The organism is Streptomyces sp. NPDC041713, from assembly GCF_055591085.1.
Window position 1 is genome coordinate 1 of sequence record NZ_JBVIZY010000008.1, and the last position, 57671, is coordinate 57671.

Annotated in this window: 45 protein-coding genes, 1 tRNA gene and 1 pseudogene (1 of these 47 running past the window's edge); 28 read left to right on the plus strand and 19 right to left on the minus strand. The window is 72.5% G+C overall.

The features are described from left to right. From ACZ6CV_RS23900 to ACZ6CV_RS23965, 14 genes are all read left to right on the plus strand, one after another. A partial coding sequence (locus ACZ6CV_RS23900) for an alpha-glucosidase C-terminal domain-containing protein (protein ID WP_358779408.1) occupies positions 1-327 on the plus strand: 327 nt, incomplete at its 5' end. Positions 328-340: 13 nt separating this feature from the next. Beyond that, positions 341-1681: a maltokinase N-terminal cap-like domain-containing protein gene (locus ACZ6CV_RS23905; protein WP_469252762.1), complete on the plus strand. Its 1341-nt coding sequence runs from the start codon at positions 341-343 to the stop codon at positions 1679-1681. Positions 1682-1816: 135 nt separating this feature from the next. Beyond that, on the plus strand, positions 1817-4225 hold the full coding sequence (gene glgB / locus ACZ6CV_RS23910; RefSeq protein WP_469252763.1) for a 1,4-alpha-glucan branching enzyme: 2409 nt from the start codon (positions 1817-1819) through the stop codon (positions 4223-4225). A 55-nt stretch (positions 4226-4280) separates the two neighbouring features. Further along, positions 4281-4607, plus strand: a complete 327-nt coding sequence (locus ACZ6CV_RS23915) for a plasmid stabilization protein (RefSeq protein WP_469252764.1) — start codon at positions 4281-4283, stop codon at positions 4605-4607. 129 nt (positions 4608-4736) lie between these two features. After that, positions 4737-5270 carry a GNAT family N-acetyltransferase gene (locus ACZ6CV_RS23920; protein WP_469252765.1) on the plus strand — a complete coding sequence of 178 codons (534 nt, stop codon included), beginning with the start codon at positions 4737-4739 and terminating at the stop codon, positions 5268-5270. A 392-nt stretch (positions 5271-5662) separates the two neighbouring features. Further along, positions 5663-5857: a hypothetical protein gene (locus ACZ6CV_RS23925; protein WP_469252766.1), complete on the plus strand. Its 195-nt coding sequence runs from the start codon at positions 5663-5665 to the stop codon at positions 5855-5857. Between the two features lie 255 nt (positions 5858-6112). Next, positions 6113-9154 (plus strand): FAD-binding and (Fe-S)-binding domain-containing protein, encoded by a 3042-nt coding sequence (locus ACZ6CV_RS23930; RefSeq protein ID WP_469252767.1) that lies wholly within the window; start codon positions 6113-6115, stop codon positions 9152-9154. A gap of 67 nt (positions 9155-9221) precedes the next feature. Continuing rightward, on the plus strand, positions 9222-11045 hold the full coding sequence (locus ACZ6CV_RS23935) for a thiamine pyrophosphate-requiring protein (protein WP_469252768.1): 1824 nt from the start codon (positions 9222-9224) through the stop codon (positions 11043-11045). Beyond that, entirely contained in the window at positions 11042-12169 is a 1128-nt protein-coding gene (locus tag ACZ6CV_RS23940; protein ID WP_469252769.1) for an enolase C-terminal domain-like protein, read from the plus strand. Before ACZ6CV_RS23935 ends, ACZ6CV_RS23940 begins: the two co-directional genes overlap by 4 nt. Before the next feature lie 92 nt (positions 12170-12261). Next, positions 12262-14070, plus strand: a complete 1809-nt coding sequence (locus ACZ6CV_RS23945; RefSeq protein WP_469252770.1) for a glycoside hydrolase family 15 protein — start codon at positions 12262-12264, stop codon at positions 14068-14070. 53 nt (positions 14071-14123) lie between these two features. Beyond that, on the plus strand, positions 14124-15131 hold the full coding sequence (locus tag ACZ6CV_RS23950; RefSeq protein ID WP_469252771.1) for an SDR family oxidoreductase: 1008 nt from the start codon (positions 14124-14126) through the stop codon (positions 15129-15131). Between the two features lie 194 nt (positions 15132-15325). Beyond that, positions 15326-16792, plus strand: coding sequence for an aldehyde dehydrogenase family protein (locus ACZ6CV_RS23955; RefSeq protein ID WP_358709338.1), 1467 nt, complete (start codon positions 15326-15328; stop codon positions 16790-16792). Between the two features lie 28 nt (positions 16793-16820). Then, positions 16821-18389 carry a GMC family oxidoreductase gene (locus tag ACZ6CV_RS23960; protein ID WP_469252772.1) on the plus strand — a complete coding sequence of 523 codons (1569 nt, stop codon included), beginning with the start codon at positions 16821-16823 and terminating at the stop codon, positions 18387-18389. After that, the gene (locus tag ACZ6CV_RS23965; protein WP_469252773.1) at positions 18386-19846 is read left to right on the plus strand and encodes an APC family permease; all 1461 of its coding nucleotides are present in this window, start codon (positions 18386-18388) and stop codon (positions 19844-19846) included. The genes ACZ6CV_RS23960 and ACZ6CV_RS23965 overlap by 4 nt, the downstream gene beginning before the upstream one ends. Before the next feature lie 86 nt (positions 19847-19932). On the opposite strand, the gene ACZ6CV_RS23970 is transcribed toward ACZ6CV_RS23965, so the two are convergent. Together ACZ6CV_RS23970 and ACZ6CV_RS23975 are read right to left on the minus strand one after the other, a co-directional pair. Next, positions 19933-20481 (minus strand): hypothetical protein, encoded by a 549-nt coding sequence (locus ACZ6CV_RS23970; RefSeq protein ID WP_362373695.1) that lies wholly within the window; start codon positions 20479-20481, stop codon positions 19933-19935. Between the two features lie 276 nt (positions 20482-20757). After that, positions 20758-21900, minus strand: coding sequence for a PQQ-dependent sugar dehydrogenase (locus ACZ6CV_RS23975; protein WP_469252774.1), 1143 nt, complete (start codon positions 21898-21900; stop codon positions 20758-20760). 401 nt (positions 21901-22301) lie between these two features. Between ACZ6CV_RS23975 and ACZ6CV_RS23980 the strand changes: the two genes are divergently transcribed. Together ACZ6CV_RS23980 and ACZ6CV_RS23985 are read left to right on the plus strand one after the other, a co-directional pair. Then, the gene (locus ACZ6CV_RS23980) at positions 22302-23354 is read left to right on the plus strand and encodes a PI-PLC domain-containing protein (RefSeq protein ID WP_469252775.1); all 1053 of its coding nucleotides are present in this window, start codon (positions 22302-22304) and stop codon (positions 23352-23354) included. Between the two features lie 87 nt (positions 23355-23441). After that, positions 23442-23515: transfer RNA gene (locus ACZ6CV_RS23985), tRNA-Met, on the plus strand. A gap of 59 nt (positions 23516-23574) precedes the next feature. On the opposite strand, the gene ACZ6CV_RS23990 is transcribed toward ACZ6CV_RS23985, so the two are convergent. Next, complete coding sequence (locus tag ACZ6CV_RS23990) at positions 23575-24015, minus strand: DUF2000 family protein (protein WP_469252776.1); 441 nt, start codon at positions 24013-24015, stop codon at positions 23575-23577. A gap of 50 nt (positions 24016-24065) precedes the next feature. Between ACZ6CV_RS23990 and ACZ6CV_RS23995 the strand changes: the two genes are divergently transcribed. Next, positions 24066-24929, plus strand: a complete 864-nt coding sequence (locus ACZ6CV_RS23995; protein ID WP_469252777.1) for a helix-turn-helix transcriptional regulator — start codon at positions 24066-24068, stop codon at positions 24927-24929. Positions 24930-25209: 280 nt separating this feature from the next. Beyond that, entirely contained in the window at positions 25210-25674 is a 465-nt protein-coding gene (locus tag ACZ6CV_RS24000; RefSeq protein WP_355809756.1) for an SPW repeat protein, read from the plus strand. Positions 25675-25770: 96 nt separating this feature from the next. Here the strand turns inward: ACZ6CV_RS24000 and ACZ6CV_RS24005 are convergent, their stop codons facing one another. Then, entirely contained in the window at positions 25771-26031 is a 261-nt protein-coding gene (locus tag ACZ6CV_RS24005; RefSeq protein WP_469252778.1) for a hydrolase, read from the minus strand. Positions 26032-26341: 310 nt separating this feature from the next. Here ACZ6CV_RS24005 and ACZ6CV_RS24010 point away from each other — a divergent pair, with 310 nt between their 5' ends. Next, positions 26342-27412, plus strand: a complete 1071-nt coding sequence (locus tag ACZ6CV_RS24010) for an endonuclease/exonuclease/phosphatase family protein (RefSeq protein WP_469252779.1) — start codon at positions 26342-26344, stop codon at positions 27410-27412. Here the strand turns inward: ACZ6CV_RS24010 and ACZ6CV_RS24015 are convergent. Together ACZ6CV_RS24015 and ACZ6CV_RS24020 are read right to left on the minus strand one after the other, a co-directional pair. Continuing rightward, the gene (locus ACZ6CV_RS24015; protein WP_469252780.1) at positions 27383-28240 is read right to left on the minus strand and encodes a cytochrome c oxidase assembly protein; all 858 of its coding nucleotides are present in this window, start codon (positions 28238-28240) and stop codon (positions 27383-27385) included. The genes ACZ6CV_RS24010 and ACZ6CV_RS24015 overlap by 30 nt on opposite strands. 17 nt (positions 28241-28257) lie before the next feature. Beyond that, complete coding sequence (locus ACZ6CV_RS24020; protein ID WP_469252781.1) at positions 28258-28815, minus strand: DUF2243 domain-containing protein; 558 nt, start codon at positions 28813-28815, stop codon at positions 28258-28260. Between the two features lie 246 nt (positions 28816-29061). Here ACZ6CV_RS24020 and ACZ6CV_RS24025 point away from each other — a divergent pair, with 246 nt between their 5' ends. The 5 genes from ACZ6CV_RS24025 to ACZ6CV_RS24045 all read left to right on the plus strand — a co-directional run bounded on the left by ACZ6CV_RS24025 (position 29062) and on the right by ACZ6CV_RS24045 (position 33432). Continuing rightward, the gene (locus tag ACZ6CV_RS24025; protein WP_469252782.1) at positions 29062-30402 is read left to right on the plus strand and encodes an APC family permease; all 1341 of its coding nucleotides are present in this window, start codon (positions 29062-29064) and stop codon (positions 30400-30402) included. Between the two features lie 143 nt (positions 30403-30545). After that, complete coding sequence (locus ACZ6CV_RS24030; protein WP_469252783.1) at positions 30546-31451, plus strand: helix-turn-helix domain-containing protein; 906 nt, start codon at positions 30546-30548, stop codon at positions 31449-31451. Positions 31452-31576: 125 nt separating this feature from the next. Then, positions 31577-32041 carry an SRPBCC family protein gene (locus ACZ6CV_RS24035; protein WP_469252784.1) on the plus strand — a complete coding sequence of 155 codons (465 nt, stop codon included), beginning with the start codon at positions 31577-31579 and terminating at the stop codon, positions 32039-32041. A gap of 79 nt (positions 32042-32120) precedes the next feature. Then, positions 32121-32573 carry an SRPBCC family protein gene (locus ACZ6CV_RS24040; RefSeq protein ID WP_469252785.1) on the plus strand — a complete coding sequence of 151 codons (453 nt, stop codon included), beginning with the start codon at positions 32121-32123 and terminating at the stop codon, positions 32571-32573. A 157-nt stretch (positions 32574-32730) separates the two neighbouring features. Beyond that, a complete protein-coding gene (locus ACZ6CV_RS24045) occupies positions 32731-33432 on the plus strand; it encodes a GNAT family N-acetyltransferase (RefSeq protein WP_469252786.1) in 702 nt (233 codons plus the stop codon). A 21-nt stretch (positions 33433-33453) separates the two neighbouring features. Here ACZ6CV_RS24045 and ACZ6CV_RS24050 read toward each other — a convergent pair whose 3' ends face one another. From ACZ6CV_RS24050 to ACZ6CV_RS24065, 4 genes are all read right to left on the minus strand, one after another. Continuing rightward, entirely contained in the window at positions 33454-34725 is a 1272-nt protein-coding gene (locus tag ACZ6CV_RS24050) for a phosphatase PAP2 family protein (protein ID WP_469252787.1), read from the minus strand. Between the two features lie 200 nt (positions 34726-34925). Then, positions 34926-35543: an SUKH-4 family immunity protein gene (locus ACZ6CV_RS24055; protein ID WP_469252788.1), complete on the minus strand. Its 618-nt coding sequence runs from the start codon at positions 35541-35543 to the stop codon at positions 34926-34928. A gap of 176 nt (positions 35544-35719) precedes the next feature. Next, positions 35720-36112, minus strand: coding sequence for a peptidase inhibitor family I36 protein (locus ACZ6CV_RS24060; RefSeq protein ID WP_469252789.1), 393 nt, complete (start codon positions 36110-36112; stop codon positions 35720-35722). Between the two features lie 87 nt (positions 36113-36199). Next, the gene (locus ACZ6CV_RS24065; RefSeq protein ID WP_469252790.1) at positions 36200-39550 is read right to left on the minus strand and encodes a helix-turn-helix transcriptional regulator; all 3351 of its coding nucleotides are present in this window, start codon (positions 39548-39550) and stop codon (positions 36200-36202) included. 507 nt (positions 39551-40057) lie between these two features. Between ACZ6CV_RS24065 and ACZ6CV_RS24070 the strand changes: the two genes are divergently transcribed. Then, positions 40058-41659: a S8 family peptidase gene (locus ACZ6CV_RS24070; protein ID WP_469252791.1), complete on the plus strand. Its 1602-nt coding sequence runs from the start codon at positions 40058-40060 to the stop codon at positions 41657-41659. Positions 41660-41747: 88 nt separating this feature from the next. On the opposite strand, the gene ACZ6CV_RS24075 is transcribed toward ACZ6CV_RS24070, so the two are convergent. The 3 genes from ACZ6CV_RS24075 to ACZ6CV_RS24085 form a co-directional block, all read right to left on the minus strand. Then, complete coding sequence (locus ACZ6CV_RS24075; RefSeq protein WP_362373665.1) at positions 41748-42251, minus strand: metallophosphoesterase family protein; 504 nt, start codon at positions 42249-42251, stop codon at positions 41748-41750. Positions 42252-42356: 105 nt separating this feature from the next. Continuing rightward, complete coding sequence (gene proP, locus ACZ6CV_RS24080) at positions 42357-43910, minus strand: glycine betaine/L-proline transporter ProP (protein ID WP_469253016.1); 1554 nt, start codon at positions 43908-43910, stop codon at positions 42357-42359. A gap of 200 nt (positions 43911-44110) precedes the next feature. Continuing rightward, positions 44111-44905, minus strand: coding sequence for a SigB/SigF/SigG family RNA polymerase sigma factor (locus ACZ6CV_RS24085; protein WP_469252792.1), 795 nt, complete (start codon positions 44903-44905; stop codon positions 44111-44113). 341 nt (positions 44906-45246) lie between these two features. Here ACZ6CV_RS24085 and ACZ6CV_RS24090 point away from each other — a divergent pair, with 341 nt between their 5' ends. Continuing rightward, a complete protein-coding gene (locus ACZ6CV_RS24090; RefSeq protein WP_362373659.1) occupies positions 45247-45474 on the plus strand; it encodes a DUF5133 domain-containing protein in 228 nt (75 codons plus the stop codon). Between the two features lie 102 nt (positions 45475-45576). Here ACZ6CV_RS24090 and ACZ6CV_RS24095 read toward each other — a convergent pair whose 3' ends face one another. After that, the gene (locus ACZ6CV_RS24095) at positions 45577-46182 is read right to left on the minus strand and encodes a flavodoxin family protein (RefSeq protein ID WP_469252793.1); all 606 of its coding nucleotides are present in this window, start codon (positions 46180-46182) and stop codon (positions 45577-45579) included. Positions 46183-46465: 283 nt separating this feature from the next. Here ACZ6CV_RS24095 and ACZ6CV_RS24100 point away from each other — a divergent pair, with 283 nt between their 5' ends. Next, positions 46466-48037: a class I adenylate-forming enzyme family protein gene (locus ACZ6CV_RS24100; protein ID WP_469252794.1), complete on the plus strand. Its 1572-nt coding sequence runs from the start codon at positions 46466-46468 to the stop codon at positions 48035-48037. Between the two features lie 185 nt (positions 48038-48222). On the opposite strand, the pseudogene ACZ6CV_RS24105 reads toward ACZ6CV_RS24100, so the two are convergent. From ACZ6CV_RS24105 to ACZ6CV_RS24125, 5 genes and pseudogenes are all read right to left on the minus strand, one after another. Further along, positions 48223-49044: pseudogene (locus tag ACZ6CV_RS24105) on the minus strand (helix-turn-helix transcriptional regulator); the annotation flags it as partial. Between the two features lie 34 nt (positions 49045-49078). Further along, the gene (locus ACZ6CV_RS24110) at positions 49079-50845 is read right to left on the minus strand and encodes an ABC-F family ATP-binding cassette domain-containing protein (RefSeq protein WP_469252795.1); all 1767 of its coding nucleotides are present in this window, start codon (positions 50843-50845) and stop codon (positions 49079-49081) included. A gap of 84 nt (positions 50846-50929) precedes the next feature. Beyond that, the gene (gene abc-f, locus ACZ6CV_RS24115) at positions 50930-52564 is read right to left on the minus strand and encodes a ribosomal protection-like ABC-F family protein (protein WP_469252796.1); all 1635 of its coding nucleotides are present in this window, start codon (positions 52562-52564) and stop codon (positions 50930-50932) included. Between the two features lie 290 nt (positions 52565-52854). After that, positions 52855-53763 carry a hypothetical protein gene (locus tag ACZ6CV_RS24120; RefSeq protein WP_469252797.1) on the minus strand — a complete coding sequence of 303 codons (909 nt, stop codon included), beginning with the start codon at positions 53761-53763 and terminating at the stop codon, positions 52855-52857. Between the two features lie 155 nt (positions 53764-53918). Next, complete coding sequence (locus ACZ6CV_RS24125) at positions 53919-55142, minus strand: S1 family peptidase (RefSeq protein WP_469252798.1); 1224 nt, start codon at positions 55140-55142, stop codon at positions 53919-53921. A gap of 413 nt (positions 55143-55555) precedes the next feature. On the opposite strand from ACZ6CV_RS24125, the gene ACZ6CV_RS24130 reads away from it, so the two are divergent. After that, positions 55556-57671: the 5' portion of a helix-turn-helix transcriptional regulator gene (locus tag ACZ6CV_RS24130; protein WP_469252799.1), read on the plus strand. Its footprint extends 926 nt past the window's final position; the window shows 2116 of its 3042 coding nt (coding positions 1-2116); the start codon lies at positions 55556-55558; its stop codon lies off the right edge, out of view.

The following is a 57671-nucleotide window of genomic DNA, read 5'->3' on the forward strand; positions in this document are numbered from 1 at the left end:
GAGATCCGCAAACAGAACCCCGCCTTCGGCCTGGGCTCCTACACCGAACTCCCCTCCACCAACCCCGCCGTCATCGCCTTCCTGCGCGAATACAAAGACGACCTCGTCCTGTGCGTCCACAACTTCTCCCGCTTCGCCCAGCCCACCGAACTCGACCTCCAGACCTTCGAAGGACGCCACCCCGTCGAGCTCGTCGGCGGCGTCCGTTTCCCGGCCATCGGTGAACTCCCCTATCTGCTGACTCTCGCGGGACACGGCTTCTACTGGTTCCGCCTGCGCGACGACCTTCCTCCGCCCCGTCCGGCGGCCCCCGCCGTGCGCCTCTGAAGGGACGTGTCGCATGCTCGAGACCGCACCGCTCACACAGGACAGCCTCAGCCCGCCCCTGGTGCTGAGGTCACTGGCCGGGCTGCTCCGGGAATGGCTCCCGAAGCAGCGGTGGTTCGCGGCCAAGGGATGGCCCATCACGGACCTCTCCGTGGTGTCGATGACCACGCTGCACCCGGGCTGTCTGCATCTGTTGATCAGCACCCGGCACGACGGGACGACCCCGCACTGCTACCAACTCGTCCTCGGCATCCGCGAGGAACTGCCGCCCCGGCTGCACCACGCGGTCATCGGCAGGCCCACCGCGGGTCCGCTCGCCGGACTCAGCGTGTACGACGCCCTGTTGGACCCCCGCTCGGCCGGGCTGCTGCTCGAACGGCTGCGCACCCCGGGCGCGGCGGGACCGCTGCGCTTCGAGCGCGACGCGGGAAGCGAGGTGCCGGCCGGGCTCACGCCCCGGCTGCTCGACGGCGAGCAGTCCAACACCTCACTGGTCTACGGCAACCGCTTCATCCTGAAGCTCTTCCGCCGCATCCAGTACGGCACCAACCCGGACCTGGAGGTGCCGCGCGCGCTGGCCGGCGAAGGCTGCGCGCGGGTGCCCGCCCCGGTGGCCTGGTTCTGGACCGAGCAGCCGCGCCGGACGACACTCGGCGTGCTTCAGCCCTTCCTGCGCGACGCGACGGACGGCTGGACGCTGGCGCTGCAATCCCTGGACGCGGGCGAGGAGTTCACCGACGAGTCATACGAACTCGGGCGCGCCACCGCCGAGGTGCACCTCGCCCTGGCCCAGGTCTTCGAGCCCCGGCCGCCGGACCGCCGTGAGGGCGCAGAACTGGCCGCCGCGATGGCCGAACGCTTGGAGGTGGCCGCGAGCCAGGTGCCCGCGCTCGCCCCGTACGTGCCGCGGCTGCGCGGCGCCTACGACGTCGTCGCCGCGGGCGGCCGGCACCGGCCCGACCAGCGGATCCACGGCGATCTGCACCTGGGCCAGGTGCTGCGGGCCGGGGACCGGTGGTTCGTCATCGACTTCGAGGGCGAACCGGCCAGACCGCTCACCGAACGCCGGCAGCTGCAGGCCCCGGTGCGCGACATCGCCGGCATGCTCCGCTCGTTCGACTACGCGGCCCATTCCGAGCGCCCCTGGCAGCCGCAGTGGGCGCACCGCTGCCGTGAGGCGTTCTGCGCGGGCTATGCCGCGGCGGCGTCGTGGGACCCGCGCACGGAGAGCGCGCTGCTGCGGGCCCACGAAACGGACCGCGCGGTGTACGAGGCGCTGTACGAGGCCCGGCACCGGCCGGAATGGCTGCCCGTGCCCATGGCGGCGCTGGCCCGGCTGGCGGAGGGCCCATGACCCCCACCCCGGCCACCGCGTCGACGAAACGTTTCTGCTCCCTTGCTCCGCTCGTCCGACGTGCCACTCCCTCGATCCACCGTCCCGCTTACCCCTCGACCCGCCCCCACCCCTCACCAGAGGAGAGCTGAATCCGTGGCCACCACCGATACGTCCGCTCCCGATCCGGCGGCCGCCCTCCTCGAGCGCCCGCGCCCCGCGCGGTCGGTCCGCGCGGTCAAGCGGCGCGCCGGCGGCCGCGACACCCGCCCCGAGGCGCCGCTCGACGCCGTCCCGGCCGAGGCGCCGCTCGACCCCGGGGATCGTGACCGGCTGCTGTCGGGCACGCACCATGACCCGCACGCCGTGCTCGGCGCGCATCCGGTGCCCGGCGGGATCGCCTTCGTGGTCCTGCGCCCGTTCGCCGATGCGGTGCGGGTCGTCGTCGAGGGCGGGCGGAGCCTGCGGCTGAACAGTGTGGGGGACGGCTTCTTCTCGGGCGTCCTGCCCCTGGCCCCGGACGCCCCGGACTCGACCGCTTCCGGCGCTCCGGACCCGGCCGCCTCCGCTCCGGTGGCCCCTGCGCCGGTGGCCCCGATCCCCGCGTACGAGCTGCGTGTGACGTACGAGGGCGGTGAGGTCGAGCTGCAGGACCCCTACCGCTTCCTGCCCGCCCTGGGCGAGCTCGACCTGCACCTCATCGGGGAGGGTCGCCACGAACAGCTGTGGCAGGCGCTGGGCGCGCACCCGATGACCCACCAGGGGGTGCGGGGCACCCGCTTCACCGTCTGGGCGCCGAACGCCCGGGGCGTGCGCGTGTGCGGCGACTTCTGCCACTGGGACGGCACCGCCCACCCGATGCGCTCCCTCGGTTCGACCGGCGTGTGGGAGCTGTTCGTGCCCGGGATCGACGCGGGCACGCTGTACAAGTTCGACGTCACGCGGGCCGACGGCAGCCGGAGCATGCGGGCGGACCCGATGGCGCGCCGTACGGAGGTGCCGCCGGCGACCGCCTCGATCGTGGACGTCTCGACGTACGAGTGGCGGGACGACGAGTGGATGCGGCGGCGCGGCGACGTGCCGGTCCACGAGGCGCCGTTCTCGGTGTACGAGGTCCATCTGGCGTCGTGGCGGCCGGGGTTGACGTATCGTCAGCTGGCGGAACAGCTCCCCGCGTACGTGTCCGACCTCGGCTTCACCCACGTCGAGCTGATGCCCGTCGCCGAGCACCCCTTCGGCGGCTCCTGGGGCTACCAGGTCACCGGCTTCTACGCCTCGACCGCGCGCCTCGGCACCCCCGACGACTTCAAGTTCCTCGTCGACGCGTTCCACCAGGCGGGCATCGGGGTGCTCATGGACTGGGTGCCCGCCCACTTCCCGCGCGACGACTGGGCGTTGGCGGCGTTCGACGGGGAGCACCTGTACGAGCCGGCCGACCCGCGGCGCGCGGAGCACCCCGACTGGGGGACGCTCACCTTCGACTACGGCCGCAAGGAGGTCCGCAACTTCCTGGTCGCCAACGCCACGTACTGGTGCGAGGAGTTCCACATCGACGGCCTGCGCGTCGACGCCGTGGCCTCGATGCTCTACCTCGACTACTCCCGCGAGGAGGGCCGGTGGGCGCCCAACGCGCACGGCGGCCGGGAGAACGAGGACGCCGTCGCCTTTCTGCAGGAGATGAACGCCACCGTCTACCGGCGCTGCCCCGGCGTGGTCACCATCGCCGAGGAGTCGACCGCGTGGGACGGCGTCACCCGGGCCACCCACGAGACCGGCGCCGGCGGCTACGGGGGCCTGGGCTTCGGCCTGAAGTGGAACATGGGCTGGTCGCACGACTCCCTGCAGTACGTCGCGCACGAGCCCGTGCACCGCCAGTACCACCACTCGGACCTGACCTTCGCGATGGTCTACGCGTACAGCGAGAACTACCTGCTGCCCCTCTCGCACGACGAGGTCGTGCACGGCAAGCGCTCGCTGGTCTCCAAGATGCCCGGCGACTGGTGGCAGCAGCGCGCCAACCACCGCGCCTACCTGGCCTACATGTGGGCCCACCCCGGCAAGCAACTCCTCTTCATGGGGCAGGAGTTCGCCCAGGGAGCCGAGTGGTCACAGGAGCACGGGCTCGACTGGGGGCTCCTGGACGAGGCCTGGCCGGCGCGGCCCGATCACCTCGGCGTGCAGGAGCTGGTGGCGGACCTCAACCACCAGTACCGGACCGCGCCCGCCCTCTGGGAGCAGGACACGACGCCGGCCGGGTTCTCGTGGGTCGTCGTGGACGCGGCGCAGGACAACGTCGTGGCCTTCCTGCGGTACGCCAAGGACGGCACCCCGCTGCTGTCGGTGAGCAACTTCTCCCCGGTGGTGCGTCACGGGTACGAGCTGGCCGTGCCGGACTCCGTCGGCGCCTGGCAGGAGACCCTCAACACGGACGCGGCCCGCTACGGCGGCGGCGACGTCCGCAATATGGGTCCGCTGAAGCCCGAGCGGCCGGCGGGCGGCGACGGGCCGGGACGCCTATGTGTGACGCTGCCGCCGCTGGGAACTGTGTGGCTGCGCCCGGCGTGACCGCCGGCCACCGGACGACCGCCGAATCGGGAACCGACACGGAAAGGGGCATCCCATGCCTGCTGGATCCAGCAAGAAGCGCGAACGGCAGTACGAGCACATCAAGGACAGCGCCGAGGACCGCGGAGCGTCCAAGGGGCGCGCGAAGGAGATCGCCGCGCGTACCGTGAACAAGGAACGCGCGCGCTCCGGTGAGTCGAAGACGGCGAGCAAGACCTCGACGCGCGACAAGAAGTCCGCCTCCGAGCGCGGCGGCGAGCGCTCGCACAGCGGGGCCGAGGGCCCGACCCGCGACCAGCTGTACGAGGAGGCCAAGAAGAAGAACATCGAGGGCCGCTCCTCGATGAACAAGAAGCAACTCAAGCAGGCGCTCGGCCGCTGAGCTGCGGCGGCCCCATGTGCGCGACACCGTCCGGGCGGCCGAGCCCCGGGGAGTCTCGGGCCGCCCGCACGTGTCCGTGCCCGACGGGCCGATTACCGCCGTCGCCGCCGCCACCGGCAGGATGAGCGCATGACAGAGATCCGCACGCCCCGCCTCCTCCTGCGCCGCTGGCACGACGACGACCTCGTGCCCATGGCGGACATCAACGCGGACCCCCGCGTCATGCACTGGATCGAGGACGGCTCGGTCCACGACCTGGAGCGCACGGCGGAGGAGATCGAGCGCTGGGAGGACGAGTGGGACGACGAGGGCTTCGGCCTCTTCGCCGTCGAGCTCCTGGCCTCGGGTGAACTGGCCGGCTTCACGGGCCTCACCGTGCCCGAGTTCCTGCCCGAGGTCATGCCCGCCGTCGCCATCAGCTGGCGGCTCGGCACGCCGTTCTGGGGCCAGGGGTACGCGTCCGAGGCCGCCCAGGCCACGCTCGAGTTCGCCCTCCAGGACCGCGGCCTCGACCGGGTCATCAGCATCGACCGCCCGGAGAACCGGCCCTCCGCCAACGTCATCGCCAAGCTCGGCATGACCCCCGAACGCGTCACGGACCACCCGGAGTACGGCTACCCCCTGAGCGTCCACGCGATTGACCTCACGGAGTACGAGGCCTGAGGCCGGGCTGATCTTCGGAGGGCTCGGGCCGGGCCGCCTGGACGGTCTCCGCGGGGCGGCGGGCCATCATGGCGAGTCGCTCGGTGTAGGCGCGCGTGGGGGCTTCGCGACCGATGCCTTCCTGCCACACCTGCCGGCGGGCTCGCCGCTGCCCGGGCCCGGGCGGGGTGAGAGCCCGTCCGGTTGCTCGGTGACGGTTCGGGCCCGACCATGAGCTGGGGGCGTTGTCACGAGCGGAGGGCACCGTGCCATCAGAGGGTGCAGGGCAGCGTGGCGCCGGGCGGCCGCGGGCCGCGATGCGGCGGCGGGCGCAGGAACCGGTCGAGACCGACGACGGGGGCCGGCAAGCGGCCGCGTCCAGGGCCGCCGGCGAGCGTGCCGCGAGTGTGATCGTGAGTGTCGGCAGGTGCACGGCCGCGGAGGCGCGGGACATCCTGCGGAAGATCTCGCTGGCCACGGACATCAAGCCGTTCCACGTCGCCCAGCTGGTCGTCGAGTGGGGCCGCACCGGGTCCCTCTGCGCGGACGTACGGCACGAGCTGGAGCGGCAGTTGCTGCGCCACTCCGGGGCCCGCGAGGCGATCTGAACGCCGGTCCGCCGCCCGTTTCCCGCCGGCCGTCGGTTGCGTACGCCTGCTCCTCCTCGCAGAACTGCTGAAAGTTTCTCACCGCACCTACTTCCCGGCCAGTGGGGCGGACGGCGCCAGAGACACATGAGCGACGTGTTTCCGCGTCCGTTCGGGCGGTTACCCGCCGTGCGGACCGACGTGGACGCCGCGCGGTACGCGTGCCCTCGCCCGGTTCCGGTTGTCGGTCGGCGCGACAGAGGGGTGAATGAGGTCATGGATGTCGTCGGTCTGGAGCGAGCGCTGCGCGAGCAGGTCGACGGCGAGGTGCGCTTCGACGCGGGCAGCCGCGGCGCGTATGTGACGGACGGTTCCAACTACCGGCAGGTGCCGATCGGCGTCGTGGTGCCCCGTACGGTCGAGGCCGGGGCGGAGGCGGTCGCCGTCTGCGCCCGGTTCGGGGCCCCCGTCCTCTCCCGAGGCGGCGGGACCAGCCTGGGCGGTCAGTGCACCAACACCGCGGTCGTCATCGACTGGACCAAACACTGCCACCGGCTGCTCTCGGTCGATCCGGAGGAGCGGACCTGTGTGGTCGAGCCGGGTCTGGTGCTCGACGAGCTGAACAGGCAGCTGGACCGGCACGGCCTGAAGTTCGGCCCCAAGCCGTCCACGCACAGCCACTGCTCGCTCGGCGGCATGATCGGCAACAATTCGTGCGGCGCCTCCGCCCAGGCGTACGGCAAGACCGTGGAGAACGTACGGCGCCTGGAGATCCTGACCTACGACGGCGCCCGGATGTGGGTGGGCCCGACCACGGACGCGGAGTACGAGGAGATCGTCGCGGGCGGCGGGCGGCGCGCCGAGCTGTACCGGGGCCTGCGCGAGATCATCCAGAGCTGTCTGGCGGACGTGCGGCAGGGCTTTCCGCGGATCCCCCGGCGGGTGTCCGGCTACAACCTGGACTCCCTGCTCCCCGAGAACGGCTTCGACGTGGCCCGCGCCCTGGTCGGCAGCGAGGGCACGCTCGTCACCGTCCTGCGCGCCGAGCTGGAGCTGGTGCCGGTCCCGTCGACGGAGGCCATGCTGGTCCTCGGCTACGACGACATCTGCGCCGCCGCCGACGACGTGCCGCGGCTCCTGGAGCACAGCGCCCCCACCCAGTTGGAGGCCATCGACGACCGCATGGCCCAGCTCATGCGCGAGGAAGGCGCTTACCTCGACTCGCTCGACAACTTCCCGGCGGGCGAGAGCTGGCTGTTGCTGCAGTTCACCGGGGACAGCCGGGACGAGGTGGACCAGAAGGCCCACGCGCTCCTGGAGGCACTGGGGCGCGGCGAGAAGGACGACACCGTGGCGTTCTCCGACGACCACGACCGGGAACAGCGGATGCTGAAGGCCCGCGAGGCCGGGCTCGGCGTCACCGCGCGGCCGCCCGACGGGCGGGAGACCTGGGAGGGCTGGGAGGACTCCGCGGTCCCGCCGGAGCGGCTCGGCGACTACCTGCGCGACCTCAAGGACCTCTTCACGGAGTTCGGCTACGGCCGGCCGTCCCTGTACGGGCACTTCGGGCAGGGGTGTGTGCACACGCGGATCCCCTTCGAGCTCACGACCGCGCAGGGGCTCGCCACGTTCCGCGCGTTCCTGTTCCGCGCCGCAGACCTCGTCTCCTCGTACGGCGGATCCCTCTCCGGGGAGCACGGCGACGGGCAGGCCCGCGGGGAGCTGCTGCCGCGCATGTACGGGCCCCGCGTAATCGAGGCGTTCGGGCGGGTCAAGGCGCTCTTCGACCCCGACGACCGGATGAACCCCGGCAAGGTGGTCGCACCGCACCGGGTGGACGAGAACCTCAGGCTCGGCGTCGACTGGCGCCCCGCCACCCCGGACACCCACTTCGGCTACCCCGACGACGACCACTCCTTCACCCAGGCGGTGAAGCGCTGCGTCGGCATCGGCAACTGCCGCACCCACCAGGGCGGTGTGATGTGCCCGTCCTACCGGGCGACCGGCGAGGAGGAGCACTCCACCCGGGGCCGGGCGCGGCTGCTGTTCGAGATGCTGGGCGGCCACGCCGACTCGCCGGTCACCGACGGCTGGCGCTCCACCGAGGTGCGCGACGCGCTCGACCTCTGTCTGGCCTGCAAGGGGTGCAAGTCCGACTGCCCCACCGGGGTCGACATGGCCACGTACAAGGCCGAGTTCCTCTCCCACCACTACGCGAAACGGCTGCGGCCCGCCGCGCACTACTCCATGGGGTGGCTGCCGCTCTGGGCCCGGCTCTCCGCGCTCGCCCCGCGGCTGGCCAACGCCGCGCTGCACGCTCCGGGACTGGCCCGGGCCGGCAAACGGCTCGCGGGCGTCTCCGGCGAGCGGGACGCACCCGTGTTCGCCGAGGAGAACTTCGTCCAGTGGTGGCGGCGGCGCGCGGCGCCCGAGCCCGACCCGCACGATCCGCGCACCGTCGTGCTGTGGCCGGACACCTTCACGACGCACTTCCACCCGGCCATCGCCAAGGCCGCCGTGCGGGTCATGGAGGACGCCGGCTTCCGCGTCGCGGTGCCCACCCGGGCCGTCTGCTGCGGCCTCACCTGGATCTCGACCGGCCAACTCGGCGTCGCCGAGCGGGTGTTGCTCCGTACGATCGAAGTCCTCCGCCCGTGGATCGAGGCCGGCACCCCGGTGGTCGGCCTGGAGCCGTCCTGCGCCGCGGTCTTCCGCTCGGACGCCCCGGAGCTGCTGCCCCACAACGAGGACGTGCACCGCCTCGCCCGGCAGTTCAGGACCTTCGCCGAACTCCTGGTCGACGACGCCCCCGACGGCTGGCGACCCCCGCGCCTCGCACGCCTCGCCACCGTGCAGACCCACTGCCACCAGCACGCCGTACTCAAGGACGACGCGGACCGGGAGCTGCTGCGCCGCGCCGGCATCGAGGCCGACGTCCTGGACGCCGGATGCTGCGGCCTCGCCGGCAACTTCGGTTTCGAACGCGACCACCACGACGTGTCGATGGCGGTCGGCGAGCTCGGCGTGCTGCCCGCGGTGCGCGAGGCCGCGCCCGGCGCTCTGGTCCTCGCGGACGGCTTCAGCTGCCGCACCCAGATCGAGCAGGGCGGCACCGGCCGCCGCGCGATGCACCTGGCCGAAGCCTTGGCGCTCGCCCTGGACGGCCCGCTCCCGGCCGACCGGCCCGAACGGCTCATCGCCCGCCCCACCGTGCCGCGCTCGGCGCCGCGCCTGGTCACCGCGGCCGTGACCGCCGCCGGTGCGGGCGCCGCGATCGGCGCGACCGCGCTGGCCCGCCGACACCGACATCGCCGCTGACCGGCCCCTTTCCGCAGGGCCCCGCACCGCCCAGCTCAGCCCTCCCAGGAAGGAAGCACCCGTGTCCATGAAAGTCTCCGATTACATCCTCCAGCGTCTGCGCGAGTGGGACGTCGAGCGCGTCTTCGCGTACGCCGGAGACGGCATCAACGGCCTGCTGGCCGCCTGGGGACGAGCGGACGACAAGCCCCGGTTCATCCAGTCCCGGCACGAGGAGATGTCCGCGTTCGAAGCCGTCGGCTACGCGAAGTTCTCCGGCAAGGTCGGGGTGTGCGCGGCGACGTCGGGCCCGGGCGCGATCCACCTCCTGAACGGCCTCTACGACGCCAAGCTCGACCACGTGCCCGTCGTGGCCATCGTCGGACAGACCAACCGCACCGCCATGGGCGGCTCCTACCAGCAGGAAGTCGACCTGCTGAGCCTCTACAAGGACGTCGCGTCCGACTTCTGCGAAATGGTGACGGTCCCCGAGCAGCTCCCCAACGTCATCGACCGGGCCATGCGCACCGCCTACGCGCGCCGCACGGTGACCGCGATCATCGTCCCCGCCGACGTGCAGGAACTCGACTACTCGCCGCCGACCCACGCGTTCAAGATGGTGCCCTCCAGCCTGGGCATGGCCTCGTACGCGCCCGTCCCCGCCCCGGCCGAGATCACCCGCGCCGCCGAGATCCTGAACGCGGGGGAGAAGGTCGCGGTGCTCATCGGCCAGGGCGCCCGCGGGGCCCGCGCCGAGGTCGAGGTGCTCGCCGAGACGCTGGGCGCCGGGGTCGCCAAGGCGCTGCTCGGCAAGGACGTGCTCCCCGACGACCTGCCGTACGTGACCGGGTCCATCGGGCTGCTCGGCACCCGCCCCTCGTACGAGCTCATGCAGGGCTGCGACACGCTGCTCGTGATCGGCTCCAGCTTCCCGTACAGCCAGTTCCTGCCCGAGCTCGACCAGGCCCGCGCGGTGCAGATCGACATCGACCCGCACATGATCGGGCTGCGGTACCCCTTCGAGGTCAACCTGGTCGGTGACGCCAAGGAGACGCTCAAGGCCCTGCTGCCGCAGCTCAAGAAGAAGAAACACGGCTCCTGGCGGAAGAAGATCGAGAAGGACACCGCACGCTGGTGGGAGGTGATGGAACGGCGCGCCGCGGTGGAGGCCGACCCCATCAACCCCGAGTACGTGGTGCACGCGCTGGACGCCCTGCTGCCGAACGACGTGATGCTCGCCGCCGACTCCGGCTCCGCCGCGAACTGGTACGCACGCCACCTGCGCATGCGCGGCATAATGCGCGGCTCCCTGTCCGGCACCCTCGCCACCATGGGCCCCGGCGTCCCGTACGTGATCGGCGCCAAGTTCGCCCACCCCGACCGCCCCGCCATCGCCATCGTGGGCGACGGCGCCATGCAGATGAACGGGCTCGGCGAGCTCATCACGATCGCCAAGTACTGGCAGGAGTGGCGCGATCCGCGCCTCGTCGTCGCCGTCCTCAACAACCAGGACCTCAACCAGGTCACCTGGGAGATGCGCGCGATGTCCGGCGCCCCGCAGTTCCTGCCCTCGCAGTCGCTGCCCGACGTGCCCTACGCCGACTTCGCCACCTCCATCGGGCTCGGCGGGGTGCGCGTCGAGAAGCCGGCGGACGTGGAGGCGGCCTGGCACCGGGCGCTCGGCAGCGACCGGCCGTTCGTCATCGACTTCCGCACCGACCCCGCGGTGCCGCCGATCCCGCCGCACGCGAGCCTGGACCAGATCGAGGCCGCAGCCTCGGCCGTCGTGAAGGGCGACAGCGACCGGGTCGGCATGATCCGGCAGGGCCTGAAGGCGAAGGTCCAGGAGATGCTGCCCGGACGCGGCTCCGGCGGCGGCTCCGGGACGCGCGGGGGAGCGGACGGCGCATGAGCCCTGGTGCCCGCCCCGAGGCGGATCCGTCGGTGGACGGTGTGGACGTGAGCGTCTACACCGTGCCCACCGACGCGCCGGAGGGCGACGGCACACTGACCTGGAGCTCCACCACCCTGGTCCTGGTGCGGGCGCGCAGCGGCGACACCGAAGGGCTCGGCTACACCTACGGGGCTCCGGCCACCGCGCGTGTCGTCAGTGATCAGCTCGCGCCGGTGGTGACCGGACGGTGCGTGTGGGACGTGTCCGCGGCGAACGAGGCCATGCACCGGGCGCTGCGCAACGCGGGCCGCCCGGGTGTGGCCGCGGGCGCGCTCTCCGCCGTCGACGTCGCGCTGTGGGACCTCAAGGCGCGTGTGCTCGGGCTGCCGCTGGTGCGGTTGCTGGGGGCGAGCCGGACGCGGGTGCCGGTGTACGGCAGCGGCGGCTTCACCACGTACGACGAACGACAGCAGGACCGCCAACTCCGTACCTGGGTGGAGGAGTTGGGCATTCCGCGGGTCAAGATCAAGGTGGGGGAGTCCTGGGGCGAGGAGGAGCGGCGGGACCGCGCCCGGGTGGCCGAGGCCCGGCGCAGCATCGGTGACGGCGCCCGGCTGTACGTCGACGCCAACGGCGCGTACTCCGTCAAACAGGCCGTCCGTGTCGCCCGCCACCTCGACGACCAGGGCGTCACCTGGTTCGAGGAGCCGGTCTCCTCGGACGACCTGACGAGCCTCGCGCGGATCCGGGCCGCGGTCACGCCGGAGGTCGCCGCGGGCGAGTACGGCTACACCCTCGCCTACTTCGGCCATCTGCTCGACGCGGGCGCCGTCGACTGTCTCCAGGCCGATGTCACCCGGTGCGGCGGCATCACCGTATGGCTGCGCGCCGCCGCGCTCGCCGAGGCCGCAGGGCTGCAGATCTCCGGGCACTGCGCCCCGCACCTGCACGCCCACCCGGCCGCCGCCGTGCCCAACACCCGCCACCTGGAGTGGTTCCACGACCACACCCGCATCGAGCGGCTGCTCTTCGACGGCGTCCTCGATCCGGCCGGCGGGTCGATCCGGCCGGGCGCCTCCGGCGAGCCGGGACTCGGCCTGACCTTCCGGCACCGGGCGGCCGAGCCCTACCGCATCTCCTGACCCGCGATCCCCTCGCCCCCTCGACCTCCTGCCCCTTCGACCCCTCGCCCCTTCGACCCCCGCACCGAGCCCGACCGGAGAGGACCCCCACCATGCCGACGCCGAACACGAGCGACACCGGCCCGGAGTTCCTTCCGCACGTACTGCGCGAGTACGCGCTGCTGGCCGACGGCGAACGGGGCGCCCTGATCGGACCGCACGGGGACATCTCCTGGATGTGCGCGCCCCGCTGGGACTCCGACGCCGTCTTCTCCTCGCTCGTCGGGGGCAGCGGAACCTACGCCGTCACCCCGCTCGACCCCCGGCACGTCTGGGGAGGGTTCTACGAGACCGGCAGCCTGATCTGGCGCAGCCGCTTCATCACCGGCGAGGGACCCGTCGAATGCCGGGAGGCCCTGGCCTTCCCCGGCGAGCCCGAGCGCGTCGTGCTGCTGCGCCGGGTGCTCGCCACCGACTGTCCGGCACGGGTCAGGGTCGTACTCGAACCCCGTGGCGCGTTCGGCGGCGACAGCAGCAGCCACATCCGGCAGCACGACGGGGTATGGACGGGCAAGACCGGGCCGCTGCACTGGCGCTGGACCGGCGCCGCAGCGGCGCGGACGAGCCGTGACCCGGACGGCAACGGCGAACTGCTCACCTTCGAGCTGACCGTGCCCTTGGGCGGCCACCACGACTTCGTCCTCGAACTCTCGCCGCACACTCTCCCCGGCGACCCGGTGGACGCCGACACGGCGTGGGCCGCCACCGAGGCCTCCTGGGCGCGGGCCTGCCCCAAGCCGCCGGAGACCCTCGCCACCCGCGACGCGCACCACGCCCTCGCCGTCCTGCGCGGCCTCACCAGCAGCGGTGGCGGGATGGTCGCCGCCGCCACCATGTGCCTGCCCGAACGCTCCGGCGCCGGGCGCAACTACGACTACCGCTACGCGTGGATCCGCGACCAGTGCTACGCGGGCATCGCCGCGGCCGGAGCCGGCGCCACCGGCCTCCTCGACTCCGCCGTCGGCTTCGTCGCGGGCCGGTTCCTGCAGGACGGCCCGGAGCTCAAACCCGCCTACACCGTCACCGGCGGCCCGGTGCCCTCCGAACAGACCCTGGACCTGCCCGGCTACCCCGGCGGCACCGACAAGATCGGCAACTGGGTCAACCAGCAGTTCCAGCTCGACGCGTTCGGCGAGGCCCTCCAACTCCTCGCCGCAGCGGGCCACGTGGACCGACTCGACTCCGACGGATGGCGCGCCGTGCAGACCGGCGTCAGCGCCGTCGAACAGCTGTGGAACAGGCCCGACGCGGGCATCTGGGAGATCGACGACCGGCCCTGGACGCACTCCCGGCTCAGCTGCGTCGCCGGGCTGCGCGCGATCGCCGGACTGCCCGGCGCCGGCCGCCAGGTCGCCCGCCTCACCTCGCTCGCGGACGCCATCCTCGCCGAGACGTCCCGCACCTGCCTGCACCCCGACGGCCACTGGAAGCGGTCCCCGGACGACCCCGGCGTCGACGCGGCGCTGCTGCTGCCACCGGTCCGCGGCGCGCTGCCGGCCGACGATCCCCGCACCCTCGCCACCCTGCGCGCCGTACGGCAGGAACTGGTCCGCGACGAGTACGTCTACCGCTTCCGGCACGACCGGCGCCCCCTGGGCGAGGCCGAGGGCGCGTTCCTGCTGTGCGGGTTCATGATGGCGCTGGCCGAGCACCAGCAGGGCCACACCGACCGCGCTCTGCGCCTCTTCGAGCGGAACCGGGCGGCCTGCGGACCGCCCGGGCTGTTCTCCGAGGAGTACGACATCATCCAGCGCCAACTGCGCGGCAACCTCCCGCAGGCCTTCGTCCACGCCCTGCTCCTGGAGTGCGCAGGGCGCCTCACCGAGGACCCGCTGCCCCGATCCCAGCGCCGGCCCGTGTGACCAACCCGCACCACCGCCTCCCCCCGGAACCACCTGAAAGGACCGTCACCGCGATGCCCCAGAACGTAGTGATCACCGGCGCGAGCGCAGGCGTCGGCCGCGCCACCGCCCAGCACTTCGGCCGGCGGGGCGACAACGTCGTTCTGCTCGCCAGGGGAGAGGCGGGGCTGCGGGACGCCGTCCGCGACGTCGAGGAGGCCGGCGGCACGGCACTGGCGATCCCCACCGACACGGCCGACCACGCGGCGGTCGAGGCGGCGGCCACCCGGGCCGAGGAGCGGTTCGGACCCATCGACGTCTGGATCAACGTGGCGTTCACCTCGGTGTTCGCGCCGTTCGACGAGATCGGGGCGGACGAGTTCCGCCGGGTGACCGAGGTGACCTACCTCGGCTACGTGCACGGCACGATGGTGGCGCTCGACCGGATGAAGTCCCGGGACCGCGGCACGATCGTGCAGGTCGGCTCGGCGCTGGGGGCGAGGAGCATCCCCCTGCAGTCCGCCTACTGCGGCGCCAAGCACGCCATCAACGGCTTCACGGAATCGTTGCGCTGCGAACTGCTGCACCAGCACAGCAACGTGCGCGTCACCGTCGTCCAGCTGCCCGCCGTGAACACCCCCCAGTTCTCCTGGGTCCTCTCCCGGCTGCCCCGCCACCCGCAGCCCGTCCCCCCGATCTACCAGCCGGAAGTGGCCGCCCGCGCCATCGCGTTCGCCGCCGACCACCCCCGGCGCAAGCAGTACTGGGTGGGCGCCAGCACCGTCGGCACGATCCTCGCGCAGAAGTTCGCGGCCCCCCTCCTCGACCGCTACCTCGCCCGCACCGGCTACGACTCCCAGCAGACCGACGAGCACGTACCGGAGCGCCCCGGCAACCTGTGGGAACCCGTCGACAAGGCCGGCGCCGACGACCACGGAGCGCACGGCGCCTTCGACGCGCGCGCCCACGACCGCAGCCCGCAGCTGTGGGCCTCCCACCACGCCCGGCTGCTCTCCGCCCTCGGCGCGGCCGCCGTCGTCGCGGCGGGCGGAGCCCTCGCGGGCCGCACCCGGCGGCGGTGACGCCCGCGCCCCACGAGCCCGGCCCGATCCACACGTGAGGCCCTAGCCCAACCAGGTCCAATCTGCCCCCCAACCCTCGCCCGCCCGGTGCGTCCCGGCGGCCGGTGCGCGCCGACCCGACGATGTTGGTGCCCGGCGTGCGTGCCGGTGGGTGACCTCGGCACCGTACAGGTACCAGAGCGAGGGAGCCCACGATGCCGGAACTGTTCGTCGACGGGGAGTGGACCGGAGCCGTCCAGGGAGCGCGGCGGGATGTGGTCAACCCGTACGACGCCTCCGTCATCCAGCAGGTCGACGACGCCGACGAGACGGACGTCGATCACGCCGTCCAGGCCGCCCGGCGCGCCTTCGACCGCGGCGACTGGTCGGGGGCGCCCACCCGGGAGCGGGCGGACGTGCTGCTGAGAGTGGCCCGGTTCCTGCTGCGCGACCAGGAGGAGATCGCCCACGTCGAGTCCCTGGACACCGGCAAGACGCTCGCCGAGGCACGGATCGACGTCGAGGACGTCTCGAACGCGTTCCGCTACTTCGGTGAGATCGCCGACAAGGACGGCGGCCGCGTCGTGGACGTCGGCCCCGACGTGCTCAGCCGGGTCACCTACCACCCCATCGGGGTCTGCGCGCTCATCGCACCGTGGAACTACCCGCTGCTGCAGGCCTCCTGGAAGGTCGCCCCGGCCCTGGCCGCGGGCAACACCTTCGTGCTCAAGCCCAGCGAGACGACGCCGCTCTCCACGATCCACATGATGCGGCTCATCGCCGAGGCGGGCGCCCCCGCGGGCTCCGCCAACCTGGTGCTCGGCCCGGGCGCCACCGTCGGCGCGGCCATGTCCGCCCACCCCGAGGTGGACCTGGTCTCCTTCACCGGCGGGCTGGCCACCGGCCGCCGCATCATGGAGGCCTGCGCGCCCGGCGTGAAGAACATGGCGCTGGAACTCGGCGGCAAGAACCCCAACGTCGTCTTCGCCGACTGCGACTTCGAGACCGCCGTCGACCACGCGCTGGAGGCCTCGTTCCTCCACTCCGGACAGGTCTGCTCGGCCGGCTCCCGGCTCATCGTCGAGGACTCCCTGCACGACCGGTTCGTGGAGCGCCTCGCCGAACGCGCGAGCGCCATCCGGCTCGGCAACGGCCTCGACCCGCAGACCGAGAGCGGCCCGCTCAGCTCCGCGGAGCACCGCGAGAAGGTCGAGAGCTATCTGGAGATCGCCCGGGACGACGGCGCCCGGCTCGTCTGCGGCGGCCGCCGCCCCGACGACCCCGAGCTGTCCCGCGGCTTCTTCCTGCTGCCCACCATCTACGCCGACTGCGACCGCTCCATGCGCATCGTCCAGGAGGAGGTCTTCGGCCCGGTGGTCACGGTGGAACGTTTCCGTACCGAGGAGGAGGCCGTCGAACTCGCCAACGACACGCGCTACGGCCTGGCCGGCGGCCTCTGGACCAACGACGCGAGCCGCGCCCAGCGGGTCGCGGCCGCGCTGCGGCACGGCACCGTCTGGATCAACGACTTCCACCCCTACGTGCCGCAGGCCGAGTGGGGCGGCTTCGGCCGCTCCGGCTTCGGCCGGGAGCTCGGGCCCACCGGCCTGCGCGAGTACCAGGAGGCCAAGCACATCTACCAGAACCTGAGGCCGGCTCCCGGCGGCTGGTTCCAGGGCTGAGCGGGCAGGGCGAGAGAGAGGGCGACGCATGCGCGACGAGACGACCACCTACGACTACGTGATCATCGGCGGCGGTACGGCGGGCTCCGTACTGGCGGCCCGGCTGAGCGAGGACCCCGGCTGCCGGGTGTGCGTGGTGGAGGGCGGACCGAGCGACGTCGGCGACGACCGCATCCTGCGGCTGCGCAACTGGATCAACCTGCTCGGCGGCGAGTTCGACTACGGCTACACCACCGAGGAGCAGCCCCGCGGCAACTCCCACATCCTGCACTCCCGGGCGCGCGTGCTCGGCGGCTGCTCCTCGCACAACACCCTCATCAGCTTCCTGCCGTTCCCGCAGGACCTCGAGGAGTGGGTGCGGATGGGCTGCGAAGGATGGGATCCGGAAACGATCCTGGCGTACCGGACGAGACTGCAGAACAACATCGTGCCGGTCGGCGCGGCCGACCGTAACCCGATCGCCCAGGACTTCGTCGCGGCGGCCACCGCGCGGCTCGGCGTCCCGGTCGTCGAGGACTTCAACGCCCGTCCCTTCACCGACGGCGCCGGGTTCTTCTCCCTCGCCTACGACCCGGAGACCAACAAGCGCTCCTCCGCGTCGGTCGCCTACCTCCACCCGATCATGGACCGCCCCAACCTGACGCTCCGTCTGGAGACGTGGGCGTACCGGCTGTTGCGCGACGAGGAGGGCCGCTTCACTCGGGTGCAGGTGCGCAACCCCGACGGCTCGGAGTCGACCCTGGAGGCCGAGGCGGAGGTGCTGCTCTGCGCCGGCGCCATCGACACGCCACGGCTGCTCATGCTCTCCGGCATCGGCCCCGCCGATCACTTGCGGGACGTGGGCATCGAGGTCAATGCGAATCTGCCGGGGGTGGGCGAGAACCTCCTCGACCACCCCGAGTCGGTGATCGTGTGGGAGACCCGCGGACCGCTGCCGCCCAACTCCGCCATGGACTCCGACGCCGGACTCTTCCTGCGCCGCGACGCGGACGGCGGACCGCGCCCCGACCTGATGTTCCACTTCTACCAAGTGCCGTTCACCGTCAACACCGAACGGCTCGGCTACCCGGTCCCCGAGCACGGCGTCTGCATGACACCGAACGTGCCGCGCGCCCGGTCCACCGGCCGGATGTGGCTGCGCAGCGCGGACCCGGCGGACAAACCCGCCCTGGACTTCCGCTACTTCACCGACCCGGAGGGACACGACGAGCGCACCATCGTCGACGGCCTGAAGATCGCCCGCGAGGTGGCCGCCACCGCCCCGTTCAGCGACTGGCTGCTGCGCGAGGTGGCGCCGGGCCCCGACGTCCAGTCGGACGAGGACCTCTCGGAGTACGGGCGCCGCGCCGCGCACACCGTCTACCACCCGGCGGGAACCTGCCGGATGGGGGCCGAGGACGACCCGATGGCGGTCGTCGACCCGCAGTTGCGGCTGCGCGGGCACGACGGGCTGCGCATCGTCGACGCGTCGGTCTTCCCGACCATGCCGACCATCAACCCGATGGTCACCGTGCTGCTCGTGGCCGAGCGCGCGGCCGACCTCATCAGCGCCCGGCCGGCCCCCGAGCCGCTGGCCGCGGAAGGGGGGATCCAGTGACCGTTCCCGGCACGCCGGACGGCACCGCGGACGCGGCGCCCGGCGAGGAGAAGTCGGAGTTCCGCAAGGAGATGGGCCCCTGGGCGAACTTCGCCCTCGGGTTCACCTACCTCTCGCCGGTGGTGAGCACGTACACCCTCTTCGGCACGGCGCTCGCCGACGGCGGCCCGCCGATGATCTGGGCCTTCGTGATGGCGGGCTGCGGGCAGTTCCTCGTCGCCCTGGTCTTCGGCGAGGTCGTCGCGCAGTACCCGGTCGCGGGCGGCGTCTATCCGTGGGCGCGCCGGCTGTGGGGCGTGCGCTGGGCGTGGATGACCGGCTGGGTCTACATGTGGGCGCTGCTCGTCACGATCACCAGCGTCGCCTACGGCGCGGGCCCCTACATCGCGATCCTGCTCGGCTTCCGGCCCACCGTGCACACCACCGTGCTCTGCACGGTCGCGCTGATCGTCATCGGCGTCCTCATCAACTACGCCGGTACGAAGGCCCTTTCCTGGGCGGCGCTGATCGGCTTCAGCGCGGAGCTGCTCGGCGCGCTGGTCGTCGGCGTCATCCTGCTCACCACCCACCGCTTCCACGGCCTCGGCGTCCTCTTCGACGACTACGGCGCGGCCGGCGACAGCTCCTACCTGCCCGTCTTCCTCGGCGCGGCGATCATCGGCTTCTACCAGTACTACGGCTTCGAGGCGTGCGGCGACGTCGCCGAAGAGGTCAAGCATCCCGGCACGGTGATCCCCAAGGCGATGCGCCGCACCATCTACGTCGGCGGGATCGCGGCGACGTTCACCTGTCTGACGCTGCTCCTCTCCGTCGTCGACTACCGGGCGGTGATCTCGGGCAAGGACACCGACCCGGTGGTCAACGTCCTCTTCGACGCCCTCGGCGAGGCGGGCGCGCGCACCGTGATGGCCGTCGTCCTCATCTCCTTCCTGTCCTGCACGATCAGCCTGCAGGCCGCCGCGGGCCGGCTGATCTACTCCTACGCCCGCGACGAGATGATCGTCGGGCACCGGCTGCTGCGGAAGTTCTCCGAGGCCCGCGCGGTCCCGCCGTACGCGCTGCTGCTCGCCGCGGTCCTGCCCGCACTGATCGCCTTCGGCTCGCTGATCTCCACGGACGCCCTGACGAAGATCGTGTCCTTCGCGATCCTCGGCATCTACGCGGCGTTCCAGATGGTCGTCCTGGCCGCGCTGCGGGCCCGCCTCAAGGGCTGGAAGCCGAGCGGCGAGTACCGGCTCGGGCGGTGGGGCATGGCGGTCAACATCGGGGCGCTCGCGTACGGCATCTTCGCGATCGTCAACATCGCCTGGCCGCGCACTCCCGAGGCCCCTTGGTACGACAACTGGATCGTGCTCCTGAGCGGCGGTGTCGTGATCGGCGCGGGCCTGGTGTACATGTTCACCACCCACCACTACGGCCGCAGCGACGCCCCTTCGGGCAACGCGGTGCCGGACTAGAGCTCGTCACCCGGGGGCGGCCCGGGGAACGCGTCCCGGGGGTCCCAGACCCGTACCGCGGGCCTGGGACCCCCGGGAATCGCGGGTTACTCCGCGGGTGCGAGGTCGGTGATCTTCTGGGTCCTGAGGTCCGACTGGACCTTGATCTTGCTGACCTCGGCGCTCGGGCCGTCGCTCCAGGTGAGCGTCACCAGAGAGGTGGCGTGGCCGGCGCCGGAACCCGTGTAGGTGACTTTCCACTTCACCGGCACGTTCTGCGCGAACAGAATTCCGTCGGCGTGTTCCTTCTCCTCGAACGCGGCGACCTTCTTCTGTGCTGCGGCGCTCAAGTAGAAAGCGCGCAATGCCTTGGCCTGGCCGCCCGCCGCCGGGTCCTCGTTCGCCCATACGGAGTCGATGTAGGCGCCGTAGAAGTTGGCGACGCGGTCGGTGGTGCTGCGCGGGTCGCCCGTCTTGGCGGCGGGCGCGGCGGCCGCGCTGTGGGCGGTCGTCGCCGGGTGCGACGACGTCCCGGCCAGCGCGGGCGTGACGACGGCGACCGAGAGGGCGGCCGCGGCGGCGGTGGCGGCGAACAGGACGGTGCGCTTGCGGGAGGTGCGAGAGGTGCGCGTGGTGTGAGGAGCGCGAGCGTTCATGTGAGTGGAGCCTTCCCCGTTTATCTCGGTCCCGCACAAAGGGTGCGGTCGATGGTGCCGATGACGCCGGTTAAGACAGCGTCGGCGCCGGGTCAGTTCCCGAATTCCGGGTATTTTCCTCGGGAAAATCCGAACGGGGGAATCGGATAAAGGTTGTACGGAGAAAAGGAAAATGGAGGCAAAGCGTTGCGCCGCCTCCGTGCGGGATCCCTCGGCAGGGGTGGTGCGGGTCGCCCGCGTACGTGGGCGACCCTTGACTACGGCTTCGCCGAGCCCTTACGCCGCCGCGGGATCGACGCGGTAGACGCTGCCCCCGATGTCGAGCACGTACAGCTCGCGGTGGCCGCCCTGCACGAACGAGACGACCTCGCCGCCGTTGACCCCGAGATCGCTCACGCCGGTCACCTTGCCGTCCTTCAACCGGAGCGTGCGCAGGGTGCCGTCGCAGTAGTCGCTGTAGACGTACTGACCCCTGAGCGCCGGAATGGTCTTGCCCCGGTAGACGAATCCGCCGGTCACCGAGCAGCCCAGGCCGGTGCGGTCGTACTCGTGGACCGGCGGCACGTGGTCGGCGGGCTCGGTGCCGTCACGGAACGGGTGCGTGCCCTCCATCTGGGACCAGCCGTAGTTCTCGCCGCCCCGGCTGCGCGCCGGGGCCCAGTCGATCTCCTCCCACGCGCTCTGGCCGACGTCGCCGATGAGCAGGTCGCCCGTGCCCGCGTCGAAGGAGAACCGCCACGGGTTGCGCAGCCCGTACGCCCAGATCTCGGGCCTGGCCTTCGGGTCGTCCACGAACGGGTTGTCCGGCGGGATCGCGTACGGCTTGCCGCCGCTCGGGTCGATGCGCAGCAGCTTGCCGAGCAGGGTGCCGAGGTTCTGCCCGTTGCCGTGCGGGTCACCGCCCGAACCGCCGTCGCCGAGCGCGATGTAGAGGTAGCCGTCGGGGCCGAACTTGATGTCGCCGCCGTTGTGGTTGGAGTACGGCTGCGTCTGGGTGAGGACGGTGCGCCGGGTGGCCGGCTGGATCTTGCCCTTCCGTACGGCGAACTCGTCCACGGTGCTGGTGCCTTCGAGGTTCGTGAACGAGATGTAGAAGTGCGCGAAGTCGTCGTCGAACGCGACGCCGAGCAGGCCGCGTTCGCCGTCGGTGGTGGTCTCGGCGGAGATGTCGAGGACGGGCTCGCCGAGTCCTTGCTTGCCCAGGACCCGTACGGTGCCCGCGCGTTCGGCGATCCAGACCGTGCCGCCGGGGCCGGCGGTTCCGGCGGACGGGTTATTGGCCATGGCCACCTTGGTCAGCGCGACCTTCGCCGGCCGGTGTTGGGCCGCGGGCTCGTCGGCGGACGCCGTGGTCAGGGCGAGGGAGGCGACGAGGCAGAGGGCGCCGACGATCGCCGAGCTTCTGGTGCGAACTTTCACCGTGATCCTCCTGGAGGCGGCGAACGGGGGGAGTTCACCCGGCTGCTGGGGGAAGTGCGGGGTGGTGTCGCCCGCGCCGGCGTGCAACCCGGGTGGGGGGAGGTGGGAATGGTGTGCTGCCGGCGCAGGACGAGAATACTGGGGGAGCGATGGCTGGTATAGACCAAGAGCCGGTGCATCCAAGGGAGTTCGGCGGCGCCCCCTGGTCCGTGGTGCTTCTGGCTGACGGATCCGTAGCGCCCCGTACCTGCTCGTCGGGCGTTTCACCTGGGACGGGATGGGCAGGTGGGGCAGCTGGGGTCGGGTGCGCGAGCAAGCGCCCGGCCCGCTCCCGCCCGTGGTGCCGCGCCGAGCGGCGACGCACCCGGAGGGAGCGCACAGGAACGGATGGGGAGACAACCGTGATACCTCGAGCCCGCACCAGCTCGACCGCTCGAGCCGCGACGCTCGGCGTCGCCTGTGGCGCCCTGGCGATGACGGGCCTGGCCGCCGCCCCGGCCGGCGCCGCACCGACCGGCAGCACCAGGACCGCCCCCGCGAACACCACCGCCCCCGCGAACACCACCGCACCCGCGGACGCGGCCGAGTCGAAGGCAAAGCGTCCGGTCTGGGCCATCGCCCACCGCGTCCTGACCGTCGACGGCGTGAACAAGGCCCTCGACCACGGGGCCAACGCGATGGAGATCGACGCCACCGCCTGGAAGAAGGGCTGGTGGGCCGATCACGACGGGCTCCCCACCAGCGCCGGCGACACCATGGCCGACATGTTCGACCGGATCGCGCAGCAGCGCAGGGCCGGCAAGAACGTCGGGTTCGTCTGGCTGGACATCAAGAACCCCGATCACTGCGACAGCGGCGACACCGCCACGCGCCACTGCTCCGTCGCCGCCCTGCGCGACCTGGCCCGCACCAAGCTGGAGAGCGCCGGAGTGCGCGTCCTGTACGGCTTCTACGGCACCGCGGGCGGGGCCGGCTGGAAGGACGTCAGCCGGGGCCTCAACCACCTCGAAGGCGTGGACATCAGCGGGGATGCCGCGGACGTCGAGAGCCAGTTCGGCGAGCACGGCGGAGCCGTCGCGCACAACCAACGGGTCATGGACAAGGGCCTGTTCGACCTCGGCCTGCCGACCGTGCTGAACAAGGTGACCGACCAGCTGCGCCTCGGCGCGGCCGCACGGGACCGGGGCGACATCGCCCGCGTCTTCGGCTGGACGACCGCCGCGGGCGACGACGAGGCGACCCGCCGTCTCCTGTCGGACACCGGCGGCGACGCCGACGGGCTGATCTACGGCCACCGGGCGTCCTGCTACCCCGACGGCGTCTCCGGCATCCGGGGCTGCGGCAAGGACGACTCGTCCGCGCGGCGGGCCCTCGCGCACATCCAGGCGTTCGTCGGCGATCACGCCGACACCCGCCGCATGGCCACCACGGACGACGTCCCCTTCGGGAGCTGAGCGCCCGGCTCCCGCACCCGGCCGGGCCGCTCCCTCCGCACCTGGTCATCGGCACCCCTCGCGATGGCGTACTGTTGGGTTCACCGACGCGGGGTGGAGCAGCTCGGTAGCTCGCTGGGCTCATAACCCAGAGGTCGCAGGTTCAAATCCTGTCCCCGCTACTGCGACAGCAGGGCCCGGATCCCTCGAGGATCCGGGCCCTGCTGTATGTGCGGTGCTCTCAGGGGTGCATGCGGGACCCCTTCATCACCTTGTCGACCGCGTTGCGCGGCCCGTACACGGCGACCCCGACCAGATCCAGCCGGCCGGCCGGCACGGCCCGTACCGCCGCGCGGTTGTCGGCGTCGTTCCCGGTGGTGAAGAGGTCGGAGGTGAAGACCGCCCGGGGCAGGTCGCGGCCCAGCGCGCGGCCGTGCGCCGCCGTCACCGCCTCCTTCGTGCCCTCGAAGACCATGACCGGCTGGCGGAACATCGGCAGGTACGGGGTGTCGTCGGCGTCGGCGTACGGCTCGCCGATCACCTCGGGGACCCGCGTGCCGAGGCCGCTGACGAGGAACGCGGTGACATTCAGCCGCTGCCAGGTCTCCAGGTCCTCGCGCAGCACCACTGCGATCTTGGTGTCGAAACGTACGGGCGTGCTCTGCGTGGTGTCGGTCGTCATGCGTACCAGGCTGCCGATCGCACCGCCCGCGCGTCTTGTACGTTCTTTGCATGCCGTCACCGCAGGAGGTCTCCGCGTGGCGCCCGCAGGTCCCGGGCGTCGTGGAGGTCTTCCACGCGCACTTCACCGAGCACGCGTACCCGATGCACGTCCACGACGTGTGGACGCTGCTGATCGTCGACGACGGCGCGGTCCGCTACGACCTGAACCGGCGCGAACGCGGCACCCCGCGGGACACCGTCTCGCTGCTGCCGCCGCAGGTGCCGCACAACGGCTCCCCGGCCACCGCGCACGGCTTCCGCAAGCGGGTCCTCTACCTGGACGCGCCGCTGCTCGACGAGAGCCTCATCGGCCCGGCCGTGGACGCCCCCGACATCGCCGACCCGCTGCTGCGCCGCCGCATCGGGCAGCTGCACACGGCCCTCGCCCGGCGCGGCGACGAGCTGGAGGCCGAGAGCAGGCTCGCCCTGGTCGGCGAACGACTCCGCGGCCACCTGCGGCCCCGGCTCTCCGTGCCGGGCCCTCGGCCCGGCGGCGGTGTGGCGCACAGCCTGCGGGAGCTGCTCGACGAGCGGCTGCTGAGCGGCGTCACCCTGGACGAGGCGGCGGAGCAGGTCCACGCGCACCCCAGCCATCTCGTGCGCGCGTTCAGCGCCGCCTTCGGCATCGCCCCGCATCAGTACCTGATGGCCCGCAGGGTCGAACGCGCCCGCCGGCTGCTCCTCGACGGCCGGCCGCCCACGGAGGTGGCGACCGAGGTCGGCTTCTACGACCAGGCACATCTGAGCCGGCACTTCAAGCGGGTCGTGGGGATACCGCCCGGCCGCTACGCCGGTGGCCGCGGTGGCAGGCGTGCCGCGACCCGCCCCGTCGGCCCCACGGGTGACGCGGCCGCCATACGACAAGACGGGTGATGCGCAGTATTCTCGGGATAGGACGGAGCCGACGCCGCAGCGGGCTCCGCCGAGCAACTCCATCTCAAGGCCCGTCGCTTCGAAGAAGCGACGTGAGCCCCTCCGGCCGAGCGGGACGGACACCGTCCGACTCGGCCCGGAACTCCGGCAGCCACATCGGTGCTGCCACCGCCCCGAGTCCTGGTCCGGCCGCGCGACGTCGTCGCCGCGGCCCTGTCCGCATCCCAAGAACCACCTACTGGAGGTGGACGCAGTGACAACGTCTCCCATGTCCCCGTCCATGGAAACGCACCCGGACATCGCCGACATCCGCGCCCGTCACGAGAGTGCCGAGCGTGCGGCGAGCTCGCCGAAAGTGCAGGCCATCGACACGTTGGCCTTCCTCACGGGGCTCTACCTGGCCGCGTCGCCCTGGATCGTCGGCTTCGAAGGCCTGACGCGGCTGACGGTCACCAACCTCATCGTCGGCATCGCGTACGCCCTGCTGATGAGCGGTGGCTTCGGCCGTGCCTACGACCGCACGCACAGCATGGCGTGGGCCGCCTGTGCGCTGGGCGTCTGGACGATCGTCGCGCCCTGGGTCGTGGCGGGTGACGTCAGCACCACGAGGACCGTGGTCAGCAACGTCATCGCCGGTGGCGTCGCTCTGCTGCTCGCCCTGGCCGCCAGCGCGGCGGCCCGCCAGGGTGAGGCCGGCGCGAGCCGGGGCAGCAAGCGGGGCATGTACCGCGCGGGTCCCGGCTGACCGGCCGGAGCGGAACGGGCCCTCGGCGCTGCGGCGCCGGGGGCCCGTCTGCGTGCACGTCGTGCAGGCTGTGCTCACCGGAGCCGGCCCGTCAGGTCACCCGGAGACGCGCTTAGCGCCCAGCAGGACCCGGTACCGCGTACGGCCCGCGAAGTCGGCCAGGCTCCACACGGCCGGGCGGCCGACCTCCGCGCAGAGATGAAGGACCGCGTCGTCGCCCGCCCACACGCCGACGTGCGCGCCGTAGGCGTCGGCGGAGCCGTTGAAGAGCAGGAGGTCGAGCGGCTCGGGCACCGGAACGCGGACGGTGGACTCCGTGTCGTCCCACAGCTCGCTGGACCGCAGGGGCGGGGGCACCAGCCCCTGCGGTCCAGCACCCCGTAGGCGAACAGTTGGCAGTTCGCGCCCGCCGCCAGGCCGGGACGCTCCGTCACGGCGGCAGCACCAGGATGGCGTGCCCCGGCGTACGGGACGGTCCAGAAGTCGGCCGGGAGGCGGTCCAGGAGCGGTTCCATGGCCCCATGGTGGGCCCCGCGATCGGGATGTCGCGCGCAACCGCAGGTCAACCGTGGTCGTCCTCCTCCCCGAGGAGCCGGAGCGATCATCGACGTCGTCCCTGACCGCCGTCCGCGCTTCTGACGGATCCTGACGGAGAGGACGGCCAGGGATGACGGACACCGCGGTGGACGGCGGCCGCGCGGGCGGGGAGCAGGCGGGCGACCGTCGCCGGGGGAGCCGGGGGAGCCGGGGGAGCCGAGGGAGTCGGTGGCGCCGGTGGGGGCGGGGCAGCTGCGCCGTCCTACTCGGGATGCTGTGCGTCCTGCCCGTCGTACGGCTGACGGGGCTCGACGCGGGTACGCCGCTCGCCGTGCCGGTGGTCCTCCTGCCCTACGCCGGGGTGCTCAGCCTGGTCGTCCTCGGCACCGTCGTGGCGGTCCCGGCGCTGCGCTCCATGCGGCGGGGCGCCGTCGCCGCGCTGCTCGCGGCCGTCCATCTGGCGCTGCTGGTACCGCGGTTCGTCCCGGACGACCGGCCGCACATACCGGCGCACGCCCCCGAGCTGCGCGTGGCCACCCTCAACACCCACGTCGGCGCGGCGGACGTGCGGGCGGTGGTCCGGCTGGTGCGGGAGGAGCGGATCGACGTCCTGGCCGTGCAGGAGCTGCCCGCCGCCGGAATCACCGCGCTCGCCGAGGCCGGCCTGGACAAGGCACTGCCGTACCAGGAACTGCACCCGGAGAACGACTCCTCGCTCTACTCACGGCTCCCGCTGACCCACGGCGGCGAGCTGAAGGCCGACACGGCCTGGCCCCAGACCACCGCGCGGGTCACCGTCGGCGGACGCACGGTGCGCCTGGTGGCCGTGCACACCTACTACCCCCTCGGTGACGCCGAGCGGTGGAACCGGGACATGACCGCCCTCACCTCCGCCGCCCGCGCGGCCGGCCCCGACACGGTGTTCCTGGGCGACTTCAACGCCACCGTCGACCACGCGCCCCTGCGCGATCTGCTCGGCGGCGGCCACCTCACCGACACCCACGCGGAACTCGGCCGCGGCTGGGCCCGCACCTGGCCCGCCGGCGGGACGCTGCTGCCGCCACTGGTCCAGCTCGACCACGTCGTGCACGGCTCCGGCCTGGCGGGCGTCTCGGTCGGCGAACGGGCCGTGCCGGGAACGGATCACCGGGCGGTCGTCGCCACGCTCGCCCTACTGCCGGCCCAGGAGCGCACCGGCTGAGCCGCCGCCGGCCGGGGCGACGACACGGCTCGTGGTGCGGCGTGCGCGCTCGGGCCGCCAGGTGGCGACCAGGGCGGCGGCCAGGAGCAGTTCGGCGATGTCACCGCCGTAGTACATGATCTCCGCCCCGCCCTGCACCTGGACGATGGGCGCGTGGACGTGGACCCAGAAGCCGCCGTACATCAGCTGGGAGACCACCGCGTGCCCGGCGATCGCGACCCCGAGACAGAGGAGCCGCGCACGCGCGCTCGGCCGGGCCGGGGCGGGGTCGGGGCCCGCGATGACATGGGCGAAGAGGCAGCCGGCCAGCAGGAAGTGCGCGTGCAGCAGCCAGTGACCCGCCGGCCGGGTCGTGCTCGCGTCGTAGAGCGGCGTGAAGTAGAGCAGGGCGAGGCTGCCCGTGGACAGCGTCAGCGCGACGGCGGGGCGCGTGAGGAAACGGGCGGGCGGACTGTGCAGTACGGCGGTGAGCTGCCGCCCCCGTGCCGCCGGCAGCACGCGCAGCAGGAGGGTGACCGGCGCGCCGAGGACGAGCGCCAACGGCGCGTACATGCCGATGAGCATGTGCTGGACCATATGGCCGCGAAAGTCCTCGTGAGCGAAGGGCGCCACGGGCGGCAGCAGCGCCACGCCGAGCAGCAGGATCCCGGTCAGGAACCACGCCGTACGCCAGGGGCACCAGCCCAGCGCGGGGTTGCGCCGACGGGCCCGGTGGGCGAGGAGCAGATAGCCGACGGCGCCCGCCGAGAGGACCAGCGCGGGCAGCGCCACCGGCAGCACGCCGCCGCCGGTGGCGTGCTCGTGGCCGGGCATCTCGTGGCCGGGCATGGGGTGGTCCACCGGGCTCACCGGCCGTCCCGGTGCCCGGCGGGCGCGTCGGCGTCGACGTAGGTGCCGCCGCGCTGGAGCAGGTAGCCGCCGGCCACCAGCAGGGCGCCGAGGACGAGGAAGCCGATGTCCCACCAGACCTGGCCGTCCCCGGCATAGACGTGGTGGATCCCGAGGATGTGGTGGTCGAGGACGCCCTCGACCAGGTTGAACAGCCCCCAGCCGACGAGCATCCAGCCCCACAGCACCCGCGAGCCCCAGACCCGCAGCCGGCTGCGGGTGACCCGCGAGTACAGCGTCGCGAGGCCGAGCAGGACCGCGAGCCAGCACACGGTGTGGAAGACGCCGTCCCACAGGGTGTTCATCTGCAGCCCGGAGACCGTGTGGGGGTTGTAGTACTTCACGCCGATGTGGTCCTGATTGGTGCTGCTCAGCATGTGGTGCCAGCGCAGCAGCTGATGCAGCAGGATGCCGTCGACAAAGCCGCCCATGCCCACGCCGAGCACGATGCCGGGCAGTCGCAGGCTCCTCGGTGACGAGGTCCGGGCGTGAACCTCACCCGTGGTCGTGGCCATGGTCGTCTCCACTTCTGCACCTGAGTGCGCGGGGGAACACGTTTACGAGCAGGTTCCCTGCCCGCGCCGATCCGCACCCGGCGAGCGCTGCCATCCGGACCCACCGGGGCACCGACCGCTCCGGATCGGCCATCCGCGCGCCGCGCCGGTGGTCCGCCCAGGCTCCCGCCGAGCACCCGGCCCCGCATCCCCGGCATCCAGGGGAACCTCCGCCTGCCCCGCCCCGGACGGGGTACATGACTCCCCGTGAAAGCTCCCCTCCCGACCCCCACGCCCCAGGACGCCCAGCCGTCCCTCAAGAAGGCCCTCACCACACCACTGCTCTACTTCTTCATCCTGGGCGACGTCCTCGGCGCCGGCGTGTACGTCCTGGTGGGCCAGGTCGCCGCCGATGCGGGCGGCGCCGTGTGGGTGCCGCTGCTCGTGGCGCTGTGCCTGGCCCTGCTGACCGCCGCCTCGTACGCGGAACTCGTCACCAAGTACCCGAGGGCGGGCGGCGCGTCGCACTACACGACCCTGGCGTTCGGGCCCTTCGCCGGCTTCCTGGCGGGCTTCTGCATGCTCGCCTCCGGCATCGTGTCCGTCGGCGCCCTGGCCCGCGGCTTCGGCGGCGACTACCTCACCGAGTTCGTCACGCTGCCCGTCGTGCTGGTGGCGATCGTGTTCCTGGGCGGGTTGGCGCTCCTGAACGCGCGGGGCATCAGCGAGTCGACCCGCGCCAACGTCGTGGCCACCGTGATCGAGGTCGGCGGGCTGCTGCTCGTCATCGGGCTCGGCGCCTGGATCGTGCTGCGGGGCGACGGGGACCTGGGGCGGCTGACCAAGCTGGGCACGGCGGACAAGGCGCCCGCGGCGGCCGTCCTGAGCGGAGCCGTCCTCGCCTACTACTCGTTCGTCGGCTTCGAGACCTCCGTGAACGTGGCGGAGGAGACCCGGGACCCGCGCCGCTCCTACCCCCGGGCGCTGTTCGGCGCGCTGATCACGGCGGGTGTCGTGTACGCCCTGGTCGGCATGGCGGCCTCCGCGGCGGTGCCGACCCGCATTCTGACCGAATCCAGTGGGCCGCTCCTGGAGGTGGTCCGCGCGGCCGGTGGCGTCCCGACGGAGCTGTTCAGCGCGATCGCTCTGGTGGCGGTGGCCAACGGCGCCCTGCTCACCGGGATCATGGCCTCCCGGCTCGCCTACGGCATGGCGCGGGACGGTCTGCTGCCGCGCTTTCTGACCCTGGTCCTGCCGGGCCGGCGCACGCCGTGGGCGGCGATCGCGGCGACCACCCTCCTCTCCCTCGTGCTCGCGCTGACCGGCGACGTGGCCACGCTCGCCTCGACGCTCGTCCTGCTCCTGCTGGTGGTCTTCCTCCTCGTCAACGTGTCGGTCCTGGTACTGCGCAAGGACCCGGGGGAGCGGGAGCACTTCCGGGTGCCCACCGTCCTGCCGGTGCTCGGCGCCGCCTCGTGCGTCCTGCTCGCCACGCAGGTCGAAGGCGACGTATGGGTGCGCGGACTGATCGTCCTGGGCGTGGGAGTGGTGCTGGGAGCGGTCGCGGCGTACCGCAGGCGCCGTGCGGAAGCCGTGCCCGAGGCCTGAGGGAGCGGGGCCGGGCCGCAGGGAGCGGGGGCGGGCTGTACGGGGAGGAGTCGGGCTGTACGAGGAGGAGCCGGGCTGTACGGCGAGGAGCCGGGCCGCAAAGAGCGGGCCGGCGCGGTTCGGCGGTCGGTAGCCTCGACGGCATGGTGTTCGACTCCACCCGTTTCGATCTCCGGCCCTACGTCGGCTTCGACATGGCGCGCTACGTGCGGCGCACGTACTGCAGCTGGGAGGCGTTCGGCTGGCGGTCGCTGCTGGTCCAACGGTTCGAACACGTTCCCGTGGCCGACGACATGGAGCTGCCGGGCGCGGCCGACCTGCACCTGGTGCTGCCGGTCGGCGGGCGGGCCGTGATGGAGTCGCGCAGCGGTGGGCGGGCGGTCCGCTCCGCCTGGACCCCGGGGCGGGTGCAGATGGGGATCCCGGACCGGCCCGTCCTGCGCCGCTACCGCGGGGACGGGGGTATGCGGAGCGTGCAGGTCCATGTCCCGCGCGACACGGTCGATGCGGTCGCGGCGCGGCTGGGTGGCGGCCCGGTGGACTTCGAGGCGATGGCGGCGTCCCTGGCCACGGGCGACCCGCTGATCGAGGAGGCCGTCCGCGCGCTCGGCACGTCGGGCGGGGACGACGGCGGTGAGCTGTACGCCGAGTCGGCGGCCGCCTTCCTGGCGACTCACTTGCTGACCCGCCATGCGCGAGGGAGACGGCGAACGGACCCGCGCCCCGCGACGCGGGAGGACGCACGCGTCGGCGCGGCCGTCGCGATGATGCACGACCGCCTGGCCGACCCGCTCACCCTGGCCGAGCTCGCGGGGGAGGCGCACATGAGCGTCTACCACTTCGTCCGGGTCTTCAAGGCGGCGACCGGAGTGACCCCGTACAGGTTCCTCACCCGGCTGCGCGTCGAGGAGGCGCAACGGTTGCTGCGCGGCACCGACTTGGCGATCGCCCAGATCGCGCCGCGGGTCGGCTTCGCGGGACCGGGCGCTCTGTCGGCCGCCTTCCTCCGGCAGACCGGAGCGCGCCCCTCCGCGTACCGCAATCTCTGACCGGGGCACCGCAATTCCACGCATGGGATCGGTGGCGGTCCGTCCCTAGGGTTGCCTCATGATCAACCCCTGACCGGCCCGGCCCCGTCCGTTCGGTCAGGCCGGACATCGTGAGGAGTCCCGGAATGCAGTCGTACGACGTCACGGCCGACTCGACGGCCCCGCCCGCGGCCGTGTGGTCGCTGCTTCTCGACCCGCTGAGCTGGCCCAGGTGGTCGCGCATCGACGCGCTGGAGGCGGCGGAGTCCCGCGACCTGTCACCCGACGGACGCGACGGCGTCGGAGCGACCCGGGCCTTCCGCACCGGAAAGGTCGTGACCAAGGAGCGGATCACCGGCCTGGAGCCCGTCCACCGGTTCCGCTACGAGGGCGTGCAGATCGCGCAGATGTCGCAGTACCAGGCCACCATCGAGCTGCACGAGCTGCCGGGCGGCGGAACCAGGATCCACTGGCACGGCACCTACGTGGGCCGCCGGGGGACGCGCCGGCTCTTCCAGTGGTACCTCCGCCGCTTCATGCGGGCGATGGCGGTCGGGCTCGCCGAGTACGCCGGCCGCGCGCGCGAGATCGATGAGGCGGTACGGGAGTGAAGCCGGGGGTCCAGGGCACTCGCGTGGAAGGGAAGTGGTGATCCACCACTTCAACGGTTCACGAGGAAGGGTGTCATTCGTGTCGCAGGTCGAAGAGTCCATCGAAGTCGCTGTGCCGGTGCGTACGGCATACGACCAGTGGACCCAGTTCGAGACGTTCCCCGAGTTCATGGACGGTGTGCAGCGGATCGAGCGGCGCACCGACACGCTCACCCACTGGGTGACGAAGATCGACGGTGTGGAGCGGGAGTTCGACGCCGAGATCACCGAGCAGATCCCCGACGAGCGGGTCGCGTGGACCACGGTGGACGGGCAGGCCAAGCAGGCCGGCGTCGTCACCTTCCACCGCCTGGACGACGAGCGCACCAAGGTCATGCTGCAGCTCCACTACGAGCCCGAGGGCATGGCCGAGAAGGCCGGCGACAAGCTCGGCTTCGTCAAGCGGCAGGTCACCGGGGACCTGGGCCGGTTCAAGGAGTTCATCGAGCGGCGTGACGGAGTGGAGACCGGCGCCTGGCGCGGCCAGGTCTGACCCCTCGTACATCCATCACCCGACAGCCCGAAGGCCCGGACCCACGAGGTCCGGGCCTTCGCGCATGCGGGCGGCACGCTGGAGGCGACCGGCCGGCCGTGGTCGCGGGCCGCCCCCGCCGTCGTCGCGAGGACCCCTGGATGCGAGGATCCGGCGGGTGAACAGTGATCTCACCGTGCTCGACAACCCCGTCGCCGAGTCGTTGCTCGCGGCGCACGCGCATCTGGCCCGGCGGACCGGGCGGGCGGCGACGTACCTGCCGGGCGTCGCGACCTTCTGCGCCCTGCCGACCGAGCCGGGCCCGGCGGACTGGGCGGACCTGGCGCGGCTGCTCGGCCCCGGCGGATTCGCCGACATGTTCAGCAACACGGCGCTGCCGCCCGCGGACTGGGAGCCCGTCTTCGAACTCGAAGGACGCCAGATGCTGTGGGGCGGCGGACACCCGACCGGGGAGCCGCGCCCGGCCGACGGCGTCTGTCTGGTGGAGCTCGGCCCGGACGACGTGCCCGAGATGCTCGACCTGGTCGAGCGGGCAGCACCGGGCCCGTTCGGGGCGCGCACCTGCGAGCTCGGCACCTACCTCGGGATCCGCGCGCGGGGAACGCTGGTGGCGATGGCGGGCGAACGGCTCCGGCCGCCGGGCTGGACCGAGATCAGCGCCGTGTGCACGGCCCCCGAGGCGCGCGGCCAGGGCCACGCCGCCCGGCTGGTGAGCGCGCTGGTCGCGCGGATCCTGTCCGGAGGCGAGCAGCCGTTCCTGCACGTGGCCGAGGCGAACGCCGGCGCCATCGCCCTCTACGAACGCCTCGGCTTCAAGACCCGCGCCGCGGTGACCTTCCGCGGCTTCCGCACCCCGTGAGGCGCCCCTGACGCGAGTGCCTCAGGCCAGCGCGGGCTGGGGCTCCGGCTGCTGGGGCGGTGCGGCCTTCGGCTCCCACTGCCTGGTGGTGCGTACGTAGCCGTAGATCACCGAGGCCATCGCCAGGACGAGGAGCGGACCCGCCAGCCAGGCGTGCTCGGCCATCTGCACCGGCAGACAGCGGTACGACACCAGGAGCGCGGCGAAGACCGTCGTGCCATAGGTGACGAACCGGGTGGCCGACCGGTCCCAGCCGCGGTCGAGGGCGCGCAGGGCCCCCTCGATCGTGAGCGCGAACACCACGCCGGCCAGCAGGTCCACGCCGTAGTGGTAGCCGAAGCCGAGCGTCGCGCCGAGCGTGCAAACCAGCCAGAACGTCCCGGCGTAGCGCAGCAGGCGGGGGCCCTTGCGGGAGTGGATGAAGATCGCGGTGGCCCATGCCGTGTGCAGGCTGGGCACGCAGTTGCGCGGGGTGATCCCGTCGTACGGCACCGGGTGCGGGATGCCGAGCGCCGGGGGCGTGTGCGGCCACAGGTCGGCCACCGCCCATTCGACGCCGCCGGTCCCGGAGGTGCCCGGGCCGTACGCGAAGATCGGCCCGACCACCGGGAATATCATGTAGATGCCCGGCCCGATGAGGCCGATCACCAGGAACGTGCGCACCAGGTGGTGGCTCGGGAAGCGGCGTTCGGTCGCCACGTTGCGCAGCTGGTAGAGCGCGACGACGATCGCGGCGACCGCGAGCTGGGCGTAGACCAGGTCGAGGACGTAGGTGCCGATCGGCTCGGTGGTCTCCAGGAGCCGGCCCGCCAGCCATGACGGGTTGCCGAGCGCGTGGTCGGCGGTCGCCACGTAGGGGTCGAGCACGTTCGGGTGGGCCTTCGCGGTGATGAGCAGCCAGCTGTCACCGGTCTTGCGCCCGGTCACCAGCAGCAGGCCGAGACCGACGCCCTTGAGGAGCAGGACGCGCTCCTGGCCGGTGCGACGGGTGAGGGCGATGATCCCGCAGCCGAGGATCACCCACAGCGCGCCGTTGCCGAAGAGGCGATCGGAGGGGGTGTGCAGGCCCGCCGCCCAGCGCACCAGCGCGAACATCAGGTCGATCCCGACGGCGGCGCCCACCGCGATGAACCGCTCCCGCCAGGTGAGGACCACCATCGTCAGCGCCATGCCGCCGTACAGCGGCCCCGGCTTGGGCGGGAAGATGATCTCGCGCGCCTGATCGGTGATCGGCCCCGGGCTGCCGTAATGACGCGCGGCGATCTCCAGCGCGACGAGGAACCCGAGGGCCACGACACCGGCCGCGGTCCAAAGGGCGACCCGTGGTCTGCGGTCCGGGGTGAGGTGCGTCGTGTGGCTTATTCGGGAGGAAAACACGGACCGATCATGCCATCGGGGTGATGAGTCGAGTGCGGCGGTGGGCTCGGAGGCCCGACGCCGGTGGAGGGTGCGGGCCGACAGTCGGGCCGTCGGCGGGCGGGGCGGACCGGCCGTCACCCGTAGAGCGAGCGGGCTCCCGGGGTGTCGCCGGTGAAGCGTTGGCCTGCGGCGATCTCCTCCCCGATCACCGACCAGGTCGTCTCGTCGTCCCGGAAGGGGAGCGGATCGACGGCGTGCGTCGCGTCGCGGATGGCCTCGACCTCGCGCTCCAGGCACTCGAAGTCGGCCTCCTCGTCGCCGTCGTCGCCGCTGAAGGTGAACTCCTCCAGGAGGCGCTGGAGCCGGGCCGTGAGCCGGATCAGGGAGGAGACGTCCGTGTGGAGCTCCTCGGCGGTTCCCTCGTCGGCGTCGAAGGCGTACACCGTGCCCGAAGCGGGGTCGAGGGCGACATGGGCGTTGAACAGCCAGCCGATGACGGGCCACCCGCCCGCGTCCGGCGAGACGTCCTCGTGGTCCTCGGCGTGGACGACATCCCGCACGAGGGGGAGCCCGCCCGCGTCCTCGTCCGGCTTCCGCAGGTGGAACGTCCCGGTGGGGACGCCGACGGTCTGCAGGAGGCGGGCGCCTTCGGTGTCCGCGGCGGAGGGCGGGAAGGCGGTGGCGGGCAGCGTCGCGAGACGGTCCTCGCCGAAGATCTCGGCGAGGCCGCCGCGGGTGACGTCGAAAAGCACGGGCCGGAACTCCGAACTGCGCGGCGCCGCCGGGCGCCGGGAAACTCTGGCTGGACGGAAGCGGTCACAGCGACAGCGGTGCGGATCGGGGCGCTTCCGGCGACCGGCGCTCGCGCGCCGCCGCCGCCCCGACGCAGGCTCTCACGTGCCTCTGGAGCCCGGCCCTCCGGGTCGGATCAGCACGCACCGACCCGCAGCGAGCTGATGTTGTCGTTCCGGTGGTACTGGGAGGTGTCGCCCCGCCAGTTCCCCACCGGCCACGTGGCACCGTCCCGGTTGATGTTCAGCCAGGTGCAGAACGTCTTGCCGGTCCTGTTCCACACCGAAGAGATCTGGTCGTTCAGATCGAAGTCACGAAGGTCGTCGGAGCCCAGCTGGAACCGTGCCATCCGGCCCCAGCCTCCGGCGTCCTCCCAGGCGCAGAACCAGCCGACCGGGCAGTCCTGGTAAGCGGTGATCGACACATCCGTCGCCGCCGGAGCCGTGGACGCCTGGGCGGCGGGAACAGCTACGAGTACTCCGGCCGCGGCGAGTCCCACCGCGGAACAGAGTCGTGTGAACCGTTGCATGAGGGAAGTGCCCTCCTTCGATTCATGTGCGTGAGATGCCGGGGAAGTCCGGCCGTCGCCCGCTGCGCGCAGGAAAGCGCGGCGTGCTCAGGTGCATTGTCGCGGTGACTCCCACGGGGCGCCCTGGGCGCGTGTGACTCTGGCCGAAAAGCCGTCCTCGCCCGTACGGCCCGCCAGGGCGATGCCGGTACGGGACGCGACGTTCAACTTCCTCATGATGCGCGCCACATGGTGCTCGACGGTCCGGGTCGACAGCACCAGGCTCTCCGCGATCTCCCGGTTCGCCCGCCCCTGGACGACGAGTTCGGCCACTTCCCGCTCGCGGGGCGAGAGCTGGTCGCCGTATCCGAGGCGGCCGCGGCGGTGGGTGGTGACGATGTCGTGGCGGCGCAGCAACCGCTGACAGCGGGCGACGTCCCAGCGCGCGCCCAGTTCGCGGTAGGCCTCGACGACGTCCTGGATGACGCCGGCCGCGGACACGACGTCACCCGCCGCGCCGGGCAGATCCAGCAGGCAGCGCCCACGAGCCTCCGCCGCCCGCGCGGCGTCGAAGGGCCGGCCGAGCCCGCGCCACCGCACCTCCGCGTCCTCCCACAGGCCGACCGCCTCGTCCGTACGCCCGTCGGCCTCGGCGAGCAGCGCCCGGCACATGGTCAGCGCGGCACGGGCGGCGGGCGCGTCGAGACGCCCGGTCGCCGCGGCGAACTCGGCGACCAGCCGACGGGCCCGCCCGCCCTGCCCGCTGCCGCACAGGGCCTCCACCGCGGTGGGCGCCACCTCGCCCGCCCACACCCAGCCGCCGGTGCGCTCCAGGCGGTGCAGGGCCTCCTCCACCGCCTCGCACGCCTGGCCGGGCCGCCCCGCCTCCAGGTGGACACGGGCGGTGGCGGCGGCAGCGGCGGTGAGGATGACGCCGGTGTCGTAGCGCGTGGTGCCGGCCGCCTCCGCCAGGTCGCGGCGGGCCCGCGGGACGTCGCCGAGGACGTGCAGCGCGGTCAGCCCGCGGACCAGCATGGCCTCGGCGGTCAGGTCGGGTATCTCCGCGTAGAGCCGGGTGGTGCGGTCGGCCGCGTCGTGCAGCCCGTCCCACCGGCCCTCGTGCCAGCCGAGCACCAACTGGGCGGTCCGCGTGAGCCCTTCCAGGTACGGGCTGCTGGTCTCGGCGAGGCCGTGGGCGGCCCGCGCGAGGAAGTCGCGGGCCCGCGCGTCGTAGCCGAGCGCGGTGGCCGCGTGCGCGAGGTTGGTCCAGCCGCGGGCGTGGTGCGCGGCTTCCATGGCGGTCGCGGCCGGACCGCGCAGCGCCTCGGCGGCCGTCCAGGCGCGGGGATCGCCGAGCAGCATCAGCGCGGTCGCGCGGTTCGCGGCGATGGCGGCGCGGGCACCCGGCTCCGTGACCTGGCCGTCGAGCGCCTCGCACCGGCCGAGCCAGTGCAGATGACGGTCCACCGGCCAGCCCTTGATGGACGGAATGGCGGCGACCGCCATGGCGCGTGCGGCGGTCTGCGGGTCCGTGAGCTCCAGGTCGGGTATGGCACGGGCCACCTCGTTCAGGCTGTCCAGCGCCCCTCCGCTCTGGTTGCGGAGCACGACGCTCAGGTGCAGCCGGATCTCGCCGCGCAGCCGCGGCGGCGGGGCGTCCTCGTCGAGTACGCGCCGTACGGCGGCGACCACGCGTCCGTCGGCGCGGGCGAGTTGGGCCGTGCGCGCGAGTTTCGCCGCGGTACGGATACGGCCTGCGGCCCGCGGGTCCTCGTCGACGGCGCGGGTGTAGAGGCTGGTCGCGGTGGAGTAGTCGCCGGCCGTGGCCGCCCGGTCGGCCGCCGCGACGAGACAGCGCACCCCCTCGCGCACGCGTCCGGCCGCCCGGTACAGGCGGGCGAGGTCGACCAGCGGCAGAGGACCGTCACCGCCACGGTGCAGGGCCCGCGCGGCGCGCAGACTCAACCGGGCCAGCCGGGGCCCCGGCATGCGCGCCAGCGCGGCGCGGCGGTCCAGCGGATGGCGGAAATCGGGGTGGCGACCGTCGGCCCGCAGCACGGCTCGCCGCACGCACATGTCCACGGCCGCCTCGGCGCGGTCGGCGCCGACCTGGCCCACGTCGGCGAGCACGGAGACCGGCACCGGGCGACCGAGCACCGCCGCGGCCTCGACGATGCGCAGGGCGTCCTCGTCGAGGCGGGCGTACCGCAGGGCGAAGTCCCGCCGGAGCGGGGGTGGAACGCCGACGGACCGCACGGCCGCGAGTACGGACTCAGCGGCTGGAAGCGTGTTGTCGCCGACGGGGGCCGGCGCTGTCTCCGTACCGTCGGTGAGGTCGTCGGCGGCTGCCGCATCGTGCGCTCGGTAGGCGTCGGCCCTGGCGGTCCCTTCGTACGCCGTGTCGCTCTCCCGTCGGCCGTTTCCCCTTATGGTCATCGATGGACCGGCGCTCCCGATGTCCCGCACGTTCCGGCTGTCGACCGCGATCAAGGGCGCTCGTCGGCCTCCCTGTGCTGGAGCACGCAGCAGCTCCCCGGCGGCCCGCAACAGGACCTCGGCCACTTCCGGGAGTCCGCCGGTCCATGCGTGCACCAGGACGACCAGATCGTGCAACTCCTCGACATGATGCGGCCGGTGGGCGTGCAGCCACCGGCGTACGAACTCCTCCGTCTCCTCACACGTCCAGGGCCGGACGGAGATCTCCGCCACCGGGGTCCGCACCGCCAGGCCGGCCCCGAAGAGCGGCAGCCCCGGCGCGGCGTCCTCGGTGACGACCAGCCGCAGCTGGGGCGGCATCGCGCCGATGAGGTGGTGGAGCAGGGCGAGGGTGGCGGGGTCGGCGTGGTGGACGTCCTCCACGACCAGGACGCAGTCCCCCAGCGAGGCCAGCAGCGCCTCGACGGCACGCGGCACCAACGCACGCCATGACGCCGGGTCGGCCGCCACTGCGGGCGGTTCCGGCAACCGCTCGGCCAACTCGGGTACGAGGAGTCCCACGACCCCGGCGACGTGGGGAAGGGACCACGCCGGACCGCCGGGACGGCACGGCAGCCCGGCGAGGGCGTCGGCGATGGGGGCGAGCGCGAACGCGGAGGTGCCGATCCCTCTCTCCATGCCGGCGGCGGGGTGGGCGGCGGCGCTGTCCCGCCCCGCGACCGGGCCGGCGACCGGGCCGGCGTCGAGGCTGTCCCACCCCGCCCCCGTCAACTCCGGGCACGCCCCGCGCAACTGCGTCCACCCCGCGAACTCCGGCTCATCCAGGACCTCGTCCACCAGGCGGGACACGCCCGTCCCGCACTCCCCTCGCACCACCGCGACCACGGGGCCCGCGCGCAGTGCTTCCCGCAGGCGCCGGGTCTCCTCGGCCCGGCCGACGGAACCGCCTCCCTCATCGGCCGCCGCCTCCACGTCCCACGCGGAGTCGGAGGAACGGTCCGCATCGAAGAAACGTCGGGTCACGGGTCCGCCTCTCGCCTGCCGGCGCCCCCGGGGGATCCGCCCTCGGCGAGGAGCCGGCCTCTCGCCGGTGCACGGCGTTCGTTGAACGGTGGTCTACCCGGCGGTGAGGCGCCCTCGCAATAGGGGTCCACCACCTACGGAATGACGACGCCCGCCGTCAGACCGGTAGTCAGGGCGTCCCGGGGGCCGGAACCGCGAGAGGCGCGGGCCGGTGCGTCGGCCCGCATCCCACTCATTGGGTAGCGCTACGGATTGCTGTGCCGCCTCCGTGAGGCCGAAGCTCTGCCCGTCCGACGACGCCACCTCGTACGTCTCGGCCCCCTGCACCACTCGTAACTCCTGCACCACTCGTAACCCCTGAACCACTAACAACCCCCGCACCACTCATCCCCGCGTCCCATCCGCAGACATCGCCCTGTCATGTGCATGGCTTGACATGGCCGGGCGTGGCTCGACCTCCGCAACCCGAACCCCACCGTGCGGAGCCCCCGTATCCGAGGAGACCCCATGAAATTCGACGCTCGCGTCGTCCGGCGCGTGCTCGCCGTCGGCGCAAGTACCGCCCTGCTCGCGGGAGTTGCCGCGACCTCCGGTGCCGCTGCCGCTCCCGTGCCACCGGGCGGCGGCGAGGGCCGCATCGTCGGGGCGGACCGTCCCGGCGCCGTCGACGGCTCGTACATCGTCACCTTCAAGAACTCCGTCGCCCGCGCCGACATCCCCGCCTCGGCGAAGGCCCTGGCCAAGGAGCACGCGGGGAGCCTGCGTTACACATACACGGCCGCCCTGCGCGGCTTCGCCGTGCGGATGTCGGAGGGGGAGGCCAAGGAGCTGGCCGCCGACCCGGCGGTGGCCCGCGTGGAGGCCGACGCCGTCGCCCACGCGGTCGACACGCAGACCAACCCGCCCTCCTGGGGCCTGGACCGCGTCGACCAGCGCGACCTGCCGGTCGACAAGAGCTACACGTACGACACGACGGCCTCCGGCGTGAACGCGTACATCGTCGACACCGGCATCCGCATGAGCCACCGCGACTTCGGCGGCCGCGCGGTGAGCGGTTACGACTTCATCGACGACGACTCCAACGCCTCCGACTGTCAGGGCCACGGCACCCACGTCGCCGGGACCGTCGGCGGCGGCGCGTACGGCGTCGCCAAGGGCGTCAAGCTGATCGGCGTGCGCGTGCTGAACTGCCAGGGCACCTCGGGCGACACCTGGGCCCCGGTCCTCGCCGGCATCGACTGGGTCACCAAGAACGCCGTCAAGCCGGCCGTGGCCAACATGAGCATCGGCGGCGGCAAGACCCAGTCCGTCAACGACGCCGTGGCCACCTCCATATCCTCCGGGGTGACGTGGGTCGTGGCGGCCGGGAACAACAACGCCGACTCGTGCTCGTACTCCCCGTCCTCCACCCCGTCGGCCATCACGGTCGGCGCCACCAACAGCCGGGACGCCCGCGCCACCGGCTGGTCCAACGGTCAGGGCTCCAACTACGGCTCCTGCCTGGACATCTTCGCCCCGGGCGACAGCATCGTGTCCTCCTCCAACTCCGGTGACAGCGCCTCGCAGACGATGAGCGGCACCTCCATGGCCTCCCCGCACGTCGCGGGCGCCGCCGCCCTGCTGCTCGCCGCCCACCCGACGTGGACCCCGGCCCAGGTCCGCGAGCAGCTGGTCACCGACGCCACCTCCGGAAAGGTGACCGACCCGCGCACCGGCTCCCCGAACAAGCTCCTGCACACGGGCGGCGACAGCACCCCGCCCACCGGCAAGAAGTTCGAGAACACCGACGACTACCCGATCCGCGACAACGCCACCGTCGAATCGCCGCTGCCCGTCACCGGTGTCACCGGCAGGGCCCCCGCCGACCTGTCCGTGACCGTGGACATCCGGCACACCTACCGCGGCGACCTGAAGGTCGAGCTCGTCGCGCCCGACGGAACCGCCTACCTCCTGAAGAACTACGACAGCGACGACAGCGCCGACGACGTCCGGGCCACCTACCGCGTCGACGCCTCCAGTGAGACCGCCGACGGCACGTGGAAGCTGCGGGTGACCGACAACTGGACGAATGACACCGGGACGATCGGGGCCTGGGCGCTGCAGTTCTGAGAGTCCAGAGCCGTTCTGGGAGTTCGGAGAGAGCTCGCCCCGTGGGGCGTCGACCGTGCACGTGCCGGTCGGCGTCCCGTCGGCGTGTTCAGCGCCTCGGCGGCAGCCGGTGCAGGGTCACCTCGTGCAGCGCCGCGTCCGCGACCGTCAACGTGAGGAACGTGCAGTACGGCTGGCGCCTGCGGTCCGTGGGGGAGCCCGGGTTGAGGAGCCGAAGGCCGCCGGGCGCCTCCGTGTCCCAGGGGATGTGACTGTGCCCGAACACGAGGACGTCGAGGTCGGGGAAGCGCTCGGCACACCGGCGTTCGCGCCCGGTGGCCGCCCCCGTCTCGTGCACGACACCGAACCGCACCCCGGCGAGCTCGGCCCGCTCGACCTCGGCGAGCCGACGGCGCAACGGCGGCCCGTCGTTGTTCCCGTACACCGCGATCAGCCGGCGCGACCTGGACTCGAACAGATCGAGCGTGGGCTCGTCGATCCAGTCACCGGCGTGGATCACCACGTCGGCCCGGTCGATCTCCGCGAGCAGGGCGTCGGGCAGACGCTTCGCCCGCGCCGGCACATGGGTGTCGGAGGTCAGCAGAAGCCGCATGGGGCCAGCGTAGGACGGGGCGCGGTCCGGCGGGGGCGCGTGCGCGACGGGTGGGGGCGCGTGCGGGGGACGGCAGAGCCCCGCATCGCGCTCGCCGTCCCCATGTCACTCACCGTCCTTGCCGGAGCGCCGCTTCCCGGCCGCCCCGCGCCGGCCGCCCCGGGGATGCCACAGCCGCAGCCACACGTCGCGGGCGTGCCGGCCCGCCTCCGTACGGCTGCGCGCCACCACCTCACGCGCCTCGTCGTGCGTCTCGACCATGGGGCCGGAGCCGCGCAGGGGCCGGCCGGCCGTCTCGTGCAGGAAGAACGTCGACACCAGGCCGATCGCCCCGGCCACCATCAGATAGAAGGCAGGGACCAGCGTGTTGCCGGTGGAGTCCACCAGGTACGAGGCGAGGAGCGGGGTCGTGCCGCCGAAGATGGAGACGGAGATGTTGTAGGCGATCGACAGGGCGCCGTACCGCAGCCGGGTGGGGAACAGCGCGGGGAGGGTGGCGGCGGCCGTTCCGGCGAAGCAGACCAGGAGCAGTCCGAGGATCGCGCAGCCGAACGCGGGCAGCAGGATCCCGCCCTCCCGGATCAGCAGGAACGCGGGCACGGCGAGGATGATCATGGCGATGCTGCCGACCATGAACATCGGCCGTCTGCCCCACCGGTCCGAGCTGCGCCCCACGGTGGTGATGGCCAGGACCACGAGCAGCATGGTCCCGAGGACCAGGAGCTGCGCGGTCGTGTCGCTCTCCCCGAGGGTGACCGTCATGAACGTCGGCAGATACGACGTCACCATGTAGTTGGTGACGTTGTAGAGCAGCACGAGGCCCATGCAGATCAGCACCGCTTGCCAGTGCCGGGCGAAGATCTCCCGGAGCCGGCCGTGGCCGGACTGGCGTGCCTGCTCGACGGGATCGCTCTCGCCGCGCTCGGACTCCGCCTCGCGCTCGGCGGCGGAGGTGGCGGCCTCCTGCTGGAACGCGGGCGTCTCCTCCAGCTTCATCCGCATGTAGAGCCCGATGAGGCCGAGCGGTCCCGCGACGAAGAACGGAATGCGCCAGCCCCAGCTCTCCAGGCCGTCGGTCCCCAGCGTCAGGGTCAGCACCGTGACGAGACCGGATCCCAGGGAGTAGCCCACGAAGGTGCCGAAGTCGAGCCAGCTGCCGAGGAATCCGCGCCGCTGGTCGGGTGCGTACTCGGCGATGTAGGTGGTGGCACCGGCGTACTCGCCGCCCGTGGAGAAGCCCTGGACCAGTCGGCACAGGAGCAGCAGCAGCGGCGCGGCGAAGCCGATCGAGGCGTACGTGGGAAGCAGGCCGACGGCGAAGGTGCTGACCGCCATCATGATCATGGTCGCGGCGAGCACCCGCTGCCGGCCGATCCGGTCACCGAGCGGCCCGAACACGAGGCCGCCGAGCGGACGCACCAGAAATGCCGCGGCGAAGGTGGCGAACGTGGAGACCACCTGGGCGCCCGGCGAACTGGAGGGGAAGAATACTTTTCCGATGGTGCCCGCCAAATAGGCGTAGACACCGAAGTCGAACCATTCCATGGTGTTGCCGAGCGCGGCGGCTGTCACGGCGCGGCGCACCTTCGGACGGTCCGAGACCATCACGTCCTCGGTGCTGAGCGCCTTCTTCCGGCGGCGCAGCAGCGTGCGGGCCATCCGGTCCGTCGCCGAACGCGAGGCGCGCGATTCGCTCTCCGCCGCACGGGGATTTCGGGGCGTGCGGCGTGAGGGGCCTTTCACCATGGAGCTTTTCTCCTCTTGCCTGCCGAGAGGAAGCCGTGTCGCCGCAAGTCTGAGCCGACCGGGGACGACCGGCAAATCGTCGGGTGACCCTCGCGGGCAGGCGCTGAGGGGGCTCAGGCCGTCTGGTGGGCGGCGGTGTGGCCGAGCGCGTGGGCGCGGACCTGCTCGCAGCTGCGGGTGATCAGCCGGGAGATGTGCATCTGCGAGACGCCGATCTTCTCCGCGATCCGGGACTGCGACATGTCCTCGAAGAAACGCAGATAGAGGATGGTGCGTTCGCGCTCGGGAAGCTTCTCCAGGCCGCCCCGCGCGGCCTCCCGGTCGGCGATCAGATCGAAGCCGGGGTCGGCGGCGCCGAGGGTGTCGGCGAGGCTGTAGCCGTCCTGCGCGGCGCCGAGCTCGGCGTCCAGGGAGAGGCTGCTGTGGCTCTCCAGGGCCTCCATCCCGTCCCGGACCTCGTCCGGCGTCAGGCCGGCCTGCACGGCGAGCTCGTCCACGCCGGGCTCGGCGGGGTGGCCCGGCTGGTTCATCAGGTCCTGGTGGGCGACGCGGACCTTGTTGCGCAGTTCCTGCACTCGGCGCGGCACGTGCACGTCCCAGCTGTGGTCGCGGAAGTGGCGGCGCAGCTCCCCGGTGATGGTGGGGACGCCGTACGACGGGAACGCGCCGCGGTCCGGGTCGTACCGCTCGACGGCCTTGACCAGACCGAGGGCGGCGACCTGCTTCAGGTCGTCGAGGTTCTCGCCCTTGTTGCGGAAGCGGCTGGCGATACGGTGCGCCATCGGCAGCCAGGCCTCGACCAACTCTTCGACCAGCAGGTCGCGTTCGCGGCCCGCGGGCGTGGCGGCGAGACGGCGAAAGGCCTGTTCGGTGTCGGGGGCATCGGCATGGGTATGGCGGGTGGTCATGAGCACTCCTCGTCACTGGGTTCAGCGGGGGGCGGCCACGGCATGTGCCGTGGCCTTCTCCTGGAGGAGCGCCTGTTGTCCCAAGCACTCGACGACCGCCTGCCCTGCGTCCCCGGCGGCAAACAGGCTTCCGGACGAAAAGGATCAAGTGAGGGTCGGCCGGCGGGGGCGGGCGCAGCCCACCGGTCGTCGCGGGGCGCCCGGTTCTCGACTGGAGCGGCCGGGTTGCCGGGGTGACAATGCTGGAGGGCGGGGGAGTGCCGACCCGGATCCGGGGCACAAGGGGCGGAGCGATGCCCCGTGTGAGTGGTGGCGATGAGTGGCTATGAGGGAGGCCTCTGATGCTGATGGCACATCCGATCGTGCTGAAGAACCTGGTGGAGCAGTACGAGACGCTGCGTACCCTGCACGCCGAGAAGGGCACCAAGGAAGCGCGTCAGCGCATGGAGGACGTCGCCTACACGCTCTGTGTGTCCACCGGCACCCGTGACATCACGGCCGCTCTCGCCGCCGCCCGCCACCAGCTCTCCGCGGCGCAGGTCGGGGACGGCCCCGTCGCCACCGCGTAGCAGAGGCCGAGAGAACGCCGAAAACGACGAAGGGCCCGCGCCGAAGCGATCGGCGCGGGCCCTTCGCGGTGACCCGGACGCACCGGGTCCCCGAGGCGGGGGCTACTGGGCGGGCGCCTGGTACGGCGCGTCACGCAGCAGGCGGGCCAGGTGCACCGTGTTCGCGGCGAGGGTGCGCGTCGTGCTCGCGACGCTGTCGGGCGTCTCGTCGAGGTCCTGGTAGTCGGTGCCCTGCATGGCCTCGCCGACCCAGTACGTGACGGCTCCCGGCGCCAGCGAGAAGCCGACGTCGTTGAGCCCCTGGAAGACGTCGGCGCTCACGTTGTGCGCGCCGTCCTCGTTGCCCACCACGGCCAGGGCGGCGGCCTTGCCGTAGAAGAGCGGCCGTCCCTGGTCGTCGGTCTCGGAGGAGTCCGCGTTCAGGCGCTCCAGGACGCGCTGGCAGATGCTGGACGGGTGGCCGAGCCAGATGGGTGTGGCGATCAGCAGGATGTCGGCCGCGAGGACCTTCTCGCGCAGCGCGGGCCAGGCGTCCCCATCGCCCATGTCGACGCCGATGCCGGGCTTCACGTCGTGGTCGGCGATCCGCACCGACTCGACGGCCACCTCCCGCTTCTCCAGCTCGGCGAGCACCTGCCCGGCCAGCTTCTCGCTGCTGGAGGCGGAGGGGGACGGGGACAGGGTGCAGACGAGTGCCAGGGCGCGCACGGTGGCTCCTTCACGAAACGATGGCGGACAGAGTGGAGAAACCTCCAGTCCCCTTGATCGTCACCCTGAAACGTGCCACCCGCACGGGCAGAAGAGGCGGGGCGGTGGATCGGTGCTGCGCGGTGCATCGACGGATCGGCGGCGCGGCGGATCGGCGAGGCCGAATAGTACTCCGTCGACTCTTGGCCGAAGTCGCCCCCTGCGATGCCATGGTTCCGCCGCGGCGTGTTTGCATATGTCCATGATCGTTAATGCACAGCAAACCTCGAATCCACGGACGTACGTGGACCGCATCCTGGAGCACTGGCAGGAGAACGAGGACGCCGAGGCCCTCGTCCAGGGCGCCCAGCGCCTCACCCGGGGGGAGGCCAGGCGTCGGCTGTTCGGCCTGGGGCACGCGCTGCGCCGCCAGGGGCTGCGGCCCGGCGACGGAGTAGGGCTGTTCCTGGCCAATCGTGTGGACTCCGTCCTGGTCCAGCTCGCGGTCCACCTCATCGGCTGCCGTGTCGTGTTCCTGCCGCCCGAGCCCGGCCCCGGCGAACTCGCCGCGCTGGTCGAGCAGTCGCGGGCGCGCGCCGTCGTCACCGACCCGCTCTTCGCCGAGCGCGCCGCCGACGCGGCGGGCCGCAGCGTCCACGCCCCCGTACTGCTCAGCCTCGGGCCGTGCGCGCAGCCGTGCACGGACCTGCTGGTCGAGGCGGCCGTGTGCCCGACGGAGCGCCCCGAAGGCGTGCCCGCCCCGGCGGCGGACGAGGCCGTCACCGTCCTGTACACCGGCGGCACCCTGGGCCGCCCCAAGCTCGCCGCGCACAGCCACCGGCTGTACGACGCGCTGGTGGGCCGCATGGACGACGGCCAGGACGGCTCCGGTTCGTCCTTCTTCCCGACCATGGCCGCGGACACGGACCGCGTTCTCGCCGCGACCCTGCTCACCCACGGCAGCGGCCACCTCACCTCGATCCAGGCGCTGGTGACGGGGTCCGCGCTCGTCGTGCTGCCCGAGTTCGACGCGGGCGCGGCGGTGCGGGTGCTCCGCGAGGAGCGCATCACCACCACGATGTTCGTGCCGCCGATGATGTACGCGGTGCTCGACCACCCCGAGGCCGTACCGGGCTCCTTCCCCGCCCTGCGACGCGTCGTCGTCGGCGGCGCGGCCACGTCGCCGAGCCGGCTGCAGCAGGCCGTCGAGGTGTTCGGCCCGGTGCTGGGCCAGGGGTACGGCCAGTCGGAGGCGCTCGGCATCGCCGCGTTCGGCGTGGACGACCTCGCCTCGGAGGGCGCCCGCCGTCCCGAGCTCTGGCGCAGCTGCGGCCGCGCCATATGCGACGTCGAGATCGAGATCCGCGCCGAGGACAGCACGGAGGCGCTCGCCGTACGGCAGGTCGGCGAGGTGTGCGTCCGGGGCGAGACGGTGATGCTCGGCTACTACGAGGACCCCGAGCGCACCGCACAGGCGATGCAGGACGGCTGGCTGCGCACCGGCGACATGGGCTACCTCGACGCGGAGGGCTACCTGTATCTCGTCGACCGGGCGAAGGACATCATCGTCACCGGCAGCACCAGCGACAACGTCTACTCCAGGGTCTTGGAGGACTTCCTGCTGACGCTGCCCGGCGTGCGCAACGCCGCGGCGCTCGGCGTCCCGGACGAGGAGTTCGGGGAGGCCGTCCAGATCTTCCTCGCCACGGCGGAGGACGCCGAGGTCGACCCGGAGGAGGTCGGCGCGGCGGTGACCGCGGAGCTGGGCGACCTGTACACGCCCCGCAAGACGGTCCTCCTCGACACACTGCCGACGACGAAGGTCGGCAAGGTCGACAAGAAGGCACTGCGCGCCGCGTGGACGAACGCGGCGTGAGCACGCACTGCGTGGGCCAAGGCAGCGTGACCACCCACCGCGTGGACGAACGCGGCCTGAGTACCCGCTAGCCACCGGAACCGGAGTCACGCACGCGCCGTCCACCGGACCCCACGTCACCTCCCGCCCCACCCACCCGGGCCGCTCCCGCAGGCGACCCGGCAGGGGCGGCCGGTGCGCCGGTCTCAGGGGGGCGGGTCTGCGTAGCGAACGGCGATGGCCGCGGCGCGATCGCCCAGAGCCGTGCGCAAGGAGGGTGGAGCCAAGGCCTCCGCGTCCGTGCCGAGCTGCCACAGCGCCCACTCCGCGCGCCGCGCGTCCTGGAAGGCCACCTCCAGCCGCAGCCAGCCGTCCGCGTCGGGCTCCTCGACGCGGACGGCCAACGCCGTACCCACCAGTTCATCCCGCCGCACCGGCAATACCCGTACCAGCACCGTGAGTTGGTCGCCGCCGGCCCGGAACTGGGCGCTGCGTTCCCGCCAAATCCGCTCCAGGTCAACCCGATCCGGTCGCTGTGCGGGTTCGGCCCCTGCCTCGGCGGCCAGGATCCGCGACAGCCGGTACGTGCGGTCCTCGCCGGACCTCCGGGCCAGCAGGTAGCCCCGGCCGCGCACGGTCACCAGGCCGACCGGGTCCACCGTGCGCCACCGCGGGTCCTGGCCCACGGCCGCGTAGTGGATGCGCAGATTGCGCCCGTCGAACACCGCGTGCCGGACCTCGGCCGCCACGGAGTCGGGCATCTCCTCGGTGACCTGCCGACGCGAGAGGAGGTCGGCCTCGGGGTCGACGAGTACGCGTTCGGTGACCTCGACCGCGCTGTCCCGTTGGCTGCCGGGCAGCGCGTCGACCACCTTGAGCATGGCCGAGGCGAGCGCCGAACCGAGGCCGAACGCCTGCGCACCGCGCCGCGATCCGGCGACCAGCAGGGCAAGGGCCTCGTCCCGATGGAGACCGGTGAGGTCGGTCCGGAAGCCGGGCGACAGGGCGAAGCCGCCGTGCCGGCCGCGCGGACCATCACCTCGGCGAAGGCGCCGCTTCCCGTCAGCCGCGCGCCCCCTCGTTGCCTTGACTCTGCCGCTGCCTCGCCTGCCCCAGCCGCAGCTCGCGGCCCCGCCACCGGCGGCGGAGCCAGCGGTCGTGGCTTGCCAGCACGATCGCGCCGGGGCCGCTCCCCAGGGCCTCCTCCAGTTCGTCGCACAGGCGCGGGGAGAGGTGGTTGGTGGGCTCGTCGAGCAGGAGCAGTTGGGGCGGGCGCGCCACCAGCAGGGCGAGCGCGAGCCGGCGACGCTGCCCGACGGACAGCAGGCCGACGGGTTTGCCCAGGTCGGCCGCGTGCATCAGACCGAGCGAGGCCAGCGGGGTCGCCTCGGCCCGCTGCGGGCCCAGCGTCAGTTCGTACGTGTCCCGGACCGTACGGTCGGGTCGGTCGAACACGGTGTCCTGGGTGAGCAGCCCCACGGTCAGGTGAGGCCGTCGACGCACCTCGCCCTCAGCGGCCAGGCGTCCCGCCACCACGCCGAGCAGCGTCGACTTGCCCGCGCCGTTCGCCCCCGTGACCAGGAGTCGGTCGGTCACGGACACGTCCAGGGCATCCAGGGCGAGTCGGCCCGGCACCCGTACCTCCCGCAGCGAGACCAGCGGCTCCGCCACCAGGTCCGCCACCGGCTCCTCCGGCGACGGAGCCCCCCGCACCGGCCCCTCCGCCGCCAGCGTCTCGGCGGCAAACCGCAGGGGACGGGGCGGCGCGGCCACCTGGACGCGCTCCAGCTCCTCCAGGCGCCGCGTGGCATTGCGCACCCGGCGGGAGATCTGGCTCTGCACCCGGCCCGCCCGGTGCCCGTACCCCATCTTCTCGTTGTCGCGCGGCCCACGGTCCGGCGCCACCCGGCGCGCGGTGACACCCGCCGCGTGCCGCAACTCCCGTAGTTCTTCCTGCTCTTCGGCGTGACGCTGCTCCCAGCGCGCCCGCTCGGCGCGCTTCGCGCCCACGTATGCGGTGTAGTTGCCGCCGTAGCGGACCGGACCGTCCACCGCCGGATCGAGGTCGACCAGATCGGTGCAGACCGCCTCGAGGAAGGCGCGGTCGTGGCTGGCCGCCACCACGGTGCCCGGCAGGGCGCGGAGTTGCTCCTCCAGAAAGGCGGCCGCGCCGTCGTCGAGGTGGTTGGTCGGCTCGTCGAGGAGCAACGCCGAGGGGCGGCGGACGAGCAGCGCGGCCAGGGCGAGCCGGCCGCGCTCCCCGCCCGACAGCGTGCCGAGCGTGCGGTGGTGCGCGACCGCGCCCAGACCGAGCCCGTCAAGGACCAGGCCCGCCCGCCGGTCGGCGTCCCAGGACTCGCGGTCCTGGGCCTGTTCGAGCCGTCTGCCGTAAGCGTCGAGGAGATCCTGATGGCCGGGGGAGTCCACGGCGGTACGGGCGAGTTCCTCGCTCAGCCGTTGCAGCTCCGCCAGGTCCTCGCGGGCCTCGCGCAGCGCGTCGTCGAGGACCGCGGCGACGGTCGAGCCGGCGTCGAAGGGCATCTCCTGGCGCAGGAAACCCAGGTCGGCGGGGCGCGAGACGCTGCCGGCGTCGGGCTCGTCGGCGCCGGCGAGCACCCGCAGCAGGGTGGACTTGCCGACGCCGTTCTCGCCGATCAGCCCGATGCGGTGGCCGGGGGACGCGGTGAGGGAGACGCCGTCGAGAACCCGCCGCCCGCCGAGATTGCGGACGATCTCGTGGGCGAGCAGGGCGGGTTGGGGCTGCACCCGGACCCGGGACCGGGAGGGCTGGGAGGACTGAGAGTGGGGCTTTGAGTGGGAATGCGGCATGGGGAACCGTCCTACGGTGTCGATCGGAGGTCGGCCCGCCGGGCGCGGCACGCCTCGGCACGGGCCACTGCGCTCACCGACGGCTCACACCGCGGGGGCCCCGGTCTCCGTGAGCACGCCGTCGGCAAGCCGCAGCCAGCGGTTCACCCCGATGTCGGCGAGGAAGCGCTCGTCGTGGCTGATCACGACGAAGGCGCCCTGGTAGGAGTTGACCGCGCTCTCCAACTGGCCCGCGCTGACCAGGTCGAGGTTGTTCGTCGGCTCGTCGAGCAGCAACAGCTGAGGCGCCGGTTCGGCGCAGAGCACGCAGGCGAGGGTGACCCGCAGCCGCTCCCCGCCGGAGAGCACGCCCACGGGAAGGTGGGCGCGCGGGCCGCGGAAGAGGAAGCGGGCGAGCAGGTTCATCCGCTCGGCCTCGGGCCGCTCGGGGGCGAACGCGGCGAAGTTCTCCGCCACGGTGCGCTCCAGGTCAAGCAGGTCGAGGCGCTGTGACAGATAGGCGATCCGGCCGTCGTTGCGCTTGATCGCGCCACCGTCCGGCACGAGGTCGCCGGTGATCAGGCGCAGCAACGTGGTCTTGCCGGCGCCGTTGGGCCCGGTCAGCGCGATGCGCTCGGGTCCGCGCACGGTCAGGTCGACGCCGCAGTCGGCGAACACCGCCCGCCCCGCGTGGTGGACCTGCAGGCCCTCGCCGAGGAAGAGGTTGCGCCCGGCCGGCACCTGGGTGTCGGGCAGTTCCAGGGTGATGCGCTGCTCGTCGCGGAGCGCGCGCCCGGCCTCGTCGAGCCGGGCCTTGGCCTCGCTCACCCGGGTCGCGTGCATCTGGCCCGCCCGGCCCGCGGACTCCTGCGCGCCACGCTTCATGTTGCCGGCGAAGATGCGGGGAAGACCGGCGCTCTTGAGGTTGCGGGCGGCGTTGCTCTGCCGGCGTTCGGCACGCTCGCGGGCCTGCTGCAGTTCGCGCTTCTCGCGCTTCAGCTCCTGCTCGGCGTTGCGGATGTTCTTCTCGGCCACCTCCTGCTCGGCGCGCACGGCCTCCTCGTACGCGCTGAAGTTCCCGCCGTAGAAGCGCAGTTCGTCCCCGCTCAGCTCGGCGATGCGCTCCATGCGGTCGAGCAGCGGGCGGTCGTGGCTGACCAGCAGCAGACAGCCGGTGAAGTTCTCCAGGACGTCGTAGAGCTTGTGCCGGGCCGCCAGGTCGAGGTTGTTGGTCGGCTCGTCGAGGAGCAGTACGTCGGGCCGCTTGAGCAGTTGCGCGGCGAGGCCGAGGGAGACGATCTGACCGCCGCTGAGCGTGCTCAGACCGCGGTCGAGGTCCAGGTCGGCGAGGCCGAGGCGGTCGAGCTGGGCACGGGTGCGCTCCTCGACGTCCCAGCCGTCGCCGATGGTGGTGAAGTGCTCCTCGCTCACGTCACCGGACTCGACCGCGTCGAGGGCACGGATGACGGCGGCGACGCCGAGCACCTCGGCGACGGTGAGGGATCCCGTCAGGGGGAGGCTCTGGGGGAGATGGCCGAGGGTGCCGCTGACCGACACCGAGCCGGCGGCGGGGCTGAGCTCGCCGGCGATCAGCTTGAGCAGCGTGCTCTTGCCGGAGCCGTTGGGAGCGACCAGGCCGGTACGGCCGGTGGTCAGGGTGAAGGACAGGTCGCCGAAGACCGGGGTGTCGTCGGGCCAGGCGAAGGAGAGGTTCGAGCAGCTGATGGCGGCGTCGGACATGGAGATGACCTCGAGGGGTTGAGGGCAGACAGACCTCTGCCCTGGGCAGGGTGGGGAAGGGAACGACGAACAAGGCCACGGCAGCGGCACACGTACGCGCCGGCCGGTGGCCTGTCACACCCGGATCTCATCCGGAGATGTCGTCTTCACCCACCACGTCTGTGACTCCTCGATCAATACATCGTGATCATTCTTGAATCCGCGCGTCCGTGATCAACGTGATCGACACGTCCGCTCATTCGGAGCGTAACAGGTGTCGATCCCTGCCACGCTGCCCCTTCGGCCGGACGTCACCCGGGCCACTCCCACTCGATCCCGTACACGCCCGGCTTGCAGAGCGTGGGCAGCAGGTGGGTCGTGTGGAAGGCGTCGAGCGTGGTGCGGTGCCGGTGCTGGGGCTCGGCGCCGATCTGCCGGCGGTGGTAGCTCCAGCTGCTGGCGGGGAGCGCTCGGGGGTGGAACCGCACGTGCAGCAAGTAGGAGCGCAGCGGCGTGGTGACCCGGCGCTCGTGCTGGTGGGAGATGTCCGATGCGGCCCGGAGCGTGTAGGCGACCACCGCGGTCTCCGTCCTGGCCAGTTGCCGGCCGAGGGGGATGTCGGCGGCCACACAGCCGAGTTCGGGCAGGAAACGCATGCGCGGTGGCGGCCCGTACGGGACGGCGAGCTCCACCGTCCCGGCCTTCGGGGAGTCGAGGAAGTGGACGACGGTCAGATGCTGGACGGCGTCGCGGACCGCCTGCACGACCGTGGTGATCGACGTCTCGTGGATGGAGCGGTGTTCGTCCAGGCTCACCGTCTCCTGGATGGTCAAGGGCCGCAGCCCTTCGTTGAAGCGCGGGAACGCGTCGCCGAGCGCCTGTTCCACGTCCGAGTTCTCGCCGTAGACCGTGCGGGCGACGGCCGGATCGAGGGGAGGGGGGCCGCCGCGCGGACGATGCGGGCCGAGCAGCGAGCGCAGGGTGCCGGCGGGCAGATGGAGCAGCGGCTCCAACGCGTCCACGGCGCGCAGCGACTGGGCTCGTTCCGGCTGGCTGCGTCCGCGCTGCCAGTGGCTGAGGGTGGCGAGGCTGACGGTGATCTGCTGGGCCCTGAGGTGGTCGCGTATGCGTTCCAGCGGCAGCCCGCGCTGTTGCAGGGCCTGGCGGAACACGGTGGCGAACGTCGTGTCGGATCCTTCGGGGTGGGGGAGGTTCGGCATGGCGTCTTTCGGCGGGCGGGAGACACCATCGGCTCTTGGGGCGGTGGTCCCTCGCTCCGATGAAGGCGGCTCAACGGCGATTTCCGGCCACACGGGCGACCAGGGGCCGCCCACCATAGCCGGTGAGCGGCCCCTGGTCGTCCCTGGAAGGACGGTCAGTTGGTGTTGAGCGTCAGGCCGTAGTAGGAGAGGGCGTCGTCGAGCGGCTGGAAATAGGAGGAACCGCGCGAGTTGACACCTCCCGTGCACTCCTGGTCGACCGGGCCGCCGGAGGTCATGCCCTGGGCCTGGTTGCCGGAGATGTACGCGCCGCCGCTGTCGCCGCCCTCGGTGCAGACGCTGGAGGTCGCGAGCCCCGTGACGACGGTGTCGGGGCCGCCGTTCCGGTCGACGTAGGTGACGGAGACGTTGTACGAACCGACCTTGCCGCACGTCCAGCCGGTGGTCGCGCCGGACTTGCAGAGCGCGGCACCGGACGCGGCGCGGCGGCTGCCGTTGACGGCGACGTTCCCGGCTTGGCCCCAGGTGCCGACCTTCGTCGTGATGGAGTGGCCGGAGTTGATGGTGGCGACGCCCATGTCGACGCTGTTGGTGCCGATCGCGAAGCGGGTGTGGTTGCCCTTGGCGAACGCGACGCCGTCGAAGCGCAGGGTGGGCAGGCCGGCGATGCAGTGGCCCGCGCTGACGAGGTACTGGCGGCCGGACCGGTCGTGGGCGCCGTAGCCGACGGAACACCAGCCGTTGGTGTCGTTGATCGTCATCTTGCTGCCGGGTGCGATCGCGGCCTGCGGCTCCCGCTTCTCCTGGTCCCGTACGACCTTGACGGCGGAGCCGTACGCCGCGGCCTTGGCGAGGAACGCCTTCGCGGCAGCCCCACGCTCGCTGTTGACCCTGACGGTGACCTTGTCCGACACCAGGTCCACGGACCAGTCGACGACACCGGCGGGGGCGCGCCGAGCGGCCGCGGCGTCGAGCCGCGCCTTGATCGCGTCGAGCTCGTCCTCGCCGCGGGCCGGCACGCGGGCGTCGAGGCCGACTTTCTCGACGGCGGCGGCGTCAGCGCTGTCGTCGACGTTGACGGTCAGCTTGCCGGCGGCGTCGAAGAACGCGCCGTCCTCGGATATCCCGCCCTTCTTCAGGTCGGCGAGCCTGGCCTGCTGAGCGGCCTGCCGGTCGAGCCGGTCGACCGCGGCCCGCTCGCTCACGCCGAGCGACGCGGCGAGCGCCCGCACCATCTCCGGCTGGTAGCGAGCGTCGGACGCGGCGTCCTTGGCGGGTGCTTGTGCCTGCGCCGTGGCCTGGGTTCCCACGACCACTGATGCCGAGAGCAGAGCGGCCACGGCGGCGAATCTGTATCTACGAGAATGCGACACATTCATTCCTTCCGGATGGCAGGCGGGAACTCTCGGGTAATACGGGGAAACACGTGGGGCGTGTCCACGTGAGGTATCGCCGAAGGTGGGGTTCCCGCCCGGCGGTGAGCGTGGGGCTCGCCGCGGCATGAACTCTGGCTCAGCGCCGTTCCCTTGGACAAGGCCCGTGACCAGGGGAGCTTTTAACAGAACAGCAAGGGAACTGTTAAAACGGCACCCGCCCGCATTGGCGTTGCGGCGAAAGGCCGACGGCCCGCAAACGCCGCGCAAACGCCGCGCCCGACCCCGGGAGCGGCGCACTTGCATTGCATCAGTCGTGGCGTCACATTCCGGGAGTGCTGCATCAGGGCCCGTCCCGTGCACCGCAAGCTCTCGTACGTGCTTTCCCGCTCCTCGTACGCCATGCGATGCTCGGCACCGTGCACACCAGTCACACAAGTACCGTCTTCGTCGGCCGCGACGCCGAACTGGCCGCCCTCGGCGAGGCCTTGTCCCGGGCCGACGCGGGAGAGCCGAGCGCCCTGATCATCGGCGGGGAGGCCGGAGTCGGCAAGACGCGGCTCCTGGAGGAGTTCCTCGGCCGGGCCGCCGCGGACGGAGCGGTCGTCGGCCGGGGCGGCTGTGTCGAGACCGGCGCCGACGCCCTGCCGTACCACCCCCTCTCCACCGCCCTGCGCTCGCTGCGCCGCAGGATCGGCACGGAGCTCGACGCCGCCGTAGCGGGACAGGAGGGCGAACTCGCCCGCCTGCTGCCCGAACTCGGCGAGATGGACCACGGCCGCACCGAAGCCGACGGCCGCGCCCGGCTCTTCGAGCTCACCGCCCGCCTCCTGGAGCGGCTCGCCGCGGACCGGACGCTCATCCTGGCCCTGGAAGACCTGCACTGGACCGACCGCTCCACCCGCGAACTGCTCAGCTACCTGCTGCGCGCCCTCACCGCGAGCCGGCTCCTCATCGTCGTCACCTACCGCGCCGACGACCTGCACCGACGCCACCCGCTGCGGCCCGCCCTCGCCGAGTACGAGCGGCTGCGCACCGTCACCCGCCTCGAACTGCCCCGCTTCGACCGCTCCGAGGTCCGGCGCCAGCTCACCGCCCTGCACGGCGAAGCGCCGCCCGAGCAGCTCGTCGACCGGGTCTTCGCCCGCTCCGAGGGCAACGCGTTCTTCGTCGAGGAACTGGCCCGCAGCATCGCCGAAGGCTCCCCGGGCGGCATCAGCGACTCCCTGCTCGACCTGTTGCTGGTCCGGGTCGAGGCGCTCCCGGACGAGGTGCAGCGCGTGGTGCGCATCGCCGCCGGGGGCGGCTCCGAGGTGGAGTTCCGCCTCCTTGCCGCCGTCACGGACCTCGGCGAGGACGAGCTCATCGAGACGTTGCGCGGCGCCGTCGGCGCCTCCGTCCTGGAACCCGCCGACGAGGGCGAGTCGTTCCGGTTCCGGCACGCCCTGATGCGCGAAGCCGTGGTCGGCGACCTGCTGCCCGGCGAACGCTCGCGGCTCAGCCGCCGCTACGCCGAGGCGGTCGAGGCCGACCCCGGCCTCGTACGCTCCGACGAGCGGGCCGGACGGCTCGCCCGCTACTGGTTCGATGCCCGCGATCCGGCCCGCGCACTGCCCGCCACGATCAACGCCGCGGCTGCCGCCCGGGTGCGGCACGCCTTCGCCGAGCAGCATCAACTGCTGGAACGGGCGCTGGAACTGTGGGACGACACACCCGACGAGCTGCGCCGGGCGGCGATACGGCAGGGCGTCGACGACGACCGCCTCCGTCCGGCCCTCACCCCTGAACCGGCGGGGGACTTCGTGGACCTGCTCGCCGCGGTCGGCGTCGCCGCGCGCCTCGCGGGAGAACGGGAGCGGGCGCTCGCCACCAGCAAACGGGCACTGCGCATCCTCGAAGACGGCCCCGAGACCGCGTCCCTGGAGGTGCCGCCCGGCCCGGGCAGGGCGGATCTTATCCGGGCGGCCTGGTTCTGGACCGAGCGCTATCAAGTCATGCGTGACCTGTGCCGATCCGACGGCTGGGAGGAGCTGTCCCGGGCCCAGGAGCTAATGCGGGGCCTGCCCCCGTCCGTCGTGCACGCCGATGTCCTCACGTACGCGGCGCATTGGAACGCGGTGCACCAACCAGGCCTGCACGCCATCGAGTTGGCGCGTGAAGCGGTCGAGCTCTGCCGGACGACCAGCGCCGAGACCAGCCTCATCACCGCGGAACAGACCCTGGCCTGGCTGATGATGCACTCCGGCGACACCGAGGGCGGGCTCCGCCTGGCGCGCGAGGCGGGCTCCCGCGCACTCGCGCAGGCCAACTCCGTTGCCATGCTGCGCGGTTACGGCAACCTCTCCACCGCGCTGCACGGCATCGGCCGCTACACCGAGGCCGTCGAGACCGCCGAGGAGGGCAGCGCCCTCGCCGAGCGGCACGGGCTGCCGGACATCGCCTCGTACATCGACGCGAACCGCACCGAATCCCTCATCCAGCTGGGCCGCTGGACCGAGGCCGACACCGTGCTCGCGCGCGCCCTCGGCCGACGTG

What these genes read in the sequence shown, in the direction of transcription:
- ACZ6CV_RS23905 (WP_469252762.1), top strand. Translation starts at nt 341, where the DNA reads ATGCTCGAGACCGCACCGCTCACACAGGACAGCCTCAGCCCGCCCCTG.
- ACZ6CV_RS23915 (WP_469252764.1), top strand. Translation starts at nt 4,281, where the DNA reads ATGCCTGCTGGATCCAGCAAGAAGCGCGAACGGCAGTACGAGCACATC.
- ACZ6CV_RS23920 (WP_469252765.1), top strand. Translation starts at nt 4,737, where the DNA reads ATGACAGAGATCCGCACGCCCCGCCTCCTCCTGCGCCGCTGGCACGAC.
- ACZ6CV_RS23930 (WP_469252767.1), top strand. Translation starts at nt 6,113, where the DNA reads ATGGATGTCGTCGGTCTGGAGCGAGCGCTGCGCGAGCAGGTCGACGGC.
- ACZ6CV_RS23935 (WP_469252768.1), top strand. Translation starts at nt 9,222, where the DNA reads ATGAAAGTCTCCGATTACATCCTCCAGCGTCTGCGCGAGTGGGACGTC.
- ACZ6CV_RS23940 (WP_469252769.1), top strand. Translation starts at nt 11,042, where the DNA reads ATGAGCCCTGGTGCCCGCCCCGAGGCGGATCCGTCGGTGGACGGTGTG.
- ACZ6CV_RS23945 (WP_469252770.1), top strand. Translation starts at nt 12,262, where the DNA reads ATGCCGACGCCGAACACGAGCGACACCGGCCCGGAGTTCCTTCCGCAC.
- ACZ6CV_RS23950 (WP_469252771.1), top strand. Translation starts at nt 14,124, where the DNA reads ATGCCCCAGAACGTAGTGATCACCGGCGCGAGCGCAGGCGTCGGCCGC.
- ACZ6CV_RS23955 (WP_358709338.1), top strand. Translation starts at nt 15,326, where the DNA reads ATGCCGGAACTGTTCGTCGACGGGGAGTGGACCGGAGCCGTCCAGGGA.
- ACZ6CV_RS23960 (WP_469252772.1), top strand. Translation starts at nt 16,821, where the DNA reads ATGCGCGACGAGACGACCACCTACGACTACGTGATCATCGGCGGCGGT.
- ACZ6CV_RS23970 (WP_362373695.1), bottom strand. Translation starts at nt 20,481, where the DNA reads ATGAACGCTCGCGCTCCTCACACCACGCGCACCTCTCGCACCTCCCGC.
- ACZ6CV_RS23990 (WP_469252776.1), bottom strand. Translation starts at nt 24,015, where the DNA reads ATGACGACCGACACCACGCAGAGCACGCCCGTACGTTTCGACACCAAG.
- ACZ6CV_RS23995 (WP_469252777.1), top strand. Translation starts at nt 24,066, where the DNA reads ATGCCGTCACCGCAGGAGGTCTCCGCGTGGCGCCCGCAGGTCCCGGGC.
- ACZ6CV_RS24000 (WP_355809756.1), top strand. Translation starts at nt 25,210, where the DNA reads ATGGAAACGCACCCGGACATCGCCGACATCCGCGCCCGTCACGAGAGT.
- ACZ6CV_RS24010 (WP_469252779.1), top strand. Translation starts at nt 26,342, where the DNA reads ATGACGGACACCGCGGTGGACGGCGGCCGCGCGGGCGGGGAGCAGGCG.
- ACZ6CV_RS24015 (WP_469252780.1), bottom strand. Translation starts at nt 28,240, where the DNA reads ATGCCCGGCCACGAGATGCCCGGCCACGAGCACGCCACCGGCGGCGGC.
- ACZ6CV_RS24020 (WP_469252781.1), bottom strand. Translation starts at nt 28,815, where the DNA reads ATGGCCACGACCACGGGTGAGGTTCACGCCCGGACCTCGTCACCGAGG.
- ACZ6CV_RS24030 (WP_469252783.1), top strand. Translation starts at nt 30,546, where the DNA reads ATGGTGTTCGACTCCACCCGTTTCGATCTCCGGCCCTACGTCGGCTTC.
- ACZ6CV_RS24035 (WP_469252784.1), top strand. Translation starts at nt 31,577, where the DNA reads ATGCAGTCGTACGACGTCACGGCCGACTCGACGGCCCCGCCCGCGGCC.
- ACZ6CV_RS24060 (WP_469252789.1), bottom strand. Translation starts at nt 36,112, where the DNA reads ATGCAACGGTTCACACGACTCTGTTCCGCGGTGGGACTCGCCGCGGCC.
- ACZ6CV_RS24070 (WP_469252791.1), top strand. Translation starts at nt 40,058, where the DNA reads ATGAAATTCGACGCTCGCGTCGTCCGGCGCGTGCTCGCCGTCGGCGCA.
- ACZ6CV_RS24075 (WP_362373665.1), bottom strand. Translation starts at nt 42,251, where the DNA reads ATGCGGCTTCTGCTGACCTCCGACACCCATGTGCCGGCGCGGGCGAAG.
- proP (WP_469253016.1), bottom strand. Translation starts at nt 43,910, where the DNA reads ATGGCCCGCACGCTGCTGCGCCGCCGGAAGAAGGCGCTCAGCACCGAG.
- ACZ6CV_RS24085 (WP_469252792.1), bottom strand. Translation starts at nt 44,905, where the DNA reads ATGACCACCCGCCATACCCATGCCGATGCCCCCGACACCGAACAGGCC.
- ACZ6CV_RS24090 (WP_362373659.1), top strand. Translation starts at nt 45,247, where the DNA reads ATGCTGATGGCACATCCGATCGTGCTGAAGAACCTGGTGGAGCAGTAC.
- ACZ6CV_RS24110 (WP_469252795.1), bottom strand. Translation starts at nt 50,845, where the DNA reads ATGCCGCATTCCCACTCAAAGCCCCACTCTCAGTCCTCCCAGCCCTCC.
- abc-f (WP_469252796.1), bottom strand. Translation starts at nt 52,564, where the DNA reads ATGTCCGACGCCGCCATCAGCTGCTCGAACCTCTCCTTCGCCTGGCCC.
- ACZ6CV_RS24120 (WP_469252797.1), bottom strand. Translation starts at nt 53,763, where the DNA reads ATGCCGAACCTCCCCCACCCCGAAGGATCCGACACGACGTTCGCCACC.
- ACZ6CV_RS24125 (WP_469252798.1), bottom strand. Translation starts at nt 55,142, where the DNA reads ATGAATGTGTCGCATTCTCGTAGATACAGATTCGCCGCCGTGGCCGCT.